This is a genomic window from Nocardia sp. 2TAF39, from assembly GCF_052114905.1.
Lineage (GTDB): Bacteria > Actinomycetota > Actinomycetes > Mycobacteriales > Mycobacteriaceae > Nocardia.
This window is the reverse complement of record NZ_JBFRFQ010000037.1, coordinates 1-57,671: the sequence shown is the minus strand read 5'-3', so window position 1 is coordinate 57,671 and position 57,671 is coordinate 1. Positions and strand designations below refer to the sequence as shown.

General features: G+C 67.3%; 46 protein-coding genes (1 of these 46 running past the window's edge). 23 read left to right on the top strand and 23 right to left on the bottom strand.

Going from position 1 to position 57,671, the window contains the following annotated elements; translation table 11 throughout:
- The 3 genes from AB4Z47_RS21755 to AB4Z47_RS21745 form a co-directional block, all read left to right on the top strand.
- Nucleotides 1–271, top strand: the 3' end of a protein-coding gene (locus AB4Z47_RS21755) for an HhH-GPD-type base excision DNA repair protein (protein ID WP_441953149.1). 305 nt of this gene lie to the left of the window's left edge; only the last 271 of its 576 coding nucleotides appear in the window; the start codon falls outside the window, past its left edge; it ends in the stop codon at nt 269–271.
- A gap of 111 nt (nt 272–382) precedes the next feature.
- Complete coding sequence (locus AB4Z47_RS21750; RefSeq protein ID WP_441953148.1) at nt 383–1,093, top strand: hypothetical protein; 711 nt, start codon at nt 383–385, stop codon at nt 1,091–1,093.
- Between the two features lie 343 nt (nt 1,094–1,436).
- Nucleotides 1,437–2,711, top strand: a complete 1,275-nt coding sequence (locus tag AB4Z47_RS21745) for an ROK family protein (RefSeq protein ID WP_441953147.1) — start codon at nt 1,437–1,439, stop codon at nt 2,709–2,711.
- A gap of 141 nt (nt 2,712–2,852) precedes the next feature.
- Here the strand turns inward: AB4Z47_RS21745 and AB4Z47_RS21740 are convergent, their stop codons facing one another.
- Nucleotides 2,853–4,484, bottom strand: a complete 1,632-nt coding sequence (locus AB4Z47_RS21740) for a DUF2207 family protein (protein ID WP_441953146.1) — start codon at nt 4,482–4,484, stop codon at nt 2,853–2,855.
- Nucleotides 4,485–4,863: 379 nt separating this feature from the next.
- Here AB4Z47_RS21740 and AB4Z47_RS21735 point away from each other — a divergent pair, with 379 nt between their 5' ends.
- Nucleotides 4,864–5,718, top strand: a complete 855-nt coding sequence (locus tag AB4Z47_RS21735; protein WP_441953145.1) for a neutral zinc metallopeptidase — start codon at nt 4,864–4,866, stop codon at nt 5,716–5,718.
- Here the strand turns inward: AB4Z47_RS21735 and AB4Z47_RS21730 are convergent.
- The 3 genes from AB4Z47_RS21730 to AB4Z47_RS21720 form a co-directional block, all read right to left on the bottom strand.
- Nucleotides 5,690–6,415, bottom strand: a complete 726-nt coding sequence (locus tag AB4Z47_RS21730) for a TetR/AcrR family transcriptional regulator (protein WP_441953144.1) — start codon at nt 6,413–6,415, stop codon at nt 5,690–5,692. The two genes, AB4Z47_RS21735 and AB4Z47_RS21730, sit on opposite strands and share 29 nt — an antisense overlap.
- Nucleotides 6,412–8,658, bottom strand: coding sequence for an MMPL family transporter (locus AB4Z47_RS21725; RefSeq protein ID WP_441953143.1), 2,247 nt, complete (start codon nt 8,656–8,658; stop codon nt 6,412–6,414). Before AB4Z47_RS21725 ends, AB4Z47_RS21730 begins: the two co-directional genes overlap by 4 nt.
- 86 nt (nt 8,659–8,744) lie before the next feature.
- A complete protein-coding gene (locus AB4Z47_RS21720; RefSeq protein WP_441953142.1) occupies nt 8,745–9,611 on the bottom strand; it encodes a hypothetical protein in 867 nt (288 codons plus the stop codon).
- A gap of 405 nt (nt 9,612–10,016) precedes the next feature.
- On the opposite strand from AB4Z47_RS21720, the gene AB4Z47_RS21715 reads away from it, so the two are divergent.
- The 4 genes from AB4Z47_RS21715 (at nt 10,017) to AB4Z47_RS21700 (ending at nt 18,073) form a co-directional block, all read left to right on the top strand.
- The gene (locus AB4Z47_RS21715; protein WP_441953141.1) at nt 10,017–12,977 is read left to right on the top strand and encodes a DNA polymerase III subunit gamma and tau; all 2,961 of its coding nucleotides are present in this window, start codon (nt 10,017–10,019) and stop codon (nt 12,975–12,977) included.
- Between the two features lie 292 nt (nt 12,978–13,269).
- A complete protein-coding gene (locus AB4Z47_RS21710; protein ID WP_441953140.1) occupies nt 13,270–14,484 on the top strand; it encodes an acetyl-CoA C-acetyltransferase in 1,215 nt (404 codons plus the stop codon).
- A 192-nt stretch (nt 14,485–14,676) separates the two neighbouring features.
- Nucleotides 14,677–16,827 (top strand): 3-hydroxyacyl-CoA dehydrogenase NAD-binding domain-containing protein, encoded by a 2,151-nt coding sequence (locus AB4Z47_RS21705; RefSeq protein WP_441953139.1) that lies wholly within the window; start codon nt 14,677–14,679, stop codon nt 16,825–16,827.
- 136 nt (nt 16,828–16,963) lie between these two features.
- The gene (locus tag AB4Z47_RS21700; RefSeq protein ID WP_441953138.1) at nt 16,964–18,073 is read left to right on the top strand and encodes an esterase-like activity of phytase family protein; all 1,110 of its coding nucleotides are present in this window, start codon (nt 16,964–16,966) and stop codon (nt 18,071–18,073) included.
- On the opposite strand, the gene AB4Z47_RS21695 is transcribed toward AB4Z47_RS21700, so the two are convergent.
- A complete protein-coding gene (locus AB4Z47_RS21695) occupies nt 18,070–18,225 on the bottom strand; it encodes a hypothetical protein (RefSeq protein WP_441953137.1) in 156 nt (51 codons plus the stop codon). The genes AB4Z47_RS21700 and AB4Z47_RS21695 overlap by 4 nt on opposite strands.
- A gap of 175 nt (nt 18,226–18,400) precedes the next feature.
- On the opposite strand from AB4Z47_RS21695, the gene AB4Z47_RS21690 reads away from it, so the two are divergent.
- The gene (locus tag AB4Z47_RS21690; RefSeq protein WP_441953136.1) at nt 18,401–21,988 is read left to right on the top strand and encodes a protein kinase domain-containing protein; all 3,588 of its coding nucleotides are present in this window, start codon (nt 18,401–18,403) and stop codon (nt 21,986–21,988) included.
- Between the two features lies 1 nt (nt 21,989).
- Here the strand turns inward: AB4Z47_RS21690 and AB4Z47_RS21685 are convergent, their stop codons facing one another.
- Nucleotides 21,990–23,306, bottom strand: coding sequence for a class I SAM-dependent methyltransferase (locus AB4Z47_RS21685; protein ID WP_441953135.1), 1,317 nt, complete (start codon nt 23,304–23,306; stop codon nt 21,990–21,992).
- Complete coding sequence (locus AB4Z47_RS21680) at nt 23,303–24,787, bottom strand: FAD-binding oxidoreductase (RefSeq protein WP_441953164.1); 1,485 nt, start codon at nt 24,785–24,787, stop codon at nt 23,303–23,305. Before AB4Z47_RS21680 ends, AB4Z47_RS21685 begins: the two co-directional genes overlap by 4 nt.
- A 156-nt stretch (nt 24,788–24,943) precedes the next feature.
- Here AB4Z47_RS21680 and AB4Z47_RS21675 point away from each other — a divergent pair, with 156 nt between their 5' ends.
- A complete protein-coding gene (locus tag AB4Z47_RS21675; protein ID WP_441953134.1) occupies nt 24,944–25,378 on the top strand; it encodes an SRPBCC family protein in 435 nt (144 codons plus the stop codon).
- Nucleotides 25,379–25,450: 72 nt separating this feature from the next.
- On the opposite strand, the gene AB4Z47_RS21670 is transcribed toward AB4Z47_RS21675, so the two are convergent.
- Nucleotides 25,451–26,263 (bottom strand): MerR family transcriptional regulator, encoded by an 813-nt coding sequence (locus tag AB4Z47_RS21670; protein WP_441953133.1) that lies wholly within the window; start codon nt 26,261–26,263, stop codon nt 25,451–25,453.
- 50 nt (nt 26,264–26,313) lie between these two features.
- A complete protein-coding gene (locus AB4Z47_RS21665) occupies nt 26,314–26,895 on the bottom strand; it encodes a hypothetical protein (RefSeq protein ID WP_441953132.1) in 582 nt (193 codons plus the stop codon).
- A 230-nt stretch (nt 26,896–27,125) separates the two neighbouring features.
- On the opposite strand from AB4Z47_RS21665, the gene AB4Z47_RS21660 reads away from it, so the two are divergent.
- On the top strand, nt 27,126–27,458 hold the full coding sequence (locus tag AB4Z47_RS21660; protein WP_441953131.1) for a YbaB/EbfC family nucleoid-associated protein: 333 nt from the start codon (nt 27,126–27,128) through the stop codon (nt 27,456–27,458).
- A gap of 15 nt (nt 27,459–27,473) precedes the next feature.
- On the top strand, nt 27,474–28,082 hold the full coding sequence (gene recR / locus AB4Z47_RS21655; RefSeq protein WP_441953130.1) for a recombination mediator RecR: 609 nt from the start codon (nt 27,474–27,476) through the stop codon (nt 28,080–28,082).
- A gap of 153 nt (nt 28,083–28,235) precedes the next feature.
- On the opposite strand, the gene AB4Z47_RS21650 is transcribed toward recR, so the two are convergent.
- The gene (locus AB4Z47_RS21650; RefSeq protein ID WP_441953129.1) at nt 28,236–28,880 is read right to left on the bottom strand and encodes a hypothetical protein; all 645 of its coding nucleotides are present in this window, start codon (nt 28,878–28,880) and stop codon (nt 28,236–28,238) included.
- Nucleotides 28,881–29,365: 485 nt separating this feature from the next.
- Here AB4Z47_RS21650 and AB4Z47_RS21645 point away from each other — a divergent pair, with 485 nt between their 5' ends.
- Together AB4Z47_RS21645 and AB4Z47_RS21640 are read left to right on the top strand one after the other, a co-directional pair.
- The gene (locus AB4Z47_RS21645; protein WP_441953163.1) at nt 29,366–32,428 is read left to right on the top strand and encodes a circularly permuted type 2 ATP-grasp protein; all 3,063 of its coding nucleotides are present in this window, start codon (nt 29,366–29,368) and stop codon (nt 32,426–32,428) included.
- Complete coding sequence (locus AB4Z47_RS21640; RefSeq protein ID WP_441953128.1) at nt 32,425–33,339, top strand: transglutaminase family protein; 915 nt, start codon at nt 32,425–32,427, stop codon at nt 33,337–33,339. The genes AB4Z47_RS21645 and AB4Z47_RS21640 overlap by 4 nt, the downstream gene beginning before the upstream one ends.
- A 47-nt stretch (nt 33,340–33,386) precedes the next feature.
- Here AB4Z47_RS21640 and AB4Z47_RS21635 read toward each other — a convergent pair whose 3' ends face one another.
- The 5 genes from AB4Z47_RS21635 to AB4Z47_RS21615 form a co-directional block, all read right to left on the bottom strand.
- Nucleotides 33,387–34,097 carry a type 1 glutamine amidotransferase gene (locus tag AB4Z47_RS21635; protein WP_441953127.1) on the bottom strand — a complete coding sequence of 237 codons (711 nt, stop codon included), beginning with the start codon at nt 34,095–34,097 and terminating at the stop codon, nt 33,387–33,389.
- The gene (locus AB4Z47_RS21630; RefSeq protein WP_441953126.1) at nt 34,094–35,332 is read right to left on the bottom strand and encodes a MurT ligase domain-containing protein; all 1,239 of its coding nucleotides are present in this window, start codon (nt 35,330–35,332) and stop codon (nt 34,094–34,096) included. The genes AB4Z47_RS21635 and AB4Z47_RS21630 overlap by 4 nt, the downstream gene beginning before the upstream one ends.
- A gap of 65 nt (nt 35,333–35,397) precedes the next feature.
- Nucleotides 35,398–35,634, bottom strand: a complete 237-nt coding sequence (locus AB4Z47_RS21625) for a hypothetical protein (protein WP_441953125.1) — start codon at nt 35,632–35,634, stop codon at nt 35,398–35,400.
- Nucleotides 35,635–35,657: 23 nt separating this feature from the next.
- Nucleotides 35,658–37,433, bottom strand: coding sequence for a hydroxysqualene dehydroxylase (locus tag AB4Z47_RS21620; RefSeq protein ID WP_441953124.1), 1,776 nt, complete (start codon nt 37,431–37,433; stop codon nt 35,658–35,660).
- A 175-nt stretch (nt 37,434–37,608) separates the two neighbouring features.
- A complete protein-coding gene (locus AB4Z47_RS21615) occupies nt 37,609–38,568 on the bottom strand; it encodes an EamA family transporter (protein WP_441953123.1) in 960 nt (319 codons plus the stop codon).
- 111 nt (nt 38,569–38,679) lie between these two features.
- On the opposite strand from AB4Z47_RS21615, the gene AB4Z47_RS21610 reads away from it, so the two are divergent.
- Nucleotides 38,680–39,579: a LysR family transcriptional regulator gene (locus AB4Z47_RS21610; protein WP_441953162.1), complete on the top strand. Its 900-nt coding sequence runs from the start codon at nt 38,680–38,682 to the stop codon at nt 39,577–39,579.
- Between the two features lie 181 nt (nt 39,580–39,760).
- Here the strand turns inward: AB4Z47_RS21610 and AB4Z47_RS21605 are convergent, their stop codons facing one another.
- Together AB4Z47_RS21605 and leuA are read right to left on the bottom strand one after the other, a co-directional pair.
- Nucleotides 39,761–41,395 (bottom strand): MinD/ParA family ATP-binding protein, encoded by a 1,635-nt coding sequence (locus AB4Z47_RS21605; protein WP_441953122.1) that lies wholly within the window; start codon nt 41,393–41,395, stop codon nt 39,761–39,763.
- Between the two features lie 266 nt (nt 41,396–41,661).
- Complete coding sequence (leuA, locus tag AB4Z47_RS21600; protein ID WP_441953121.1) at nt 41,662–43,455, bottom strand: 2-isopropylmalate synthase; 1,794 nt, start codon at nt 43,453–43,455, stop codon at nt 41,662–41,664.
- Nucleotides 43,456–43,698: 243 nt separating this feature from the next.
- Between leuA and AB4Z47_RS21595 the strand changes: the two genes are divergently transcribed.
- The 4 genes from AB4Z47_RS21595 (at nt 43,699) to AB4Z47_RS21580 (ending at nt 47,850) form a co-directional block, all read left to right on the top strand.
- On the top strand, nt 43,699–44,466 hold the full coding sequence (locus tag AB4Z47_RS21595) for a sulfite exporter TauE/SafE family protein (RefSeq protein ID WP_441953120.1): 768 nt from the start codon (nt 43,699–43,701) through the stop codon (nt 44,464–44,466).
- 418 nt (nt 44,467–44,884) lie between these two features.
- Nucleotides 44,885–45,169: an alpha/beta hydrolase gene (locus AB4Z47_RS21590; RefSeq protein WP_441953119.1), complete on the top strand. Its 285-nt coding sequence runs from the start codon at nt 44,885–44,887 to the stop codon at nt 45,167–45,169.
- 63 nt (nt 45,170–45,232) lie between these two features.
- Entirely contained in the window at nt 45,233–46,870 is a 1,638-nt protein-coding gene (locus tag AB4Z47_RS21585) for a GMC oxidoreductase (RefSeq protein WP_441953118.1), read from the top strand.
- Nucleotides 46,871–46,986: 116 nt separating this feature from the next.
- On the top strand, nt 46,987–47,850 hold the full coding sequence (locus AB4Z47_RS21580) for an ion transporter (protein ID WP_441953117.1): 864 nt from the start codon (nt 46,987–46,989) through the stop codon (nt 47,848–47,850).
- On the opposite strand, the gene AB4Z47_RS21575 is transcribed toward AB4Z47_RS21580, so the two are convergent.
- The 3 genes from AB4Z47_RS21575 to AB4Z47_RS21565 all read right to left on the bottom strand — a co-directional run bounded on the left by AB4Z47_RS21575 (nt 47,828) and on the right by AB4Z47_RS21565 (nt 50,365).
- Nucleotides 47,828–49,039, bottom strand: a complete 1,212-nt coding sequence (locus AB4Z47_RS21575; protein ID WP_441953116.1) for a low temperature requirement protein A — start codon at nt 49,037–49,039, stop codon at nt 47,828–47,830. The genes AB4Z47_RS21580 and AB4Z47_RS21575 overlap by 23 nt on opposite strands.
- Before the next feature lie 491 nt (nt 49,040–49,530).
- Nucleotides 49,531–49,722, bottom strand: coding sequence for a DUF1918 domain-containing protein (locus AB4Z47_RS21570; RefSeq protein ID WP_357268325.1), 192 nt, complete (start codon nt 49,720–49,722; stop codon nt 49,531–49,533).
- Nucleotides 49,723–49,786: 64 nt separating this feature from the next.
- A complete protein-coding gene (locus AB4Z47_RS21565) occupies nt 49,787–50,365 on the bottom strand; it encodes a TetR/AcrR family transcriptional regulator (RefSeq protein WP_441953115.1) in 579 nt (192 codons plus the stop codon).
- Between the two features lie 74 nt (nt 50,366–50,439).
- Between AB4Z47_RS21565 and AB4Z47_RS21560 the strand changes: the two genes are divergently transcribed.
- On the top strand, nt 50,440–51,015 hold the full coding sequence (locus tag AB4Z47_RS21560; RefSeq protein WP_441953114.1) for a dihydrofolate reductase family protein: 576 nt from the start codon (nt 50,440–50,442) through the stop codon (nt 51,013–51,015).
- Nucleotides 51,016–51,153: 138 nt separating this feature from the next.
- Here the strand turns inward: AB4Z47_RS21560 and AB4Z47_RS21555 are convergent, their stop codons facing one another.
- The gene (locus tag AB4Z47_RS21555) at nt 51,154–51,567 is read right to left on the bottom strand and encodes a secondary thiamine-phosphate synthase enzyme YjbQ (RefSeq protein WP_441953113.1); all 414 of its coding nucleotides are present in this window, start codon (nt 51,565–51,567) and stop codon (nt 51,154–51,156) included.
- A gap of 164 nt (nt 51,568–51,731) precedes the next feature.
- Here AB4Z47_RS21555 and AB4Z47_RS21550 point away from each other — a divergent pair, with 164 nt between their 5' ends.
- On the top strand, nt 51,732–52,997 hold the full coding sequence (locus AB4Z47_RS21550; RefSeq protein WP_441953112.1) for an aspartate kinase: 1,266 nt from the start codon (nt 51,732–51,734) through the stop codon (nt 52,995–52,997).
- A gap of 3 nt (nt 52,998–53,000) precedes the next feature.
- Complete coding sequence (locus AB4Z47_RS21545; RefSeq protein WP_441953111.1) at nt 53,001–54,035, top strand: aspartate-semialdehyde dehydrogenase; 1,035 nt, start codon at nt 53,001–53,003, stop codon at nt 54,033–54,035.
- A 34-nt stretch (nt 54,036–54,069) separates the two neighbouring features.
- On the opposite strand, the gene AB4Z47_RS21540 is transcribed toward AB4Z47_RS21545, so the two are convergent.
- Nucleotides 54,070–54,627 (bottom strand): TetR/AcrR family transcriptional regulator, encoded by a 558-nt coding sequence (locus AB4Z47_RS21540; protein WP_441953110.1) that lies wholly within the window; start codon nt 54,625–54,627, stop codon nt 54,070–54,072.
- A gap of 90 nt (nt 54,628–54,717) precedes the next feature.
- On the opposite strand from AB4Z47_RS21540, the gene AB4Z47_RS21535 reads away from it, so the two are divergent.
- Entirely contained in the window at nt 54,718–55,140 is a 423-nt protein-coding gene (locus AB4Z47_RS21535) for a nuclear transport factor 2 family protein (protein ID WP_441953109.1), read from the top strand.
- 247 nt (nt 55,141–55,387) lie between these two features.
- Here AB4Z47_RS21535 and AB4Z47_RS21530 read toward each other — a convergent pair whose 3' ends face one another.
- Nucleotides 55,388–56,689 (bottom strand): serine hydrolase domain-containing protein, encoded by a 1,302-nt coding sequence (locus AB4Z47_RS21530; RefSeq protein WP_441953108.1) that lies wholly within the window; start codon nt 56,687–56,689, stop codon nt 55,388–55,390.
- Nucleotides 56,690–57,671 lie beyond the last annotated feature (982 nt).

Genomic DNA, 57,671 nt, shown 5'->3' with positions numbered 1-57,671 from the left:
CGAGAACATCTGGACCAAGGGCGACCCGGACGGCGCCGAGGTCCTGCGCCGACTGAAAGACCTGCCGGGCTACGGCGAACAGAAGGCCAAGATCTTCCTCGCGCTGCTCGGCAAGCAGCGCGGCGTGCGGCCGGAGGGCTGGCGCGCGGCAGCGGGCGCCTACGGCGAGGAAGGGTCGCGGCGGTCGGTTGCCGACGTGATCGACGCCGAATCCCTAACTCAGGTAAGGGAATTCAAGAAGCAAGCGAAAGCGGCTGCAAAAGCGAAGTAGCGCGCGGCCGAAGCCTGGTTGAAATCTTTCTGCGTTTTTCCCTCGTTTCAGCGGGAATGCTGCTCGATGCTTTGCCTCGAAAGCTCCACCTGAGATGAGGAAATGCAGTCCATGAGGATGAGGAAGCTCGCCGTGGCCGCGGCGCTGGTAACCGTGGCGACCGGAGTGGCCGCGGGTACTTCCGGCGCCGCCCCGCCAGGTGAAAATACCGAAGGTGCAATCAATTTCACCGCGCACGCGACCGATACACAGTCGATCATCGAAACCGACGCCGGCTCGTTGGTGGTCGAGGACGAACTCTTCGAAGTCGAGGCAGCCGATGGCCGTGTGGTCGCGGCCGCCCCGCTGAAGTTTCAGCTCGATGATTTCGAATTCCCGATCGCCGCACAGATTTCCGACCGGACCGCGACGCTGACCCCCCAGTTCGACCGGGAGCACGCGGTCTACAAGCCGGTCGCGCTGCCGTTCGAGGACAAGGCGCCCTGGAAGACCGAGTACGACCGTGAGGTCGCCGCGTGGACCCGTCTGGCCAGCACGATCTCCGCTGGGGCGACCATCGGCACACTCGTTGGTGGTCTCAGCGGCGCGGCCGTCGGCTGCGTCCTCGGTGGCATTGCCGGTGCCACCGTGTCCGCCGCCGCGATCGTCGGCCTGTTCGGCGCGTTCCTGCCTGCCGCCGTGATCGGCTGCTTCGGTGGCATCATCGCGGTCGGCGCGCTCGGCACCCTCGCGGGTCAGCTGCTCGTGACCGGCCCGGTCGCGGTCGGCGCTGCGATCCAGTACTTCACGACGATCAATCAGCCGTTCGTCGCGGCGAAGTAACCTTCGCAGCTGAAAGACCTCGTCCGGTGGGCCTCTCCACCGAGCGGGGTCTTTATGGTTGTGTCTGTCACCTGGGAAAACTATGTGCGCATGCACACAACGGCGCGTTGGGTCTTGGTGCGTCGCGGATATCGGTGTTAATTTAATCGACATGTCTGTCGGCCGATCGAACTCCCTGCGGGTCACTTACGTGACCGCCGCACTGGGTTTGCGGCTGCCATTGACACGTGAACTGTGTTGTACCTCTTGCTGCGGCTGAGCCGGGTTTCCAGCTCGTTTGCTGCTTCGTCGCCCATGTAGGCACGTCCCGTTCGATTGCGGGACTTCAGCAAGGATCTGCACAATGTCCCTCCCCACCCTCGAACGATCCGTCTCCAGGGTTGCCGCCGGCCGTGCTCGTGTTCAGCGTCCGGTGGTAGCTCCCGAACTGCGGATCGCCGACAACCCGGCGGCAGCGGTTATCCGCGCCGCGACCGGTGGTCCCATTTCGCGCGACAATGTAGCGCGCACAACGGGTTTGAGCATCGCGACGGTCAACCGTCAGGTGTCCGCGCTACTCGCAGCCGGTCTGCTGCGTGAGCGCCAGGACTTGACGGCCTCGGGTGCGGTCGGACGCCCCCGGGTTCCGTTCGAACTCGACCACGATGCCTACCTGACCATCGGCATCCACATCGGCGCCGCGGTCACCAAGATCGTCGCTGCCGATCTGCGCGGCCGCATCCTCGGTGGCCTCGCCATCGCAACCCCGCAGACTGGACAGGAGTTCGCCACCACCACCGTCGCCCGCAGCGCGAAGGCGTTCCTGCAGCGTTGGCATCGGCGCAAGGCGCTATGGGCAGGCGTCGCGATCGGTGGCCGGGTCGATCCGCTCACCGGCGTCGTCGACCACCCCAAGCTGGATTGGCGTGGCGCGCAGGTCGGTTCGGTGCTCGGCGAGGTGCTCGAGCTGCCTGTCTCGGTAGCGCCGCATGTCGAGGCGATGGCTGGTTCGGAGCTGTTGCTGCGTACCGCCGAACCGCGCGACCAGGCGCGCGCCGAGCGTGGCAGCAGCCTGTACTTCTACGTCCGCGAAACCGCCGGTGTGGCGGTGACTTTGGATGGTCGTGTGCATACGCCGAGCAACGGCCCCGGCTCGATCGCGCATCTACCCACCGGCTCGGATGTCGAATGCACCTGCGGGCGGCGCGGCTGCCTGGAGGTGACCGTGGGTGATCGGTCGCTGCACTCCAGGGCCGTCGGTCGCGGAATCATCCCGGCGCACAACGGAACCGCGGGATCAACCATCGCGGACCTGTACCGGGCTGCGGAATCGGGCTCGGAGCCCGCGCGTGAACTGCTCGCCGAGCGCGCCACCATCCTCGGCCACACCGTGGCGATGGTGCGCGACATGCTCAACCCCGATCGCGTGATCCTGGGCGGCCAAGCCTTCACCGGCTACCGGCCCGCGGTCGCGCATGTAGCGCGCGCGTTCAACCAAGGCTCGTCCCTGCCTCCGACCGATATCCGGATCAGCGGATTCGGCGGCAAGGTGCAGGAATTCGCCGCCGTGGTTACCTCGCTGAGCGTTCTCTACGCCGATCCGCTCGCCGCGGTCCGGCGAACCACGCTGGGCGACTGAGCGATTCGAGGAAGGGTGACCCGCCGCTGTGGCTGGTCGCCCTTCCTCATCATGCGCGTGGGGGCTGGTATCGTCCGACCTGGAAGCGCGGCGTAGTACGTCGCCCAGACCGGAATCCCCCGCCTTCAAGCGGGGAGGACGTCAACGACGTGGATCACCGGCGGTGGCGAACAGACCTTCCAGCGCCGTGATGAAGAATGGGAAGTGTCCCGCGAAGCGCTGCAGGCTGCGGTCGCGTTCGAAGCCGCTGAACCAGTAGAGGCCGGGCTGGGAGTCGGCCGATGGGTCGAGGTCGCGGAAGGCGCGAATCCAGTTGTCGGCGCGTCCGCCGATCACCATGAACGGCAGGGCGCGGGAGAACACCGTCTCCTGGTCGAGCGGCGGGATCTGTTCGCGCCGAGTCGCTTCCAGGCCGCGCTGTAGTGCACGGATCCGCCCGGTGAGCTCCAACCCACGCGCGGTCCTGACCGGCAGGTACTTGGGAAGCAGCAGGGTCGCGACGCCGGCGAGCGCGATGGCGACGCCGACCAGGGCATGCCCGGAGGTGAGCGCGAGCGCGACGGTCGCGGCGATGCCCGCGACGACCAGCGCGCCGCCCAGCCATATCGCGAGGCCGGGGCGGCGGCGATCGGTGAAGCTGCCGCGGGCGACGGCGTCGGCCAGCAAGGCGGTGCGCACCGGACCGGATTGCACGCGGCCCGGCTTTCGTAGGTCGGTGACGGTCGCCGCGGCGGTGCCGTCGGGTAGCAGCGCCCGGTAGACCGCCTTCTCGTAGTCGCGCAGCTGGTCGTCGGGTGCGTTCACCCGGTCGATCCGCCAGTCGGTGTCGCCGAGCGGGGTGACCCGGATATACCGGCGCACTGCGAGATCCACCACCGTCGCGGCGATATCGACCGGATCGACGTGCCCGTCCAGCAGGAGGCCCGCCTCCCCGGGCAGCGCTCCGTCCGGCGAGATGAACTGCACACGCTCACCCTCGCGCAGCAGCGGATCGATCGTGTCCGAACCACCGCCTGCTGCGACGTCGCGGCGCCGGGCCCGCAGCGCGAAGGCGATCACGCCCGCCAGCGCGAGCAGCAGCACACCGAACGCGACCAGCACTGGCGTGGTGATCGTGAACGGGCCCGCGTCACCACTGTCGCGCACGTCGGCGTTGCTCGGCACGGTGCCGGGCGGCAGTTGCAGGGTCAGATCGATGACGTCGCCCTTGTGCAGGTCGCTCTGCTCGAGGAAGAGCACCCCGTCGGTCTCGATCTTGACGTCGGCGCACGGCCGGGCGTTGCCGGGCGGGCCGAGTTTGCAGTCGACGATGCCCATCTCGAAGCTCGGGCTGATCAATGAGGCGCTGATCGAGGCGATGTCGGTGTTCAGCACGCCGAGCCAATGGAAAACCTGGGTACCCGGCGCGTCACTGACGGTGTTGCGCACCGAGTACTTGAAGGTGGATTCGCCGGGGCGCGCCTCGATGGTGAACTGGTCGTCGGCCACCGTCGCCGTGCCCGCGCCCTCGGTGTCCACGTCGGTGACCTGGAAAACCCGCTCGACGTCATCGCTCATATGCAGCCGCAGTGGAAGTGACATCCGGAACGAGCCGTCCGGCGGCACCGCCACCTGCTCTACCACCTCGAGGACGCCTTCGCGGCTGAGTTTCAGGTCGGCGGTGATGGTCACACCGCTCGGTGCGGGCTCCGTGTGGGCAATCGGGGCGGTCGCGAGCATTCCCGCGGTGGCGAGAAGCAGCGCGCCTAGGGCGCCCCCCCGAAAAGTCAGCATGGCTGCCTACTCTAGACAGCTTGCTATCCTGCGTCAGCGGCTGTCGGCGATCACTGAGACGAGGGGGTACGGGGGCGTGACACAACCACCGTACGGATACGGACCGGTTCCGCATGGCGGGCGCCCGGTTCCGCCCCAGCCCGGTTATGGTCCGCCACCCGGTTATGGTCCGCCACCCGGTTATGGTCCGCCACCCGGTTATGGTCCGCCACCCGGTTATGGTCCGCCACCGGGATATCGTCCGCCGCCCGGTTATTCACCGCCCACTTACGGTCCGCCACCGGGTTATCGCCCGCAGGTGCCTCCGCCGATGCCCTACGGTCCGCCCGGCCGACGGCCGCCGTCTCCACCGCCGCGCAAACGGGGCGGCGGAGGATGGGTGGCGCTGTTGATCGTCGTCGTGTTCCTCGTCGCCGGAGGGCTGGTGCGTAACGCGGTCTCCGTCGGACGGAACAACAGTGGCCCGTCCGGTCCGCAGCCCACTTTCACTTTCGCTCCTCAGCCAGACGGCTCGACGGGTCCGGCCGAGACGGGCAGCAACCCGCTGCTCACAGACCCGAACGTGACGCTGCTCCCGGCGCGGTGCGCTTACTCCCCGTGGGGCACCCAGGTCGACGCCGCGCGCAAGTTCTTCGAAAGCGCCGCGTCATGCCTGGAGGGGGCGTGGAAACCGGTGCTGGGAAAGGCGAATCTGCCGTTTCAGCCGCCCGCACTGAACGTCAGCGCGACCACGACGGGCATCACGACGCCGTGCACCGGCTCGACGAGCAATTTCGCCGCGTTCTACTGCCCGGCGAACAAGACCATCTACATGCCGATCAGCCAACTGCAGACCGACTACTTCAAGGACAACTGGGTGGTCTACCTGTCTGTCTTCGCACACGAGTACGGGCACCACGTGCAGGCGATGTCCGGCATTCTGCGCAAGGCCAACAGTGATCGGGCCGACGCGGGCCCGCGCAGTGCCAAGGGGCTGGAGCTGTCGCGCCGAGTCGAGTTGCAGGCCAACTGCTTCGACGGCATGTACCTCTCGTCCTCGGCCGGTGGCGGCTCACTGACCAACCCGCAGGTCAGCTTGGCCCGCAAGGACGCATACGGTCGTGGTGACCAGGCCGGCGACATGCGCGACCACGGCACGTCCGAGAACGGCGGTCAGTGGTTCGAGACGGGCTTGGACAAAAACCGTGCGGCCCAGTGCAATACGTTCACCGCATCGGCGGGCGAGGTGAACTGAGGCGATGGCGCAATTCGTCCGCGTCGAGCCTCAGCCGGCCGAGCCAGGCGGTAACCGTTTCCGGTGTCGGCAAATCATCGCCGATCAGGTCGAGCACGCTGTATCCGATGCACGCGGCGCCCATCACGCGCGACGCGGCCGCTTCCACGTCGCCCCAGGGTAGGTAGGGCTTGGCGATCAGCAGGGAGGCGATGCCATGGGCGACGGACCAGAGTTCCAGCACGACGGGCAGTGGATCGCGCGGGGCCATCGTTCCCTCGTCCATGCACTTGTGTACGGTTGCCGCGAAATGCTGGAACGCTCCGCTGGTGAGCACCTGGTCGACCGCGCCTCCGATCTTCGTGGGCGCGGTCGCCAGCCGATACTGTTCGGGATGCGCGAGGGCGAACCGGACGTAGGCCATGCCCTGGTCACGCAGCTGGGTCATCGGCGATGTCGCCGGGTCGGTGGCCGTCCGCAACGCCTCGGTGAGGTCCTCGAAGACCTGGGCAACGACGGCCTCGATGAGCTCGTCCTTGTCCGCGAAGTGCCGGTATATCGACGGCGCGCTCACCCCGACCAGCTTGCTCACCGCGCGGATCGACACCGCCTCGGCGGCACCGGCACGTGCGAGCAGGTCGGCCGTGGCGCGCAGGATCTCCTCGCGTAGCTGGGCTCCGGAGCCGCGCGGCGATCGCGGCCGGTGCGAGCCGATCATGGGCTGTCTGCGGTTTCGAGATCGGGTGTCACGGACGTATGGTCGACCTCGGTCAGTCCGATCCTGCCGTGCAGGCGGGCCAGCGGTTCGGGCGCCCACCAGTTCGCCGGGCCGAGCAACCGCATGAGCGCCGGTGCGAGCAGGCCACGAATGATTGTCGCGTCGACGAGCACGGTCAGCGTGAGTCCGAGCCCCATCAACTGCATGAACGACACCTTCGAGGTGACAAGGGCGCCCAACACGATAGCCATCAGCACGGCGGCCGCGGTGAAGATGCGACCGGTGCGGGCGAGGCCGATCGCGACCGCGCGGGTGTTGTCGTGCTCGGCCAGCCACTCCTCACGCACCCGCGAGAGCAGGAACACCTCGTAGTCCATCGACAGGCCGAAGGCCAAGCAGAACATCAGGATCGGCATGGTCGGCACCAGATAGCCGACCGGGGTGAACCCCAGTAGCCCGGACAGGTGGCCCTGCTGGAATACCCATACCATCGCACCGAACGCGGCGGCGAGCGAAAGCGTATTCAGCACAAGCGCTTTGATCGGAAGCACGACGCTCCCGGTGAACAGGAACAGCACGACGAAGGTGGTCAGCGCGATCAGCGCACCCGCGAGTGGCAGCCGGGCGGCCAGTGTGTCCAGCGAGTCGGCGTTGATCGCCGCGCCGCCGCCGTAGAGCGCGGGGCCCGGCGCGGGTACCGCCCGGATCGCTTGCAGCTGCCGGTCACCTGCGGGGGAGAAGGGGTCGAGCTTGGTGGCGACGTTGAGGTAGGTCCCCGTGTCATTGGCCATACCGGGCGGGGGCGCCGCGAGACGGAATCCAGAGACGTAGATCCCGGCGCTGGACTGTACGGCGGGCACGTCGTCGACCTTGGACAGCTCGGCGGCGTACGCGCCGATCGACGCGGTATCGCCGCGGTAGCCGTCCAACACGATCGTTGTGGTAGCAGCCGGGTCCGCCTGCGGGAACTGGCTGCGCAATACATCACCGACCTGACGGCTGGCGGCGCTGGCAGGGAGCACCCGGTCGTCGGGGTAGCCGAACTTCACCGAGAGGAACGGTGCGCCGAGCGCGAGCAACACAACGATGAGCACGAGCGCGACCGGCGCCGCGTGGCGCATTACCGCGGAGACCGTTCGGTACCAGCGGGTCTCCTCCGGCGTAGGCGGGACCGGAGCGGGCGTGCCGAGACGGAACAGCCGACGAAGGGGAACTCGCAGATCGAGGGCGTTCACCCGATGGCCGAGCAGCACGAGCGCTGGGGGCAGGATCAGGATCGAGGCGGCCGCGGCCGCGATGACCACGGCGACGCCCGAATAGGCGAAAGACTTGAGGAAGTACAGGTCGAACACGCTCAGCACGGCCATCGAGAGGGCGACGGTGAGCGCGGAGAACAGCACGGTTCGTCCCGCGGTCTGCACGGCGCGGATGGTGGCCGTGGTCGGGTCGAGGCCGTTGCCGAGTTCCTCACGATAGCGGCTCACAATGAACAGGCTGTAGTCGATGGCCAGCGCGAGCCCCATGGCAGTCGTCATGTTCAGCGCGTAGATCGAGACATCGGTGAACAGCGTCCACAAGCGCAGGATGGCCAGCGTCGCCGCGATCGCGAACAAGCCGATCGCCAGCGGCAGCGCGGCGGCGATCAGGCTGCCGAAAACCAGGATCAGCACGATCATCACCAGCGGCAACGCGACGCCTTCGGCGAGGGCGAGGTCTCGTGTGGTCTGCTCGGTCACGTCGTGGTAGATCGCGGCGATGCCGCCCTGGCGGACCGTGACGCCGTCGGAGGTACCGGTGAGCTGATCGGTCAGCTCGCCCGCGGACTGCTGGACGTGGGATTCGTCGCCGGTGAGGTAGGCGACCACCAAGGCGATCTTGCCGTCGCTGCTGCGCAGGGCGGTCGACAGCGGGGGCGGGGCGGTCCAGTAGGACTGGACTCCCTGCACGTCAGCGCGGGATTTCAGGGTGTCGGTCAGCCCGATTCCCGCCGCCTTGGTAGCCGGATCGTTCGCACCGGCGTCGGAGCTGACCAGCAGCACGAAATTGGGCGCGGCGCCGCTGAAGTTGTCGGCGATCAGCTGGACCACCCGTGCGGACTCGGCATCGCTCGAGGTGAACCCGCCGGATTTCAGGTGCGTGGCCGCGGTTGCGCCGAAGATGCCGCACAGCACGGCGAGAGCGAACGCGGCTGCGAGTACGGCACGCGGGAATCGGGTCGTGAATCGGGCTATCCGGGTCAGCATCAGGGGTGCTCCGCTCGACAGGTAAACGCCGTTAGGGTAACGCCGTTAACCTATGGGTGTCGAGAGGCTCGGGATGCGCTGAGGGGTCAGCCGCGGGACTTGCGGATTGCCCGAAGCCCCCTGCGGCCCGGGACGGGAAAGTCGTCGTGCATCTCCACCCACTCCGCCGTGGTCAACCAGAGTTGCTGAGCGCGGGCGTCGGCGGTGTTGTGGAAGATCCGGCGGCCTCGGTCGTCGCGCAATTCCTGTGTGACCACCGACCAGCGCGGCGGGCGTCCGTGCTCGGCGAGGTAGTCGTTGAGGTAGGCCGCGACCGCGGTGCCGATGGTGTTGACCGGGCGCAGCGATACCCGGTTGCCGTACTGGGCAGCGTGGAAACGCCGTGCGGCACAGAGGGATCGGGGATTGGCATTGGAGGCGATCCAGCCTGCACGCTGTGCCCGCTCGATCAACCACAGGTGCTTCACGGCCGATGGTGCGATATTGCCGATGCGGCTGCGGATCAGAGTCATGATCTGCTCGGAGCACAGCACATCGCGGCGCGTCGGTCCGATGCCATGCGAGGTCCAGTGCGCATCGGCCAGTCTGGCGAGTACCCGGCCGAAGTCGTCGATGCTGCGCTGGGCGCGCCGCCCGAGCCGCTCGATGCGCTCAGCCTCGCGGCGCATCTCGTTCTGGGTGGTCAGGGTGCGGATCGCGGCTATGGTCGGAACCTGACCGCGTTCCAGGAGTTCGAGAATGGCGGCGGAAGTGGCCGGGTCGGCTGCGGCGGTCACCGGCAGCGAATCGCGCTTGATCGCGAAGTCCTGCGGGCTGATCGCCCGGCTCAGCAGGGCGACGGCGGAGTGATCGCCTGCGAAATCGGTACTGGACAGCCAGGCGGCGGCGATGTCGTCACACGACGGCACGGTGGAATTTCCTCCGGTGGAAGTGTGGGAATTGGTACTGGTCACCGTGGGCCGAACTCGTTGGTTGTGCCCCGGTCGGGATGAGGGACCGGCCGGGGTCACCAACCTGATGAAGGTTTGGCTACCGAAGTTGCCGACAGCCACGTTAGCCAGACGATTGCATCATGTCACCAACGTTGACTGTTTCGTTATGTCCGCAAACTTGCGGCGAAGCGGGGCGTGAGTACATGTTTCCGCGCTATGAGGGAGAAAAGGGCGACAAACGTCCGGGTTCGGTTGGCGGCGATGTGTGATTGCTGATGCGTTGCCATATTGCGCGCCGGGGAGTGGGCCATAAGAAGTCATGGCGCATCTTGTGATCTGAGCCACATATTCGGTGGCCTATGCGTCCGTGCCGAGCCGCACCGGGCGGGAATGTTCTTTGTCGGTGCTCGCCGGTAACCTCTGGCCGTGGCTCTGTACCGAAAGTACCGACCGGCAACGTTCGCTGAGGTGGTGGGTCAGGAGCACGTCACCGACCCGCTGAGTATCGCGCTCGACACGGGGCGGATCAGTCATGCCTATCTGTTCTCCGGTCCACGGGGCTGTGGCAAAACGTCTTCGGCGCGCATTCTCGCCCGGTCGCTGAACTGCGTGCAGGGTCCCACCTCGACGCCGTGCGGCGTCTGCCCGTCCTGTGTGGCGCTCGGCCCTGGTGGCCCGGGCAACCTGGACGTGATCGAGCTCGACGCCGCGAGCCACGGCGGTGTCGACGACACCCGCGAGCTGCGCGACCGTGCCTTCTACGCCCCCGCCGAGTCCAGGTACCGGGTGTTCATCGTGGACGAGGCGCACATGGTCACCACCGCGGGCTTCAACGCGCTGCTGAAGATCGTCGAGGAGCCGCCGGCCCACCTGATCTTCATCTTCGCGACCACCGAACCGGACAAGGTGCTGCCCACCATCCGCTCGCGCACACACCACTATCCGTTCCGGCTGTTGCCGCCGGCGACCATGCGCGGGCTGCTCGGCCGGATCTGCGAGCAGGAGCACGTGCCGGTCGAAGAAGCGGTATACCCCTTGGTGATTCGCGCGGGCGGCGGTTCGCCGCGCGACAGTCTGAGCGTGCTCGACCAGCTTGTGGCCGGCGCGGGCCCCGAGGGCGTCACCTATTCCCGCGCGGTGTCTCTGCTCGGCGTCACCGACGTGGCGCTGATCGACGACGCCGTCGAGGCGCTGGCCACCGACGACGGCGCGGCGCTGTTCGGCACGGTGGATCGGGTGATGGAGGCGGGACACGACCCGCGCCGTTTCGCCGTCGACCTGCTCGACCGCTTCCGTGACCTGATCCTGCTGCGCGCGGTGCCCGACGCCACCGATCGCGGCTTGGTCACCGGGCCCGGCGACGTGCTCGACCGCATGCGCGATCAGGCCGAGCGTCTCGGTTCGGCCACCTTGACCCGCTACGCCGAGCTGTTGCACGAAGGGCTCGGTGAGATGCGCGGTGCCACCGCGCCTCGACTTCTGCTCGAGGTCGTCTGTGCCCGCATGCTGCTGCCCTCGGTCTCCGACGCCGAATCCGCCACGCTGCAGCGTCTGGAACGACTGGAGCGAGGGGTGGCGAGCGGCTCCCTCGCGGCCGCACCCACCGCGTCTTCGACGCCGGCTACCGCGCAGGCCCGGCCCGCGCCTGCGAGTGGATCGCAGTCCGATCCGCCGCGTCGCCGCGGCGCGGAGGCACTGGCTGCAATTCGCCGTGAGAACCATGGCGGCAACCCGCCTGCCGGTGCGGCATCGGCCGTTGGGTCCGCCGCGTCGGCGGATGCTGCTGAAACCGGTGGTGCCGCGTCCGTTGGCGATAGCGCACCTATCGGTGCTGCGGTGCCTACAAGCGATACGGCACAGGGCGGTGGTCCCGGTGGTGTGGCGCCTAGCGGTGACGCGCCATCTGCCGATACCGGACCCGTTGATCGCACAGTGCCTATCGCTGGCGAGGCTCCCGCAGCGGGTGGGACGCATATCGGATCCGCCGGTCGTGGTGCGTCCGGCGCGTCCTCGGCTGGTGGCGGGTCCGCCACCAGCGAGCTGCCCGTCAGCACACCTGACGTTCGAAGTGCTGGTCCCGGCCAGGAAGACGCTCGATCTGCGCAGGTCGATGCGTCCGGGTCGTCGGTCGTAGGAGCGGAGGAGGGGCGGCATGCCGCCGCTACTTCCGGACCGGATTCCTCGGGTGCCGCGTCGGACGCATCGGGTGGTTCATATGGTAGCGCGGCGCTTTCGTCGCCAGGCGGGCCCACCATGTCCAGCCCTGTGGCTGCCCACCCGAGTTCGGTGGCCGACTCCGCGAACGCTCCAGGTGGTTCCGCAGCCGCAGTCGAACGGTCCGGATCGGCACCCGCCGCCGAATCGAGCTCGAGTCGCCGTCCTCCCGCTGTCCACGACCCGCACCTTGCGGCGGCACAGCCTATTTCCTCAGGTGATGCGGTTGACGGGCCTTCCTTCGCCGCGAAGACCCAGCCGACGGATGCGTCCGCTGCGCAGGCCGCAGATGCGAGCGCCGCAGCGGCGGCTCGGGCCACGCCGTCGGCCGCTGGGTCCGCGCATACCGCACCTGCGGAAGCCCGCTCGGCGCACGAACCCGGGCAACCGGAACCCGTCGCGCAGAGCGGTGACCTGCTGCGGGAGGTGGAAGCCGCCTGGGCGGAGATCCGTACCAAGGTGCGCGAGTTCGGCGCGGCCGTGCAGGCGATGCTGGCCGGCGCGTCGGTGTCGCGCGTCGAGGGCAATGTCATCGTGTTCGCGCATCAGCACGCCCCACTGGCGCAGCGATTGTCCGACCCGCGGAATCTGGAAGCGGTGCGGTCGGCGGTGCGCGCTGTGCTCGGTCGCGACCATGAGGTGCGCTGGGAAGCGGGTGGTGCGGCGCCGCGGCCTGCCGCGGCACCCCGGTCCGGGGGCGGGGGGAATCGGGCGCGCGGATCGGTGGGCAACCAAGCCTCGGGACGTGAATCGGGCAACGCGGCCGGACGTGGTTCGGATGCCGCTGCGCTGCCGCGCTTCTCACGCCCGAGTCAGGCCAGGAATGCGGGTGCGGACCAGCCGACCGGTGCCGGCCGGCCGCGCCCCGGTCGCTCCGACTCGCGTCCATTCGGCGGCGATGACGATATTCCACCGCCCGACTACCCCGATCTGCCGGACGATCCAGGCCCCGCGGACGCGGCGCCGTTCGATACCGCTGCGAGCGGCAACGACGCCGCGACCAGCAGGGGATGGGACAACGACGGGGTCGTTCCCGCCTCGACGCCGGAGGAGGAGCAAGAGATGCTGGCCGCCGCCGCGGATCCGGTGGCTCCCGGCGACCGGCGCGACCCGGACGAGGTCGCTCTCGAATTGCTGAAGAGTGAGCTTGGTGCCACACGGTTGGACGGTTGACAACCGCCGCTCCGACGACGTTAAGTTAACCGGAGTTCGCACACCGCCGGTAGTATGAACGGGTGGCCGTGAGCTTCGGTACGACGAGGTTCTATGGTAGGCCCAGGTGTACGGGCGACCGGGAACATACGTTCGCTGTTGCTTGCCCTGTTTTGTACAGCGTCAGGACGGTCGGTCGCAGGGCCGGTCGATGAGGTCAGCCGCAGCCACGCCGCAGCATGCGGTGTTGCCGCACAGAGCGCCCGGACGGACGGGTCCGGCCGCCGCACCTTTAAGGAAGGAACACTCCGATATGACCACAGAGGCCTACATCTACGAGGCCATCCGCACTCCGCGCGGCCGCGGCAAGAAGAACGGCTCGCTGCACTCGGTCAAGCCGATCGACTTGACTGTTGGTCTGATCCAGGAGCTGCGCGGCCGCTTCCCGAACCTCGACGAGGACCGGATCTCCGACTTGATTCTCGGCGTGGTCGCGCCGGTCGGCGACCAGGGCGCCGACATCGCCCGCACGGCGGTGACCGTGGCCGGACTGCCCGACACCGTCGGCGGCTTCCAGCTCAACCGCTTCTGTGCCTCCGGCCTCGAGGCCGTCAACTTGGCCGCGCAGAAGGTGCGCTCCGGCTTCGACGACTTGGTCCTCGCCGGCGGCGTCGAGTCCATGTCCCGCGTGCCCATGGGTTCGGATGGCGGCGCGTGGGCGCTCGACCCGGCCACCAACTACGACACATACTTCGTTCCGCAGGGTGTGTCCGCCGACCTGATCGCTACCATCGAGGGCTTCAGCCGCGACGACGTCGACGCCTATGCGGTGCGCTCGCAGGAGCTGGCCGCCAAGGCCACCACCGGCGGCTACTTCGCCAAGTCGATCGTCCCGGTCAAGGACCAGAACGGCATCATCGTGCTGGACAAGGACGAGCACATGCGTCCAGGCACCACCGCCGAGGACTTGGCCAAGCTGCAGCCGTCCTTCGCCGTGATCGGTGAGATGGGTGGCTTCGACGCGGTGGCGCTGCAGAAGTACTACTTCGTCGAGAAGATCGACCACGTGCACCACGGCGGTAACAGCTCCGGCATCGTCGACGGTGCCGCGCTCGTGCTCGTCGGTAGCAAGGAAGCGGGAGAGGCGTCGGGGCTCACCCCGCGTGCCCGCGTTGTCGCGACCGCCACCAGCGGCGCCGACTCGACCATCATGCTGACCGGTCCGACCCCGGCCGCCAAGAAGGCGCTGGCCAAGGCCGGCCTGACCCTCGATGACATCGACCTGGTCGAGATCAACGAGGCGTTCGCCTCCGTGGTGCTGAAGTTCCAGAAGGACCTGAAAGTCCCGGACGAGAAGCTGAACGTGAACGGCGGCGCGATCGCGATGGGCCACCCGCTGGGTGCGACCGGCGCGATGATCACCGGCACCATGGTCGACGAGCTGGAGCGCCGCAACGGCCGCTACGCGCTGATCACCCTGTGCATCGGCGGCGGCATGGGCGTGGCCACCATCATCGAGCGGGTCTGACCCCCAACCGGCAGCTGAGAATTCACAGCGGCGTGAGCGACGGGCCCGGAGGAGGCAGCTTGCGTAACCACGTAGGGGCCCGCGAACGCCGCAATTCGACACGCGGCGTGAGCGACGGGCCCGGAGGAGGCAGCTTGCGTAACCACGTAGGGGCCCGCGAACGCCGCAATTCAACAAGGAGAACACAGAGCTGTGAGTGAAACCAACATGATCGGTTGGGAGCAGGATTCGGACGGCATCGTCACGCTGACGATGGACGACCCGAACCAGAGCGCCAACACGATGAACGAGCTGTACAAGAAGTCGATGACCGCAACCGTCGACCGGCTGGAGGCGGAGAAGGACACCATCACCGGTGTCGTCGTGACCTCCGCGAAGAAGACCTTCTTCGCCGGCGGCGACCTGAAGAACATGATGAAGGTCGGCCCGAACGACGCGCAGGCCCTGATGGAGGAGCTCAGCGAGATCAAGGGCCCGCTGCGGCGCTTGGAGCAGCTGGGCAAGCCGGTCGTCGCCGCCATCAACGGCGCCGCGCTCGGCGGTGGCCTGGAGATCGCGCTGGCCACCCACTACCGCATCGCGGCCGATGTGCCGGGTTCGCAGATCGGTCTGCCGGAGGCCACCCTCGGCCTGCTGCCCGCCGGTGGCGGCATCATCCGTACCGTGCGCATGCTGGGTCTGCAGAACGCCCTGATGCAGGTGCTGCTGCAGGGCCAGCGCAACAAGCCGGCCAAGGCCAAGGAGATCGGCCTGGTCAACGAGCTCGTCGGTTCCATCGAAGAGCTGGTGCCCGCTGCCAAGGCATGGATCAAGGCCAACCCGGACAAGGGCGTGCAGCCCTGGGACGTCAAGGGCTTCAAGATCCCCGGCGGCACCCCGTCCTCGCCCGCGTTCGCCGCGAACCTGCCCGCCTTCCCGGCCAACCTGCGCAAACAGATCAAGGGCGCGAACATGCCCGCCCCGCGCGCCATCATGTCGGCTGCGGTCGAGGGCGCACAGGTCGACATCGACAACGCGTCGCTGATCGAGACCCGCTACTTCGTGCACCTGCTCACCGGCCCGGTCGCGAAGAACATGATCCAGGCGTTCTTCTTCGACCTGCAGACCATCAACAACGGTGGTTCGCGACCGAAGGACGTGCCGAAGAAGGAGATCAAGAAGGTCGGCGTGCTCGGCGCGGGCATGATGGGCGCGGGCATCGCCTACGTCTCCGCCAAGGCGGGATACCAGGTCGTTCTGAAGGATGTCACGATCGAGGCGGCCGAGCGCGGCAAGAACTACTCCGAGAAGATCGAGGCCAAGGCACTGTCCCGCGGCAAGACCACCGAGGAGAAGTCCAAGGCGCTGCTGGACCGGATCAAACCGACCGCGGACGCGGCCGACTTCGCCGGTGTCGACTTCGTGATCGAGGCTGTCTTCGAGAACACCGAGCTGAAACACAAGGTGTTCCAGGAGATCGAGGATGTCGTCACCCCCGACGCGCTGCTCGGCTCGAACACCTCCACCTTGCCGATCACCGGACTCGCGGCCGGCGTGAAACGCCAGGAGGACTTCATCGGCATCCACTTCTTCTCGCCGGTCGACAAGATGCCGCTGGTGGAGATCATCAAGGGTGAGAAGACCTCGGACGAGGCGCTGGCCAGGGTGTTCGACTACACGCTCGCGATCAAGAAGACCCCGATCGTGGTCAACGACAGCCGCGGCTTCTTCACCTCGCGCGTAATCGGCACCTTCGTCAATGAGGCGATCGCCATGCTCAACGAGGGCATCGAGCCCGCGACCATCGAGCAGGCCGGTCTGCAGGCGGGGTACCCCGCTGCGCCGCTGCAGCTGTCGGACGAGCTGAACATGAAGCTCATGCAGAAGATCGCCAAGGAGACCCAGGAGGCCGCCGAGTCGGGCGACACCACCATGGGCGCCAAGCGCCACCCGGCGCAGGACGTCATCGACTACATGGTGTCCGAGGGGCGTCCGGGCCGTCTGGAGAAGGCGGGCTTCTACGAGTACGACGAGAACGGCAAGCGCACCGGTCTGTGGCCGGGGCTGCGTGAGCACTTCAAGACCACGGCGGACTTCAGCGTCCCGCTGCAGGATTTGATCGACCGCATGCTGTTCGCGGAGGCAATCGAGACCCAGAAGTGCTTCGACGAGGGTGTGCTGACCTCGACCGCCGACGCCAACATCGGCTCGATCTTCGGCATCGGCTTCCCGGCCTGGACCGGCGGTGTGCACCAGTACATCGTCGGTTACCCGGGCGGGCAGGAGGCCTTCGTGGCCCGCGCCGACTACCTCGCCAAGACCTACGGCGAGCGCTTCGAGGTCCCTGCCTCGCTGCGCAAGTAGTCGTCGCGCGAACCCGACGTCAAAGCCCGCCATCGCTTTTCGCGGTGGCGGGCTTTCGCCGTTTTCCGGGTGGGTGCTCGGCGGATTTCCAGTTCCGGTCGCCGTGGCGTGCGCCCTTGCGGATACGTTAGGAGCCGTGTCGAGACGTAACCGCCGCATCCTGGTCGCCAGTTGTGCCCTCGCGTTCGTGTCAACCTCCGCCGTGACGGTGCCGGAGGCCGCCGCCGATCCGGCGGCGGCCTCGGTGCGGCTGCTCGGCGAGCAGGTAATCGAGCACGACCTGAACTTCGCGGGAACCACGGTGGGCGGCCTGTCCGGGATCGACTACCAGGAGCGCACCGGCGAGTATGTGCTGATCAGTGACGACGGGTCCGAAAAGAACCCCGCGCGGTTCTACACCGCACGCTTCGAGGTCGGCGAGCACGGGGTGGGCCCGGTGGCGTTAACCGGGACGCGTCCGCTCTTGACACCGACAGGGACCCCCTATGCCCCGAGGTCGGTCGACCCGGAGGAGATCCGGGTCGATCCGTGGACCGGCGACTACTACTGGACGCAGGAGGGCGAACGGACCGAAGCTGTCCGCGCGGACCCCTCGGTGCGGATCGCTCGGCCCGACGGCACGTTCGCGGGTGACCTGCCGATCCCGGGCGACGAACGGATGCTGCCGAATGCGGGGCCGCGGCGGAACCTGGCGCTGGAGGGCGCGACCTTCGCCGCCGGGGGCGCACTGTTCCTGACGTCGGTGGAGGGTCCGCTGCTGGAGGACGGACCGGTGGCGACCACGACCAGTGGCGCGCCCGCTCGGATCACGGTCCAGGCGCGCTTCGGACCACCGCTCGCCCAGTACGTGTATCCGATGGAACCGGTGTTCGCCGAGTCGCGTCCCGATCCCGGCCGGGGCGAAAACGGAATCGCCTCCATCCTGGCCGCCGACCCGCTGGACCCGACGAAACTCCTTGTGTTGGAACGGTCCTACGTCCCGGGCGTCGGCAACAAGATCCGCATCTACGAGGCCGATCTGGGCGCGGCGACCGATGTCCTCGACGCGCCGATCGGCGCCGCACGTCCGGCGGCCAAGCGGCTGCTCGTCGATCTTGCCGACGTCGGGCTCGCCACGATCGACAACGTCGAGGGTATGACCTGGGGTCCGCGCCTGCCCTCCGGTGAACGCACCCTGGTGCTGGTGAGCGACAACAACTTCCTCGCCAAGCAGATCACTCAGGTTATCGCACTCGCCGTCGGTTAGTCGGTGCGGCGCAGGTCTTCGGCAGCGGCCTGGTAGCCGGCTGTAGCGCGAGTGAGGTAGTCGAACAGCACCTCGCGCTGTTCGGGGCAACAGCCGGCTTCGCGTCGCGCCGGAAACCAAGCCATCTCCGGAGCCTTGACCAGCTCGAACATCCTGGTCAGGCAGCACGAACCTGTCCTGTTTCGAAACATCTCCCACGAAATCTCGCGCCGCGCTACGTTGGAGTATGCGCAGACATATCGGACACCAAGGGGTTGCCGGGCCGTCCGACGTCGGCGCGAGCTGGTCGCCGGCGACACCGATTCGATGTGAGTTCGAGGTGATCACATGAATCCACAGATGCGGTCGGGCGGGGCGGGCGGCGAATCGACTGCGGCCGAAGCGAATACACAGAGTCAGGCGCCCATCGGTATCGGCGACGAGCTCGAAGCGATGGGTCTGACCGGTGCGGTGGAGATAGGCCACGGCGGGTTCGGGGTGGTGTATCGCTGTATCCAGACCACGCTGAACCGTGTCGTCGCGGTAAAGGTGCTCTCCTCGGATATCGACCAGGAGAGCAGGGAGCGCTTTCTCCGCGAGGAGCAAGCGATGGGCAGACTGTCCGGTCATCCGAACATCGTCGACATCCTCCAGGTGGACGTCACCGCCACCGGAATGCCGCTGATCGTGATGCCGTACTTCAACCGCGGGTCGTTGGAACAGCTCATCCGCGATCAGGGGCCACTCACCTGGGCCGACTCCCTGCGGGCCGGGGTGAAGCTGTCGGGTGCGATCGAGAGCGCGCATCGAGCCGAAATCCTGCACCGGGATGTGAAACCGGCCAACGTCCTGCTCAGTGGCTACGGCGAGCCACAGCTAACCGATTTCGGCATCGCCCGCATTCCCGGCGGGTTCCGCACGTCCAGCAGTCTGATCACGGGCTCGCCCGCGTACACCGCGCCAGAGGTGCTCAAGGGCGACGAACCGACCGTCCGCTCCGACATCTACGGCCTCGGTTCCACGTTGTTCGCGCTGCTCACCGGGCATGCGGCCTTCGAAAGGCAGGCAGGGGAGAGGGTGGTCGCACAGTTTCTGCGGATCACCACCCAACCGGTGCCCGACCTGCGCGACCAGGACATTCCCCCGGACGTGGCCGCCGTCATCGAAAACGCCATGTCCCCGAATCCGCGCGACCGCCCGTCCACCGCCTACGAGTTCGGCGAAATGCTGCGGACCGTGCAACGCGACCACGACCAACTGCCCGACGAGATGGCGCTGCTGGACACCACGCCCGAACCCGAGCCGACTACCGCCGGCGAGCCCACGGCAACGTTGACCACGTCCCGTCCGGCCGTCACGGCCCGGCGCAGCTGGCCACTGACGCTGCGGCCCGCGGTATCGCAGCATTCCGGCGCCACCGGCACTTCCGCGATCGCGATGCCCCCGAAACCCGAGACCAAATTCCGTCCGCCGACACCCGCCCGCGAGCCGGTGCCGCGACCGCGCCTGCTCGACATTCTGCGTGCGGGGGGCCGTCGCAGGCTCGCGATGATGCACGCCCCCGCGGGATTCGGCAAGAGCACGGTGGCCGCGCAATGGCGCGCCGAGCTCGCCGAGCAGGACGTGGCGGTCGCCTGGATCGGCGTGGACCACGACGACGACAACGAGATCTGGTTTCTCGCCCACCTCATCGAAGCGATCCGCCAGGTCCGCCCCGACATCGGCAACGGCTTGGTCCAAGTGCTGGAGGAGCGCCCTGCCGACGCCGCCGCGTTCGTGATCTCCACGCTGATCGACGAGATCCACGCGAGTGGCAAGACGATCGTGGTGATCGTCGACGACTGGCATCGGGTCAGTGACGCGGGCGCGCACCGCGCGATGAACGCCCTGCTGGACAATGGCTGCCATCATCTGCGCTTCGTCGTGACCAGCCGGGAGCAGTCCGGGCTGCCGACGAGCCGGATGCGGGTGCACGACGAGCTGGTCGAGATCGGCTCGGCCGCGCTGCGCCTGACCGAGGACGAGACAAGGCAGATTCTGGTGGAGCGCAACGGGTTCGCGCTCACCGCCGACCAGGTGGCCGAGATCCACGCGGCCACCGACGGCTGGCCCGCGGCCATCCAGCTGGTGAGCCTGTCGCTGCGCGGCAACGCCGATCCAGCGCGGCTGATCGCCACTCTCTCCGGGGGCAACCACGGCATTCGCGAGTACCTCGCCGAGAACGTGCTCGACGCCCTGGAACCGAGGATGCTCGAGTTCCTGATGTCGATCGCGGTGACCGAGCGGGTATCCGCTTCGCTTGCCGCGGCGCTGTCCGGCGAGGCGGACGCCGAACAGCTGTTGGAGCAGGCCGAACAGCGCGAGTTGTTCTTGCGGCGCATCGAGCACGACCCGGAGTGGTTCCGGATGCAGCCACTGTTCGCCGAGCACCTGCGGACCCGGCTGGACCGCGTCTACCCGGGAAGGCTGAAGTCACTGCACCGCAAGGCTTCCCGCTGGTACGCCGAGCACCAGTTGCTGCGCAAGTCGGTCGATCACGCGCTCGCCGCGACCGATCTGAAGATGGCGCTCGACCTGCTCGAGAGCGGCGGCATGGACCTGATCGACGGATCCCGCCTCGCCACGCTGCTCGGCAGCGTGTCGAAATTGCCTATGCAACAGGTAGCTTCGCGCTCCAAACTGCTGATGGCGGTGGCACGGGCAAACGTGAACCTGCAGCAGTCCGGCGCGGCGCGCAACGCGCTCGGCAGGTTGTCGAACATCCTGGCCCGCGGTTCGTCCACCGACGCCGACGTGCATGTGCAGCGCTGCCAGGCCATGGTGCTGGCCGCGACGGACCAGATCGCCCGCGACCACACCGAGGGTGTGCTGGATCGGGTAGCCGACTGCCTGGAGCGTCCAGAGGAACTGCCCGCCTGGACGGTCTCGACCGCGGCGAACGTGTCTTCGTTCGTGCGGCTGTGCGAGTTCGACTTCGAGGGTGCACGGCAGATACAGGTATGGGCCGAGGAATACCACGCGCGCTCGAACGACCCGCTCGGCATGGTCTTCGGTCTCTGCTGCCGAGGAGATGCCGCCTATGAACAGCTCGACATCAAGACGGCCACCCAGTGCTTCCAGCAGGCGTGGGAGACCGCGCGGGCGCGCTCTGGCCCGCACTCACACTCGGCGCGCGTCGCCGCTGCCCTGTTCGGCGAAGTGAACTACCGGCGTGGCAACCTCGACACCGCGGATCGGCTGCTCGACGAGAGCCACGAGCTGGTCACCCGGGTGGGCACCGTGGACTTCCTGATCTCCACCTTTGTCGTCGGTGCCAGGGTCAAGGCGGTGCGTGGCGACCTTTACACCGCGGCGACCAGGCTGGACGAGGGCGTCCGCATCGCCGTCGACAACCGGCTGGCCCGGCTCGGCGCGCACATTCGCGCCGAACGGCTGCGGCTCGGCCTCCCGCTGGACGCCGCGGACCGGCAGTACACGGACATCACCGAGTCGACGCCGTTGTCGGCGATCCACCGGATGACCGGCGCGGCCGTGCTCGCAGCCGAGGCGGAGGAGATCGCCGCGATCAGGGCGCTGCTCGCCCAACGACGAGTCGGCTCCGATGACCGGGCGGTGCGCAGAGCTCGCGCGCTGCACGGGCATATGCTCGAAAAACACCGGCCACGCGCACAATTGGATGCCGCGTTGCTCCTCGCCGAATGTCTGGCCGCCTCCGGTTGGGTCGGTGAGGCCACCAACCTGCTGCTTCCCGTCGTGGCGACCTGCGCCGACCTCGGCTGGACCAGGCCGCTGCTGGACGCGGGGCCCGGCGTGGTCGGCATCCTGCGTGTGCTGCGCAGCGATCTGCCCGCTACGGCGACCCACGTCGGTGACACCGAACTGCCCGCCCTGTTCCTGGATGAAGTCCTGGACGGGGCGGGCGGCGGGGCCTACTGAATTACGGCTGCCACCATGGGCGCAGCGGCACGGTCCAGTCGCCGTCCTCGGGCAGCTTCACGCCGAGCACCTGGTGCAGCTGAATCACGTTGCGCTGGAAGCCGAGTCGACAACCGGCCATGTACAGGCCCCAAACCTTCGCGGTGCCCTCGCCGACCTCGTCGACGCAGGCGTCCCAGTTGGCGACCAGGTTCTTGCACCATTCGTGCAAGGTCAGCGCATAGTGCTCGCGCAGGTTCTCCTCGTGCAGCACCTCGAGCCCGATGTTCTGGATCTCGGAGATGATCCGGCCGGAGCCGATCAGTTCGCCGTCCGGGAACACGTAGCGGTCGATGAAGTCACCGGCCTTGGTGGTGCGGGTGTTGTCCGGTCGGGTGATGCAGTGGTTCAGGAACAGGCCGCCGTCGCGCAGCTTGCTCTTGATGTAGTCGAAGTAGAACGGGTAGTTGTGCACGCCGATGTGCTCGGTGAGCCCGATCGAGGACACCGCGTCGAAATTGCCCTCCGGCACGTCGCGGTAGTCGGAGTGGCGAACCTCGGCGAGGTCGGACAGGCCGTCCTCGGCGATCTTCTGCCGCGCCCAGTCCGCCTGCTCGGCCGACAGCGTCGCGCCGATGACCCGGACGCCGCGTTTGGCCGCATAGCGCACCATGCCGCCCCAGCCGCAGCCGATGTCGAGCAGCCGGTCGCCTTCCTTCAGCCGCAGCTTCTCGAAGACCAAGCGGTACTTGTTCTCCTGCGCCTCCTCCAGCGACCAGCTCTCGTCGCCGTAGACTGCGCAGGTGTAGGTCATGGACGGGCCGAGCACGTGCTCGTAGAAGGCGTTCGAGACGTCGTAGTGGTGGTGGATGGCCTCGGCGTCGCGGGTCTTGGAGTGGCGCAGGCCTTCCATGGCGATGCGGCGCCAGCGCGGCAGTGTCTCCTGCGGGGGCGGGGCTATCGGTTTGAGGCGCTCCCAGCCGAGCGAGCGCGCGATGGCCACCAGCGCCAACGCGGACGGGCGGCGGAACTTCAGCCCGTCCAACGCCCGCAGGATCTCGTACGGGTCGCCGGGATGCGTACCGCTGGCGATCATGTCGCCCGAGATGTAGGCGCGGGCCATGCCGAGATCGCCCGGGGCGGTCGCCAGATAGTTGATGCCGCGGGGCGTTTTGATGTCCAGCGCGAACTCTGAGTCCTCCGGTCCGGTCGCGCTGCCGTCGTAGGCGGTCAGCCGGATCGGGACGGTGCCCTCGATCAGGGTCTCGAAGATCTCGGCAATGCTGAGCTTGGCTCCGAGGTCCGCGAAGACGTCGGACCGGTCCTTGAATGTCGTCATTTGCGTTGCACCGCCTTCGAATACAAGTCCAGCAATCGTTGGTCTGGGTCGTAGCGTTTCTTCAGTTCGGTGTAGGTGTTTCCGCCGTAAAGCGCCGCGAACTCATCCTCGTCGTAGAAGGAATCCGAGTACAGCGACTTATGCCCGTCGAAGTCGGTCACGGCGCGCTCGATCGCGCGGTTGGCTGCTCCTTCTCGCTGTCCGAAGACGGTGGGGACGGTCGACCAGAACCCGATGTTCACGTAGGTCCGGTTCGGCTCCAAGGGATACAGCGGCCACGTCCGCGAAGCGGCCGCATCGAGCACAGCGCGGTCGTCCGCTGGTTTTCCGGTGTCGCGCAACCGCAGCGGGCACAGCCAGATCGGCTCGATCGGAATCTCGCGAAGGAACCATTCGACGAAATCGGCGGTGCGCTCCACCGGCACCTCGATGTCCTGCACCACACGCTCACGCGGCGGATTGCCCTTCCTGGCCTCCAGCCTGTCGCCGATGTTGTACTTGCGGTCCAGCGCCACGAGCTTCCAGTAGAAGCTGCTGCGCCGGTAGCGCTTCGGCCAGAACCGGCGGACCTTCGGGTTCTGCGTGCCGAAGGCGCGCGAACACCAGAACCAGTCGGTATCCCAGCGCCACAGGTAATCGTGGATCGTCAGCCGGTCCCGTTCGATGCCTGCGGAGCGGCCGGACGACGCAGCGGCGTCGTGCCGTATCGATTGGTAGAAGATCTCCATTCCGGTGTAATCGCTGACCGGGCCGGGCTCGTCGGTCCTGCGACCGAGCGTCAGGTAGCTCTCGTCGGCGGTGAACACGACGCCGTCCAGGTAATCGACCTGTTCGCCGTCGTAGGACCGGTCCGTGACGATCGTCGCGAGGGTCGCCTCCAGCTCGCGCAGATCGTGAAACCGCACGTGCCGCAGGGCGACGTACGGCCGTACCTGCTCCAGTTCGATCTTCAGCCGGACGGCGTAGCCCAGCGTGCCGTAGGAGTTCGGGAAACCGCGGAACAGATCGGCGTGTTCGTTGTCCGGCGTGGCGGTGAGGATTTCGCCCGCCCCGGTCAGCACGTCCATTTCCAGCACCGACTCGTGCGGCAGGCCGCTGCGGAACGAGGTGGACTCGATACCTAGTCCGGTGACCGCGCCGCCCAGCGTGATCGTCTTGAGCTGCGGAACGACCAGCGGCGCCAGGCCGTACGGGAGCGTGGCCGCCACCAGTTCCTCGTAGGTGGTCATGCCCGCCACGTCGGCGGTCTTCGTGATCGGGTCCACCGCGATGACCTTGGTCAGGCCCGACACATCAAGTCCGGGTGCGGTGTTCTTTGCTCTGGCCCGAAAAAGGTTCGAAGTCTTTTTCGCCAGCCGGACGTTGGCGTGCTCGGGTATGGCGCGGTAGCTCGCCAAGAGGCGGTCCACGCCCGCTCGATGCGCGGCAAATCCTGATTCGCGTGCGGCCGGTGCGTGTCCGGCCTTCCCCAACAGACTCACTGCCACCCCTCGACGCTAGTACGGACCATATGGCGGAGCTACCACGAGGGCATGGTCACGGGAGAAATGTCACGCATATGTTGCGAAATGGAATACCGAATTGATAGGGCAGGATGGAGACCGGTCGAGACACCGCATCCGGACAAGGAGCTCATTGTGGGACAGGTCAGCGCCAGTAGTTCGATCGTCGTTGCGGCGGATCCGCAGCGCGTACTCGAGGCCATCGCCGACTACGATACGGTGCGTCCGCGCATTCTCTCCGCGCACTACCGCGACTACAAGGTGGTCGAGGGCGGCAAGGGTGCCGGCACCGTCGCAGAGTGGACGTTGCAGGCCACCGAGAAGCGTTCGCGCAACGTGCACGCGGTGGTTTCGGTATCGGATTCCATTATCACCGAGCGTGATTCGAACTCGACGCTGGTGAACACCTGGACCGTCACCCCGGACGGCCCCGGCGCGCAGGTCACGTTGCGCACCACCTGGAAGGGCGCGGGCGGCGTCGCGGGCATCTTCGAGGGGATCTTCGCGCCGCTGGGCCTGAAGAAGATCCAGGCCGAAGTGCTTGCGAACCTGCAACGCGAACTGGCCTGATCCGCCGAGTACGCCAACAGCCCGGCGCCGATGGCGCCGGGCTGTCCTGCGCCCCGCCAGGGGTCTCCTCGTTCACCGTGAGCCGATCGGCCAGCAGACTTCGGTCCGGTAGGTAGTCGGATCGTCGGAATGGTCCGGGCCGTTCAGATAGAGCTCCCTGATCGGCTCCGGCAGCGCGATGTCGTGTTCGGCAACATGACTGCCCAGCGCGCCGTAGGTGCGATCGAAATCGACGAACGGCCCGTCGTGCACGGCGACGGCGAAACGACGAGCCGGCAAGTCGACTACCGAAAGTCCTTGTAGTAGGGCAATATCAGTGTCGGCAATCGGGATGAATGCGACGACCTCGCCTTCGTCTTCTTCGAAGAACTCCGTGGAATACGTCGCACCCGCGACTCCGGCGGGCGCGATATCCGCCGCGGCCAGCCCCTGATACAGCATCGGGAACGTCGAGGCGCACCAGTCGCCGATCCGTGCCTGTGGTATCACCGCGCCGACGGCGGCGGCGCGGAACGCCGGGATCGTGCGGTACGTCACGGCGATCGGTGGTGACGGCGTCAGCAGCGCACGCAACGACGCCACCACCACGCGGGTGCGGGTCAGTTCCGCCTCCATCCGCGCCAGATGCGCACGCAGGGCTTCGTCACGGACGCCCTCGTCCGGGGCGGCGAGTACGGCCCGGATCTCCGGAAGCGGCATGTCCAATCCCCGCAGCCGCCGGATCAGCTGCGCCTGCGCCACCTGCGCTGTCGAGTACCGCCGGTAGCCCGAACTCGCGTCGACGTCGATCGGCGTGAGCAAGTCGATCTCGTGGTAGTACCGCAACGTCTTCACTGTGAGCTGACTCAGCCTGGAGAACTCCCCGATCGGGACGGTCGCTGTCATAAATCCCCAGCCAACACCCTCCCGTACCGGGAGGGTCGAGAACGGCGGTGCTAGGCGAGGACGAAGGTCAGCAAGCGGGTGGTCTGGAACACGCCGCGCCACCACGAGTACCCGAACCAGACGCCGGGTGTGATCTCGCGGATCTCGTCGTAGACCGGCGGCGTCGGCGAGGGGGCGTAGTCGAGCGCCCAGGTCGGCTGGCCGTCGGTCAGGGCGGGCGCGCTGTAGACGTCGGCCCGCCAGGCCTCGATGCCCGCGCCCGTGACACGGTTTGTCAGGTAACCACCGTCGGGGCCGGTGTAGAAGATCTTGCCGAGCCACAGCCCGGGCGCGATGTCCTCCATGACCGGCGGGCTGGTCACCCAGCCGTCCTTCACGCCCACCGGGACCGCGCCGAGAGGCGCATCGCGGAAGATGAGCTGCTGCTGGTCGGCCGAGCACCGGAAGCGCAGCGAATCAACGGTCATAGCCTTGTCGTCCGGGTAGAGCACGCAGCCGTCGCCGTAGTCCACGACGGCTTGGGTGATATCCGGGTCGGCGGAGGCCGTGGGGCCGCTGACCCCGAGGAAGGTGGTGGGCGCGCCCAGCGCGAGCACCAGGGTGCTCAGCAGACGTGCTCGGTAGGTGCTCATCGCTTTGTCTCCACAATTGCCGAACTGGTCTCCCGACCCTCCTTCCGATCGTAGAGATGATCATGGTCGGGCATAACCCCAACTACCCAACCTGTTATCAGGCGTTGCACCGAAGAAACCAGGACCAAGCAGGCTTTCGACCGGCGGGCCGGCACGGCCGATGCCGCGCCGGATACCCGGTACGGCAGGACTAGGCTGGCCGATAACCCTTCCGCAGAGAGGAACATCCCGTGCAGCCCGGTGGTCAGTTCGATATGCAGCAGTTACTCGCCCAGGCGCAGCAGATGCAGCAGGCGGTGATGGAAGCGCAGGCCGATATCGCGGCGACCGAGGTGCAGGGCGCATCGGGCGGTGGCCTGGTGCAGGTCACCATCAAGGCGACCGGTGAGGTGGTGTCGCTGACCATCGACCCGAAGGCGGTCGACCCCGACGATGTGGAGACCTTGCAGGATCTGGTGATCGGCGCGATCAACGACGCGATGGCCAACGCGCAGGAGCTCGCCTCCGAACGGCTCGGGCCGCTCTCGGGCGGCCTCGGCGGCGGTTCGCTGCCCGGTTTCTGAGCGAGGACGCGGCAGTTGTACGAGGGTCCGGTGCAGGATCTGATCGACGAGTTGGGCAAACTGCCCGGCGTCGGTCCGAAGAGCGCGCAGCGCATCGCCTTTCATCTCCTTCACGTGGAGCCGCCGGAGATCGATCGGTTGCAGGCCGCACTGCAGAAGGTGCGCGACGGCGTGCAGTTCTGCGTGGTGTGCGGCACGGTCTCCGATGGCGAGTTGTGCCGTATCTGCGCCGACCCGCGCCGTGACCGCACCATGATCTGCGTGGTCGAGGAGCCCAAGGACGTGCAGGCGATCGAGCGCACCCGAGAGTTTCGTGGTCGCTACCATGTGCTCGGCGGCGCGCTCGATCCGCTCAGCGGCGTAGGACCCGACCAGCTGCGGATCCGGGAGCTGTTGGCGCGCATCGGAAATCAAGAGGACGGCGTCGACGTCACCGAAGTGATCATCGCGACCGACCCGAACACCGAGGGTGAGGCCACCGCCACCTATCTGGTCCGGATGATGCGCGACTTCCCCGGCCTGAGCGTGACAAGGCTGGCCTCCGGCCTGCCGATGGGCGGTGATCTGGAGTTCGCCGACGAGCTGACACTCGGCCGTGCGCTGTCCGGGCGTCGCGCGCTGTAACCCGCCGTAACCCGGGGCGCGAGCCCGCCGCCACGCCGTCGCCGGCCGCCTCGCCGTCCAGAACAATGAGCGACAGCGGTCTTCGCACCGTTGCTCGGTTTTCCGTAAACCCTGCGGAGGGTGTGTAGTGCCGAGCAACCGTGCGAGGAGGGGCTACAGCTCGAGGTGGGACCAGGGGAGGGTTTGCATGCGGGTGCGGTCGTCGTTGGCCCAGCCCCAGATGAGGCTGGCTACGGTGGCCGGGTCGGGGACGGTGGTGCCGAAATGCTTGTCGGGGGACCCGTCGCGGTATTCGAGGGTGTACGCGCCCGACTTCTCCCGGTAGGTCTGGATGTAGAACTGCTCGCCGCGTTCGACGACCAGGTACGGGTTCGGCGGGTCGAGTTCGGAAACCCACCGGTCGACGAGCGCTTCGGTGAGATAGGGAAACTCGCCCGCGCCCCCGTGGGTGACGGTGGCAGGCACGTGACCCGCGGGATCCATCAGCCAGGTCAGCTGCGGGTCGTAGACGGCATAGCCACGTGGCGTCGCGAGTTCGAACAGGAGGCGGCGGACGAAGCCGATGGCGTCGTATGGGCATGGCACGTGCAGCACTGCTCCAGTCGGGGCGCCGCCCACCGGAACAGTGCTGAGGAAACTGTCCTCATCCGGTAATTCCGCGTTGCGTCTGTTCAGTTCGGCCGCGATCTGGGCGACCACTCCCGACTCGGGAACCCCCTGCTGGGTGCTCAGGTAGGCATCGACCTCGGCGATCGACGACGCGACACCGGACGGCAGCAACACGTGGTCATAACTCACCCGGCACAGGGTACGGAACTGTTCAGCTGGGCCGGCTGGCCACGTCGGCACTGATGCACCGGCAGCCGCCCGCAAGGTCCCCGCAATCGATGACGAAGGCGTGCCGCGAATGGTTCAGATCGATGCACTCCTCCTCGGTGCATTCGGCGATCCGGTTGACGTGCACGATCAGAGTGCCGTGGCAGTGGTCGATCGTGGATTCACAGGACAAGCAACGTGACGTTCGCATATCACCTCCCGGATGAGATCGGTTCGTTATCCGGTCATACCACCCTCCCTGTGCGGGTGGTGTGACCTGCGACCGCGTGTCATGGCAAATATTTAGCGATCGATGTCTGCGGGACCTTTCTGACTACGTGCGAAAATGGCGGCACAGTACACCGACGCAGGTGCGCCTGGCATTCTCGATTCATGCGGGGCCTGTACCACCTGGTCGGCGACCTAGAGGCACGTCTGGCAGCGGAAGTGAGGTCGGCGCGGTGGCAATGCGCGAGGACGCGCTGCGGGAGAAAGAAACCGGTCCGAGTGTGCGCGAGCAAGTGGTCCAGCAATTTGCGCGCTACCGCAACGAGGGTGACGACACCGCCGCCTACGACGAATGCGGTCTCCCCACCGACGGCTACTACGACGAACTGGTCGATCCCGGTGGCAAGGTGCGGACCATGTGGTCGGAGCTGTCCGCCGATTTCGTCGAACTGGGCATCAACGGCCTCGGCAGGCTGGACAACAGAGTGCGCAGGCTGATCGAGGACGACGGCATCACCTACACAGAGGTCGGGGCGGTCGAGAACTCCACTCCGACGCCGTGGCGGCTCGATCCGATCCCGCTGCTGGTCTCCGCGGACGATTGGGCTCGGCTGGAAGCCGGGCTGGTGCAGCGTTCCCAGGTGCTCGACGAGGTGCTCACCGATATCTACGGCCCGCGCAGGACACTCGTCTCGGGGCTGCTTCCGTCGGAGATGGTATTCGGCAACACCGGTTACGTGCGGGCCGCGCACGGCATCACCGTGCCAGGACGGCATCAGCTGTTCCTGCACGCCTGCGATATAAGCCGTTGGAGCGACGGGCAGTTCCGTGCGATCGCCGACTGGGCGCAGGCGCCGTCCGGCGCCGGTTACGCGCTGGCCGATCGCCGCGTCGTGTCGACGGCGGTCCCGGAGGCGTTCGAGCATTCCAATCCACGACCCCTGACACCCTTCGCCAGGGCCATGCGATCGATGCTGATCGAGTCGGCACAGACCGACGACGACCCCGTGGTAGTGGTGCTCAGCCCCGGTGTGCATTCCCAGACCGCTTTCGATCAGGCCTATCTCGCGTCGATGTTGGGCTTTCCGCTGGTGGAGAGCGTGGATCTGGTGGTGCGGGACGGCGCGCTGTGGATGCGATCGCTCGGTACGCTCGAGCGGGTCGACGTGGTATTGCGGCGGGTGGACGCCGAGTTCTCCGATCCGCTCGACCTGCGTTCGGATTCGCTGCTCGGCGTGGCGGGACTCGTCGAGGTGCTGCGTCGCGGGGCGGCGACCGTAGTGAACACGCTCGGCAGCGGACTGCTGGAGAATCCGGCGCTGGCCGGCTTCCTGCCCAGGCTGTCGCGCGCGCTGCTCGGCGAGGATCTTTTGCTCGAGAGCGCGCCGTCGTACTGGGGCGGCGTCGACAGCGAGCGCACCCATCTGATCGCGAACATGGACAAGCTGATCATCCGCTCGGCGGTCGACGACACTACGCTCTTCGGACCGGGGCTGAGCCGGGATCAGCGCGACGAGCTGAAGGCCAGGATCGATGAGCGCGGGTGGCAGTGGGTCGGCCAGGAACCGGCGCAGTTCTCCGTCGCTCCCGCGGTGCAGGGCCACGGTGGACTCGCCGCCGCGCCGGTCGCCATGCGGCTGTTCTCGCTGGCCCGCCGTGCTGGCTACACGGCGATGTCCGGCGGTCTCGGCCAGTTGCGCCGGCGCGCGATTCCCGACCGTGCGGTGCTCGAGATCGCCGCCAAGGACATCTGGGTTCGGGCCGCGCCGACGCCCGCCGCCGCGATCGGCACCGAGCCACCGCATGAGGAACGCGAACGTCGCGGCGCCGCGGTCGTGGAGGCGGTGCGCTCCCCTCGTGTCCTCAACGACCTGTTCTGGATGGGCCGCTACAGCGAACGCGCCGAGGCAGCCGCCCGCCTCCTGATCGCTACACACGACTGCTATCAGGACTTCCATTACCGCCCCTGGCTGGAGGGCGCGGACGCGCTGCCGATTCTCCTGGCCGCGGTGGCCCACACCACCGCTACCGTCGCGCCGACGAAGGTCATGTTCGGTCCAGAGTCGAAAATACTTGCGGCGCAGCAGAATTCAGCGCGGCACGACACCGGGGCTGTCGTGGGCGGCACGGCCTCGGATGCTGCGGCAGTCGACCAGTCGCAGTCGTCGGAACGAGCAGGTTCCGGCGCTGCTGAGACGTCGTCGTCGCAGGGGCGGGCGCAGTCCACCGCGGAAGGTCATGCCGCCGATGCCGGTTCGGTTGCGAAGCCGACAGAGTCTCGGCCGGAGGATGCGCGCAAGCGAGAACCGGGTATCCCTACATCGAATGCCGATGAAGGGTCGAATGTGGCTGCTGCGCAGTCTGATCCCGCCTCGAAACCGTCGAAAGCCTCCGAAGCCGAGCCGGTCGTGGCCAGGGCTGAACCCGCGGCCGGTGCCTGGGCAGAACAAGGGCCCGCAGACTCTTCGGCGGTGGCCGATCGGGCCCCGATCGCGGAAGGGACGCGGGAGGGACATGACTACCTGGTGGCGCTGACGATCGATCGGGAATTGCCCGGATCGCTGGCTTTCGCGATCGATCGGTACGGAAGCGCGGCGCGCGCCGTGCGTGACCAGCTGTCGGCGGACACCTGGATGATCCTCGGCGCCGTCGACAGGGCACTGGCCGAGTACCGCGCAGCGGCAGGCGACCAGGAGGCCGAGCTGTCGGAGCTGCATTCGTTGACCCTCGCCGCGCTGCTCGCGCTGTCCGGAATCGGCGCGGAATCGCTGGTGCGCGATACCGGGTGGTATGTCATGGATATCGGCAAGCGGATCGAACGCGGGCTGGCACTGACCTCGGTGCTGTCGGCCGCGCTCAGCCGGAAGTATCCGGAGGAGATCGAGCGGGCGGTCACCGAATGGGTGCTGCGCGCCACCGAGTCGTCGGTGAGTTATCGTCGGCGGCATCGGGATTCGGTGCGTATCTCGGCGGTCGCCGGACTGCTGCTCTTCGACACCGGCAACCCGCGGTCGCTGGCCTACCAGCTGGACCGGCTCGACGCCGACTTCCACGCGCTGCCCGGCACATCGGCATCGTCGCGCCCGCAGCGATTGCTCGCGGACGCGCAACGCATGCTGCGCCGCCTCGATCCCGACGACCTCGAGGTCACCGACGAGGACGGCAGGCGAACCGAACTGGCCGAGCTTCTGGAGGGGGTGCACTTTCGGTTGCGCAAGGTGGCCGAATCATTCGAGACCACGAAACTGTCTCTGCCGGTGGGCATCCAGCCGCTGTGGGGTAGCACGCGGGTTGTCGGATGATCGGCCGCGACGGTTCTACCCGGCGCTACCTGGTGAAGCACCGTACCGGGTACTCGTATTCCGACGAGGTCACCAGCTCTTACGGGCGTACGTATCTGACGCCGCGTGATTTCCCCGGCCAGCGGCTGCTCACGCACGACATCCACATCGACCCGGCGCCGTCGGATCGGTCGATCGGCGCAGACGTGTACGGCAACACCACCTCCTATTTCCACGTGACCGCGGAACATCGCAACCTCGTCATCATCGGCGAGTCCCTCGTCGAGGTGGACGCGCCTGATCGCGACCCGACCGGACCTGCCGTCGAGCCGTGGGAGAAGACCCGCCCGACCAGCGCGAACGGACCACTCGCCGTGGAATTCACCCTCGACCTGCACCCGCCGGAAATCACGCAGGAGATCGTCGCGTACGCGGCCGAATCCCTCACTCCCGGCAGGCCGCTGCTGGCGGCGGTGGCCGAGCTGAACACCCGCATCTTTACCGATTTCACGTACCGGTCCGGATCCACCACGGTGTCCACCAGGGTGGCCGACGTGCTCACGGCCCGCTCGGGCGTCTGCCAGGATTTCGCGCGCATCGGCGTCGCCTGCCTGCGGTCGCATGGTCTCGCCGCCAGGTACGTCTCCGGCTATCTGGCCACCGACCCGCCGCCGGGCAAGGAACGCATGATCGGCGCCGACGCCACGCACGCCTGGTCGTCCGTGTGGGTGCCCGGCGACGACGCACACGACCGTGCGGGCCGATGGATCGACTTCGACCCCACCAACGACCAGTTCGGCGACGAGCGGTACATCACCGTCGCATGGGGTCGTGATTACGCCGATGTGCCTCCGCTGCGCGGTGTCATCTATACCCACGCGAAAGACAGCACGATTACCGTTTCGGTCGATGTCTCTCCGGTGGCGGTGTAGCCGACACAGGGACCTGATTCGGCCTTACCGGTCCGGACCGCCGAGGCTCAGGCGCGCAGACGTTCGCGGCGCAGCTGGTCGACCTCGGGAAGCTCCAGTGGCGCCAGCTCGGTGACATCGAGCGCGCGCATCAGCAGCAGGTCGGCCAGTTCGGGGTTGCGGGCCAGCGCGGGGCCGTGCATGTAGGTGCCGATCACCGATCCCTGCACGACGCCCTCCAGTCCATCGCCGACGCCGTTGCCGACACCACGGGTGACCCGGGCCAGGGCGGTCGCCTCGCCACCGAGTTTGGTTCCGCCACGGTGGTTTTCGAAGCCGGTGAGCGGAGCGGTGAGCCCGGGCAGCAATGATGTTGTGGTCACCTCGCCGATGGCACGCTTGTGCTGCGGCGAAGTGGTGACGTCGATCAGCCCGACGCCGTCCACCCGCTCGCCCCCTGAAGTCTCGTACCACTGGCCGAGCACCTGGATCGCCGCGCAGATCGCCAGCACCGGAGCACCTTTCGCGGCTGCCTGCTGTAAGCCGGGGTAGCGGCGCAGGTGCCGGGTGGCCAGACGCTGCGCGGAATCCTCCGCGCCGCCGAGGGTGTAGATGTCCAGCGACTCCGGAACCGGTTCGGGCAGCGTGATTTCGACGATCTCGGCGTCGTAGCCGCGCAGGCGCAGGCGCTGGCGCAGGACGAGCGCGTTGCCGCCGTCGCCGTAGGTGCCCATCACGTCCGGCAGCACCAGACCGATGCGAATTGTCGACTGGCTCATGCTGTCCGCTCCTCGAGGCCACGGTTGAGATCACGGAACGCGGTGTAGTTCGCCAGCACCTCGACATGTCCCGCGGGGCAGGAGGCGATGGCATGCAATGGATCCGGCACCGTGGTGTGCTCGACGCCCGCGTAGGTGAGTCGGACCGCGAGGTCGGTGGCCCGCTCGCCGGCGGCCACCACTCGAACGCCTTCGAAATGCTCGAACCGCACGTCCCACAGCCAGGACAGATCCTCCCCGTCGGGTACCTGGCCGTTCACCGCGATCACAAGGCCCGCCGAGGTCGGCTCGATCATCGACAGCGCCTCCTGCCAGCCCGCCGGGTTCTTCGCCAGCAGCAGACGGGCGTCGTGCTCGCCGACCTGTACTGTCCGGTAGCGGCCCGCGATCTCGCGCACCGTCCCCGCGGCCGCCACCGCCTGCCCTGCGTCGGCGCCGAGCGCAACCGCCGCGGCCACCGCCTGCGCCGCGTTGCCGCGGTTGGCCCGGCCGGGCAGGGCGAGGTGCAACGGGAACCGCACGCCCGCCGGACCGACCAGATCGTGCTCGTCGAGCCACCAATCCGGTTCCGGCCGTTCGAAATCCGTTCCGGTGCTGCGCCAGTGTGCGCCCTCCCAGATGATCGGCTCACCGCTGCGGGGACAGCTGGTCGCGTCCATCGCCCATCCGCTGCCCGCGGCGACCCACACCACATTGGGATGGTCGTAGGCGATAGAGGTGACCAGAACGTCGTCGCAGTTCGCGATCACCACGGTGGCGGGGTGCTTCGCCAGACCCGCGCGCAGCCTGCGCTCGATCATGTTGATCTCGCCGACCCGATCGAGCTGGTCGCGGCTGAGATTCAGCAGCACCACCGCCGACGGGTTCAGCGAGTCGGTGACGTGCGGCAGGTGCAGTTCGTCCACCTCGATCGCGGCCAGCGGCGCGCGCCGATGCGCGTTCAGTGCGGCAACGATGCCCGCGTCCATGTTGGCGCCGTCGGCCTGGGTCGCGACCTCGCCGAGCGTGCTGAGCGCGGCGGTGGTCATCCTGGTGGTGGTGGACTTGCCGTTCGTGCCGGTCACCAGCACCGTGCGCCGCTGACGTCCGAGCTGGTCCATGACCGTCGGGTCGATCTTCAACGCGATCAGGCCGCCGATCATCGAACCCTTGCCGCGCCCCGCCTTCTGCGACGCCCACGACGCCGCGGCCGCCGCCGTCAGCGCGAGCCTGCCGCGCACCGATATGTCTGCCACGTCGCGAGTCTATGTTCGCCCGCGATCCGGGTGCGCCGCGGTCCGGTAGTCCGGCCCACGACGGCTCAGTCGCGGTAGAGCTCGGCCTGGTAATTCTCTGGCGCGTCGTAGCGCTCCAACTCGTCGACCGTCTCTGCGATGTTCGTCTGCACCTCTTCGACCAGGCAGGCATGGTTGGGGAGGGTGTCTTGCGGCCAGCGCCGCGGCTCCCCCAGGTGACTGCGGAGGAACGCCTCGGCGCAGTGGAAGAAGATCTGCTCGTCGTCCACCTCGACGGCGAGAATCGGGCGATGGCCGCGCACCACCAGGTCGTCGAAGTACGGAATCAGATCGGTATGTCGAACATGTTCGGTTGTCCCGCCGCGTACCGGTCGGCGTCGATCATGCGCAGCGCTTCCAGTTCGGGCGCGCGGTAGAGCGTGAACATCCGGCAGCGTTCCGCGTTCGAGCCTGCCACGTCCAGCAGCGCGTTCACCGCGGCGCGTGCGGATTCGTTGGCGCCCTCCATGGTGGCCAGATCGACGTTCGTGCGCACGTAATCGCCTGCCAGGAACAGGTTTTCCAGCGCGCCGTGCGGTTGCGGCCGGTACTCCCACGAGCCGGCCGTGTTGATCAGCAGGGGGTCGGCGTTGGCGTTGCGCCGCTGCCCCTCCTGCCAGGTGATGCCCGGGTCGAGGAACCAGGAGTGCAGGTCGGTGTCGCGGAGCACCTCGCCGCGGTCGTCGAGATGGGCCTTCATCTGGGCCCAGGCCTCGCGGGCGACCTCCTCGTGCGTGCACTCCTTGGCAGACTTGCCGAACAGCATGCCGGGGGAGTTCCAGTCGGAGATGTCCACGGACAGGCAGTCCTGCACGGTGCCGTCGCCGAACTCGGTGAGTTTCCGGCTCCACATCTGGTTCTGGGCGATCGAGGTGAGCGACCACGGCGCGTCGATGTAGGCGGTATGGCCGCGGGAGATGTCGGCCGGTCGGCGCAGATAGAACTGGATGCCGTTCATCCAGTCGGTGAAAAGGCCGTCCATCGCGGCCAATTCCGGCCATACGGCCAGCACCTGCGGTGACCACAGCGTGCGAGCCTGCTCGGCGGACAGCGCGACGACGAAGTAGTCGGCGTCGACGGTGCGCTGGACGCCTGTCTCGTCCACGATGCGTGCTTCGGTGATCCTGCGGTCACGCACCTCGAGCCCGCGGACCTCGGCGCCGAGCACGAATTGCCCGCCGAGATCGCGGATCCGCGCGACCCACGGATCGATCCAGACCGCGTTGGTCGGGCCGTTCAGCACCCGGTCCAGCGCGCCGTCGTTGCCGATCTCGAACGGATTGCCGAGGAACTGCTCACCCATGGTGCCGATGGTGCGGACGCTCGCCACGTCCTCCTTCGCGGCGACCATGATGCTGGTGAGAGTGCGCGAGAGCAATGCGCGGAACTCGTGCGAGCGCGCGTGGCCGCCGACGAAGTCGCGCCAGGACGTGTGCTCCCACTGGCCGTGGCGGCGGGCATCACAGCTGGTGTTGAAGACCAGCAGCCGGTCGGCGAAGTAGAGTCCCTCGTTGGCCGGCATTTTCAGCGCAGTAGCCAATGCCGCGCCGAGCGTTTCGCGGAAGCTTTCCGGGGTGAACCCGGCGCGGGCGTGTGAACCGAGCGGGAGGCGGAAGTCGTCGCCGTCGCGCCGGGCGAACCGCGCCTCGGGCACCGGGACAAGGTTGTTCCATACCCCGTTCGGGTTGCCCTGGAACGGGATTCGGCGCATGGTGTCCGGCACGTGCTGATAGAAGCCGGGGAAGAAGCGGAAGCCGTGCTCGCCGGGCAGGTCCGGTCGTCCTCCCGACCCGGTGCCAGGCACCGGAACGCTGCGCGCTTTGCCGCCCCACGCGCGTCTGTCGTAGATCGTGACCTGGAATCCGCGCTCGACCAGCTCATGGGCCGCGGTCAGGCCCGCGACACCGCCACCGAGTACCGCGACCCGCTTGCCGCTCGGACTCGCCGCGGCAGGCGTCGGTCTCAGCCCACTCGCCGTCAGCGCCCCCGTTGCTGCTACCCCCGCCGCAACCGTGCCGCGAAGCAGTGTCCTCCGCGACACGGTCCACCGATTTTCTGCCATGCGCTGATCTGCTGCCTAGCCTTTGGGACCAATTTCCACGCCGGGCACTACTGTAAGGCGGCAGGCCCTCCGGTCCACACCGACCCCGCAAACCGATAGGTGGACCTGCGGAATCGGTGTCGTGGATCACAGCATCGGGATTCCGAGGTCGCCTGCGCGGTACGAGTGAGCCTGCTCAGCCCGCTGTCGGTCGGCCCGGAGCGACGAGGACTGCCGTCGGCGACGGGGCGACCACCGCGGCGTGCTCCTCGGCCGTGCGCGGCTTGTTCGCGGTGGCGGCGAAGGCGCCCGCGATGACGACGCCGCCGCCGACCAGCGACAGCAGGGTGGGGGCCTCGCCGAGGAAGACCCAGGCGGCGGCGATCCCGACGACCGGAACGAGCAGGGAGAAGGGCGCGACCATCCCGGCCGGATAGCGGCCCATCAGGTAGGTCCACAGCCCGGTGCCGACGACCGTGGACAGCACAACGATATAGCTCAACGCAACAAGTGCCGGCAGGCCCGCGATCGAGAACGAGTCGGCCAGTGCGCGCAGGCCGGTGGTCGGCCCTTCGGCGAACGCGGAAAGGGCGAACATGGGCAATGGCGGAACGACGGTGGTCCACAGCATCAGGTGCAGCGGGTTGACGCCGGGAGATTCGGTGCCCGCCAGGCGCGCGCCGATATTGCCGAATGCCCAGCCGAGCCCGCCCGCCAGGGTCAGCAGCACCGGCAGCAGGGTGGCGTGTTCCAGCCGGTCCCAGCCGATCACCGCCATGCCGGCGACGGCGACGGCGATGCCCGCGGTCTGCACCGGTCGGATCCGCTCACGCAGGAACAGCGCGCCGAGCAGCACGGTGAACGGCGCGGAGGATTGCAGCACCAGCGAGGCGAGCCCGGTCGGCATCCCCACCCGCATCGCGGTGAACAGGAACGCGAATTGCAGGATGCCGAAACCGCTGCCGTACAACAGTATCCAGCGTACCCGGACGCGTGGGCGCGGGATGAACAGCAGCGCGGGGGCCGCGAGCACGGCGAAGCGCAGTGCGGCGAAGAAGAACGGCGGGAAGTGGTCGAGCCCGACTCGGATGGCGAGGAAATTGAGCCCCCAGAGCAGGACGACGGTGAGGCCGAGCAGGCGGTCGCGATTGGTCACATCGTTCATGGTGGGTCCGATGAATAATCAGAACAATCGAATAAATATGGACTATCGATGTAGCATCGCTTAATGGTGTCGCCGGCCGAACTGGCAGCGCCCGGGCCGCCGATGGCACTGGAGCGGCTGCGTGTGCTGCGCGAGTTCGCCGATCGCGGAACCGTCGCCGCCGTCGCAGCCGCGCTTTCGATGACCCCGTCGGCGGTGTCGCAGCAGCTCAAGGTATTGGCGAAGGAGGCGGGCGTCGCCCTGCTCGAACCGGACGGCAGGCGGGTCCGGCTCACCGACGCGGGCCGCGCGCTGGTGATGCGCGCCGACGAGGTGCTCGCGGCGATGGATCGCGCGGTTGCCGAAATGGCGCACTATCGCGGCTCGCCGCGTGGCCGGGTGCGCGTCGCGGTGTTCCCCTCGGGCGGCGCGCTGCTGCTTCCGTACGTGTTGCCCGGCATGGCGGACAGCGGTGTCGACGTAGTCGCACGGGACGAGGATGTCCCTCCGTCCGATGTGACGCGGCTGCTCGCAGACTACGACGTGGTGCTGACCCATCGCGACGAACGCGCGGCGCCGATCGCCGACCCGCGCGTCGCGACCCGGGTGCTCATGCGCGAACCGATCGATGTCGTCGCGGCGCCGACGCATCGGCTCGCGGGCCGCACCGCCGTCACGCCGGAGGAACTGGCCGACGAGACGTGGCTGAGCGTACGCGGCGGTTTCCCGGTCGACGACGTGCTCCGCTCGATCGCCACCATCACCGGAGTCCAACCGCGAATTGCGCAGCGTCTCAACGATTTCAGCGTCATCGAAGCCCTGGTGGCCACGGGCTACGGTGTCGCGCTGATGCCGCGCTATGCGGTGGGGAATCCGGAGCTGTCGGTGCTGCGCCTGTCGGGTGTCCGCGCCGCCCGCAGGTACGAACTGGCGACCAGGCCGCGAGCCGACAGCCGTCCGGCCATCGGCGCGTTGCTCGCGGCCTTCGAGTCGGCGGCCGCGATCGTGACGGCGGATGCTTGATGGACCCAGCCGGACCAAGTCTGCCCGCAGCCTGCGCCGGGCCCAGCGAACGCTGCGGCAGCCGCCTATCAGTCGCACCCGGATGTCCGCCAGTAGACTCCCAGCCCGCCGACGTCGAGACGATGAACGGGCGACCTGCGACTTGTCGGTTTGCGGGATGTCAGGCCCGGTCGAACCGGAATCACATCCCGGGTGGCCCCTGGTACCGGTAAGGATGCTGCGGCTGCGAGCCGATGTACTCGAAGTCGTCGGCCACCATCGCCGCCAGTTCCAGTAGCGCCCGCTGCGTCGGCTTGCTCACCAGCTCGAGATCGATCTCCGCGCCCTCGGCGAGGTGGTCGTCGAACGGCACCACCTGTACCGCGCGGGTGCGGTCGAGGAACAGCTTGCGCAGCTGGTCGAGGTCCACGGTGGACGCGCCGCGCCGTGACGCGTTCACGACCACCACGGTGCGCTCGACCAGGTTGCGGTACCCGTGGTGGTCGAGCCAGTCCAGCGTGGCCGATGCGCTACGCGCGCCATCTATCGCGGGCGAGGTGACCAGCACCAGCGAGCTGGCCATATCCAGCACGCCCGCCATCGCCGAGTGCATCAGGCCGGTGCCGCAGTCGGTCAGGATGATGTTGTAGAACGACTGCAGTACGCCGATCGCCTTGCGGTAGTCCGCCTCGCTGAACGCTTCGGAGACCGCCGGATCCTGTTCGCTGGCAAGCACTTCCAGTCGGCTCGGCGCCTGCGAGGTGTGCGCCCGCACGTCCGAGTACCTGGAGATGTGGTCGTCCTCGAGCAGGTTGCGCACGGTGGAGCGGGTCTGCCGCGGCACCCGGTGGGCGAGCGTGCCGAGGTCCGGGTTGGCGTCGATCGCGATAACCCGGTCACCGCGCAGCGACGCGAACGTGGAACCGAGGCCGACCGTGGTGGTGGTCTTGCCGACGCCGCCCTTCAGCGAGAGGATCGCGATCCGGTAGTCACCGCGGACCGGCTGGTTCACCCGCTCGACGAGGTCGCGGTAGACGAGGTCGGCCGCCGACTCACCCGGGTTGATCATGCCGCCGGAGGCCTTGTGCACTGCACGGCGCCACCCGCTGCGCGGCGCCCTGCGGGCCCGTTTGAGCAGGTTCAGATCATTGACCGAGTGTCCGGGCTGGCCGGGCTGCGGCACATGCTGCGGTTGAAACGGCTGCGCGGGCTGCGGCGGATTCGGCGCCCCTTGCCCGCCTTGCCAACTCGGCCCCGACGGCAGTCCGACCGGAGGCGGCGGAGGCTGATAGGCCGGCGGCGGTTGATGCGTCACCGGCGGAGGAGGCGGCGCCCAGCTGTAGATCGGGCCGCTCGCCTGATCGGACTGTGGCGCACCGGCTTCCGGATTCGGGGCGTCCTGGGGCACCCGCCGGACCAGGCCGTCGTTGCCGATCTCCTGCTGGAAGTACTCGTTGTAACCAGGATTCGGCCCTTGCGGCTCCGCCGACGGGGCACTGGGCTGGCTACCGCTCTGGCCGGACGACGGCTGGAACGCACCGGCCGCGTATGGCTCCGCCGGAAACGTCGGCTGCGCGTACGGACCGGAATTCGGCTGGGCGTACGGGTCATACGATTCGGGGCCGAGCAACGAGCCGTAGCCCTGTGCGGGACCTGCGGCCTTCGGGTAGGCCGTCGTCTGGTCCATCGAACCGTGCGGCTCGGGTGGTCCCTGATCGGCGTCCGGCTGGTCGGGCGCATCCGCCACGTCGGTTTCCTTCGCTTCCGCGCCGCCGATTTGGTCGGTCGACGGGTCGGCGGTCGATGACTCCGCCCCGGTGACGTCGGCCGTGTCCACGGAATGACTCTGCAGCCAGGGCGGAGAGGTCGGGTTCTGGTCGTCTGGTGTCACGGTTCCCCCATCTGCTCGGGAATTCGAGCAGTGAGCTCGGCGCTTGAGTGCGAATCCACGCTAGCACGGGGTTCGATGCCTCGTGTCGCGGTATCCGCGGCAGACGGGCCGGGAGATACGCAACCCACATGTGGCCTCCGCCAGCAGGATCGAGAGCCGGACGCCGGGCAGTCGACCTGCCGCGGCACCCGGCTCTCGCGCCGTTCCCGGAATCAGTGGGCGCGGTTGACCGCGGACACCACCGCGCGCAGCGACGCGGTCGTGATCGAGGTGGCGATGCCGACGCCCCACACCACTTTGTCGCCGATCGCGCATTCCACGTAGGCGGCGGCCTGGGCGTCGTCGCCCGCGGACATGGCGTGCTCGGAGTAGTCCAGCACCTGTACGTGGAAGCCGACGGCGGCGATCGCGTCGACGAAGGACGCGAGCGGTCCGTTGCCGGTGCCGGTGACCTCCTGCTCGACGCCGTCGACCTTGATCACCGCCACGATCGAGTCGACCCCGCCGTCGGTCTCCGACGCGGTGACCTTCTGGCGCATCCGCTCCAGCGGGCGGATCGGACTCAAGTACTCCTCGTGGAAGACGTCCCACATCTCCTTCGGGGTGACCTCGCCGCCCTCGCCGTCGGTGATCTGCTGGATCGCCTGGGAGAACTCGATCTGCAGCCGCCGCGGCAGAGCCAATCCGTGGTCGGTCTTCATGATGTAGGCGACGCCGCCCTTGCCGGACTGCGAGTTGACCCGGATGACGGCCTCGTAGGTGCGGCCCACGTCCTTCGGGTCGATCGGCAGGTAGGGCACCTCCCAGACGATGTCGTCCACGTCGGACTCGGCGGCGTCCGCCGAGGTCTTCATCGCGTCCAAGCCCTTGTTGATGGCGTCCTGGTGACTGCCGGAGAAGGCGGTGTAGACCAGGTCGCCGCCGTACGGGTGGCGCTCGTGCACGGGCAGCTGGTTGCAGTATTCGACGGTGCGCCGGACCTCGTCGATGTCGGAGAAGTTGATCTGTGGGTCCACGCCGCGGGAGAACAGGTTCATCCCCAAGGTGACCAGGCAGACGTTGCCGGTGCGCTCACCGTTGCCGAACAGGCAGCCCTCGATCCGGTCGGCGCCCGCCTGGTAACCCAGCTCGGCGGCGGCCACCGCGGTGCCGCGGTCGTTGTGCGGGTGCAGCGAGAGCACGATGGCGTCGCGGCGGGCCAGGTTGCGGCTCATCCACTCGATCGAGTCGGCGTACACGTTCGGGGTTGCCATCTCGACGGTGGCGGGCAGGTTGATGATGAGTGGCTTGTCCGGCGTCGGCGCGATGATCTCGGAGACCGCGTCGCAGACCTCCAGGGCGTACGCCAGCTCGGTGCCGGTGTAGGACTCCGGGCTGTACTCGTAGCGCCAGTTGGTGTCCGGGTAGCGTCCCTCGATCTCGAGGCACAGCGCCGCGGCATCCGTGGCGATCTTCTCGATGGCGGCCCGGTCGGCGCGGAACACCACTTTCCGCTGCAGAATCGAGGTGGAGTTGTAGAAGTGCACGATCACGTTCCGCGCGCCCGCGCAGGCCTCGAAGGTGCGTTCGATCAGCTCGGGCCGACACTGAGTGAGCACCTGGATGGTCACGTCGTCGGGGATCGCGCCGTCCTCGATGATCTCGCGGACGAAGTCGAAGTCGGTCTGGCTCGCCGAAGGGAAGCCGACCTCGATTTCCTTGTAGCCCATCCGCACCAGCAGGTCGAACATGCGGCGTTTGCGGGCCGGGCTCATCGGGTCGATCAGCGCCTGATTGCCGTCGCGCAGGTCGACGGCGCACCAGCCGGGTGCCCGGTCGATGACCTTGCTCGGCCAGGTGCGGTCGGGCAGCGTGACCGGCTCGACCTCCTCGGCGAACGGCCGGTAGCGGAAGGTCGGCATCGAGGAGTTCTTCTGCTTGTTCCAAGCAGGCTGGTCGGCGGGAGCGGGTTTGCTCGGCACGGTGATGGTGCGGGTGCTGGATACGAAGGCGTCAGCGGGGGACATGGGCGATTTTCTCCGTGGGTGTGGTGTATCCCAAAGGGTTGGGTCGACCGGCGCGGCGATACCCCGCGACGGGAGCCGGTCCGATCAGACCCCGTCGCGGCGGCCGAGAAGAAGTGCCCGCTGCATGATGTCCGCGAGCTTACCGTGCCGCCATACCGCCGGGAAAGGGCGGTCCGGTCGTCGGGTCATCGGACAAGACCAGCTAGCGTTCGGTCCGATAGTGGGACGTCGAAGGATTTTGCTATGACCTGGCTGGAGCAACTGGCTGTCTTCGGTGCGGGCATCGCGGCGGGCGGTATCAACACGATTGTCGGCTCGGGCACCCTGATCACCTTTCCTGTTCTGCTCGCGTTCGGCGTGCCGCCGGTCACCGCGAACGTCTCGAACACCATCGGCTTGGTCCCCGGCTCGATCAGCGGTGTGCACGGCTATCGCCGCGAACTTGCAGGTCAGCGGGCCAGGCTGCTGCGGCTGGGCGCCGCGTCCTTGCTCGGCGGTATCACCGGGGCTGTGCTGCTGCTCGTGCTGCCCGCGGATGCGTTCAAGGCTATCGTGCCCATCCTGATCATCGCGGCACTAGTGCTGGTCGTGGTGCAGCCGCGGCTGGCGCACTGGGTCAAGCGACAGCGGGAGAACGGCGATACCCCCGTCCCGGCACACGGCGGCCCGATCCTCTTCGCCGCGATCTACGCGACGGGCGTCTACGGTGGGTATTTCGGCGCCGCCCAAGGCGTGCTGCTGATCGGGTTGCTCGGCGTCTTCGTGCACGAGGACATGCAGCGCCTCAATGGAGTGAAGAACGCGCTCGCGCTGATCGTGAACGGGGTTTCCGCCCTGATCTTCATCGTGGTAGCGAACGTGAACTGGCGGGTGGCCGTGCTGATCGCGCTCGGTTCGATCATCGGTGGTCAGCTCGGTGCGAGGTTGGGCAGGCGGATGCCGCCGACCGTGCTGCGCGCGGTCATCGTCGTGGTCGGTGTCATCGCGGTGGTCCGGTTGTTGTCGGCCTAGGAGGCGGGCGTCCTGGAGATGCGCACCGCCTACGCGCCGCGCCGATGCCCCCGCAATGACGCTGTGCTGCAACGTCTCCGGAAAGAGCCCACTGTGGTAAGGGAAGGCGGACGGTCACCTCGCTCACAGGTGCTGCCGTCGCACGCGCTCTGTTGTTCGGCCCGAAGGAAGGGTGGCCCGCGTCGGCCGAGTTGGAGCGCGGTCCGGCGGACAATCCCGATGTCGTCGGCGAGATTCTCGCGGCCACTACATAATCGTTCGATTTCGTCGACTTCTTCACCGCGATCTCATGCGCGGACAACACATTCAGCCGTGATCCGAACCAATGACCAACGCTGGCAAAGTAACTCGCACCAGTGTCGCCGAATTACGGTGTCTCTGGCTATATCTGAGCCAAACCTATGCCTCCTGACCAACTGTGCCCGAGCGATACGCACAGCGCTGTACCGGGTCGTGGATCCTGTGCTCGGGCACCCCAGCCCTGCTGTTCGACAACCGATTCGATCCAGTGACCCCGTTGACCGCTGTGCGCCGGGCCCAGCAGGAGCTGGTGAGTGCCAGGCTGGTCGTCGCGGAAGGTGGCTGCGGGCACACCACGGCCGGTGAATGCACCCGCCTGCTGCGCGAGCATTACCTTATTGACCTGCAACTTCCCGCCCCCGGCGCGACCTGCCGGGCCGACGAGCGGCCGTTCGGCGCATAGCTCCCGCGCGAATAATTGTTCACCGAACGGGAATGCCGGTAATCTGCGCACCGCTAGAACCTGATGACGGAGGTACCTGGGTTGCGTAGACGCGCCTTGTTCAAGGCGGCGGGCACGGCCGCGCTGCTCGGTGTTGCCGGATCGTCCTTCGGCACTAGCGTCGCGTCTGCTGATCCCATGTGGGAGGGGCTGTTTCGCGCCTGGGTGCCGGAGATCTTCGCGCCGCTCCCCGATCCGCCCGAGCATTCGCCCGCGATCGTGATCGGCTCCGGCTTCGGTGCCGCGGTGACGGCGCTGCGCCTGGCCCAGGCCGGGATCGCCAACACCGTCTTGGAACGCGGTTCGCGCTGGCCCAACGATCCGTGGCGGGAGATCTTCACCGGCGACGATCTGCCCGACGGCCGCGGCTTCTGGCATCGCACCCACTTCACCGGCGTCACCAAGATGCCGATCGGGTTCGCCGACTTCGGCGGCGTGCTGGACTGCACCGAATACCCGGGTATCGATGTGTGGCGGGCGGCCGCCGTCGGGGGCGGCTCGGTGATCTTCACCGGAGCCATGATCGCCCCGGAACGCCGCTTCTTCGACCACGTCTTCGGCGGCACCGTCGACTACGGCGAAATGGACCGCGTGTACTACCCGCGGGTGCGGGAGATGTTGCGGCTGAGCCCGATGCCCGCGGACATCTACAATTCCTCGCCGTTCACGCATTCCCGGGCCTGGGACGACCAGGTCCGCAGGGCCGGCTACGAGCCGCAGGCGAACGACTCGATCTTCACCTGGGACATCCTGCGCGCGGAACTCGCCGGAGCCAGCAGGGCCTCGGCCACGGCGGCACGGAGCAATCTGGGCAACTCCAACGGCGCCAAGTTCGACCTGAACCAGAACTACCTGAAGTATGCGCAGGACACCGGCCGCAGCCTGGTTTACCCCGGCCACTGGGTCGACGCCATCGCGCAGGAGCCCGGCGGCCGCTACTCGGTCACCGTGACGAAACTGGCGCCCACCGGCGACGTCCTCGCCACCCGCACGCTCACCTGCGATCGGCTCTTTCTCGGCGCGGGCTCGGTCGGCACCTCGGAGCTGCTGGTCCGCGCCCAGGCCACCGGCGCGCTGCCGCATCTCAACGAACACATCGGTGACGGGTGGGGCACCAACGGCGACGTGGTGCTCGCCCGCGGCGCGAGTGCGCTGGCCGGCCATGGTCAGGGCGTGCCGAGTGCGAGTCGAATCTTCGACGAATCAGGCGCGCCGCTGACTCTGGAGAGCTGGTACATCCCCGGCATCCCGTTCGAGACCGGCGCGCTCGCCTCTCTCGGTATGGTCCTGGACCCGACCCGCACCAGGTTCGGCTACGACAGGGCCACGAACGGCGTAGGGCTCAGTTGGTCCGCGAAGAACCGGGACGACATCGTGGCCGCTGCGAAGGCGGTCGACCACCGGATCGCCGAACGAGCCGGTGCGCTCGTCGAGTACAGCGCGCTCGGCTACGACGCGAACGCGCTGTTCACCGCACACCCGCTCGGGGGAGCAGTGCTCGGAAGGGCCACCGACAACTACGGACGCGTGCATGGCCATCCCGGCCTGTACGTGATGGATGGCGCCGCGGTGCCAGGCAGCACCGGAACAGTCAACCCGTCGCTCACCATCACCGCATTGGCCGAGCGCAATATCGAGGCGATCGTCCGCGCGGGCCACTGAGTTCGGAGGAGCGGCAGCGCCGCGACCGCACCTACCGCCCGGAATTGCCAGCAGTGCCGAGCGGGCTGCCGGCGTACTACTGTCGGCGACACCGTTCGGCGTCGAAGGGATTCTCAGTGTCCGCTCCTCCCACCACCAGCTCGCGCATGGATAGCTACGGTCTCCGGGAAGTGCCGGAGCCACAGGAGTTTCCACGCAAGCCGCCCACACTGTGGACCGATTTCCTGATGCTGGCGCTGGCCATGGTTTCCGTCGTTTTGGTCGCCTGGATCACCTTCTTCCCGGTGTCCGGCCACACCCGTCACACGATCGTGATTGTCGACTGGTCGGTGTGCGCGGTGTTCGCCGCGGAGTTCCTGTGGCGCTGGCGGCGCGCGGGCTGGCCGTGGACCTTCCCGTTCGTCTACTGGTACGAGGTCCTCGGCATGATCCCGGTGACCAGTCCGTTCTTCCGCGGCTTCCGCCTGTTGCGGATCGTGGTGATCGTCGTCCGACTCGGCCGGGTGGCCGACCGCGTCTTCGGCGACCGGGTGACCGCCGCGGTGGTGAACCGGTTCGTGGTGACCATCGTGGACGCCATTCGCCGTCCGATGACGATCGCGGTGATGGACGAGGTGGTGCAGGTCCTGCGCACCGGCCACTACACCCGCAACATCGCGGCCGCGCTGGAGGAGAATCGCGCCGAGCTGGACGAGATGATCGTCGACCTGATCAAGAAGGACCCGCAGGCAGGCAGGGTGCGCTACATCCCGTTCCACGACGAGATCATCCGGCTGATCGCCGACACGACATTCCGTATCGTGTTCCAGGTGCTGGAGGATCCGCGCACCGATGAACTCGTCTCGGATATGTTGCGCGAGAACATCGATCAGATCCGTGACGCGGTCCGTGACGGTGTTCGGGTGCCGCCGTCCGCGTACGGTCCGACGCCCGCCGAAAACGGCGTCCGGCACCAGCTCAGTCGTGTGTCGCGTGCCTGATCTCGTCCCGCGGCTGCGCGAATCGGACGGTCTCCCAGGCGATCAGCGCGATCAGCACCACGCACAGCAGCGCAAGTGATGCCAGCGCGGGCAGCGCACATGCCAGCGGGGCGAGCGCGATCAGCACCACGACGGTGACCACTCGGGACACCGTGACGGTGCCTGTCGCGTAGTGCTTGAAACCGACCAACGCGATCAGATACACCACGACACCGCCGTAGAGCGCGTACAGCGGAATTCCGTACAGCGCGTCCGTCAGGGTGTGGTGCGACGAGTCGCCGACGTAATAGAGAACTTTCTTCAGTCCGAGCGACAGCCCGATGATCCCGACGATCATCGGGAAATGCCAAAAGGTATAGGAACCCCGCGCGATCTTGATCTGCCGCGCACCCTCGGCGCGCACGAGTTCGTGTTCCACCGCCAAGGCGGCCACGTCGAAATACGCCCACCACAGCAGCCCCGAAATCGCAAGACCCAGCATCGAGCCGACCGCGATCGGCCAGGAGATCGGCAGACCGGCCACCCCGATGCCGATCGAAACGATCGATTCACCGAGGGCGACGATGACGATCAACCCGTACCGCTCCGCGAAATGGGTGGCCGAATTCACCCGCCAGTCGGTGCCGGCGAACAGCGTCCACAGATAGTCGCCCGCGATGGCGGCGATCCACAAGACGATCTGCACGACGCCCGATGTCATCGCCGCGATGATCAGTAGCGTGGTGCCGATGGTGATCGAGCCCAGCGCCCAGCGCAGCACCTGGTTGCGCAGTTGCGAGTCCTCGGAACTGGCCAGCCAGTACATACCGACGTGTACCAGTCGCACGATCAGGTAGGCGATCGCGAATACCAACGGGCCGAACCAGCCGCCGGGCAGGTCGCGAAATGCTTCCGGAATGGTGAGCGCGGCGATGAACCCGCCGCCCATCGCGGCGAACATCGCGACCCGTGCGATGCCCTCGTCCGCGCGAACCGTGTTGCCGAGCCAGGAATAGGCGATCCACAGCCACCACATCAGGGCAAGGACGAGCAGCGCACGCAGCATGTTCTTCGCGCTGGTCTCCTGTGCGGCCAGGTCGGTGACCATGGTGAATGCGAAGACGAGCACCAGGTCGAAAAACAGCTCGAGCTGGGTTACCGAGGCGCCTTCGGCCACCGGCTGGAACCGAGCCCGTTTGGAACCGATCATGGTGACATCGTCGCACCCCGGTCGAGTGGGCGCCGGTCCGATTCGCCGCGCCCCTATTTCACTCGAGGTAGGCGCCCACCTTCCGGCGCTGCGACCATCCGCCTGCTACTCGAAAGGAATCGGCCAACGGGACAGTGCGAGGCCGCCCGTCGGAGTGAGAGGTCGTCATGAAATATGCCGAACTGCTGGGCAGGCGCGAGAAGCGATCAGTGTGCGCGTGTCTTCGGGGAGCCGTACGAATCCGACGGGCCGTGGTGTTTCCGCCGCCTCGTTCGGTGGCGGGGTGGCACCGGCGACGGCGCCGAAGGCCAAGGTGAACGCGTGGTCTTCAGCGTCGGTGCCGAGCCCGTCGGCGTTCGTTCTGCGCGACGGACAGCTCAGCCGGCACCCGGCCGTCGACGTCGATGCGATCATCGAGACGGTCGGCAAGGTGCTGATCGCCGGGATGGTTGCTTTCGTGGTGACGTGCCGCGGCAAGCGGCACGCTCAGCTCAGTCCGACCCGTTGTGTTCGACGATCGCGTCGGGTCCGGGATACACCAGCGACTCGTGGCCGTCGGTGAAACGCACCACGTAGGGTGGCGTCCCGTCCGGCCCGCGGACCTCGATGATCTCGCCCTGACGGTCCCCTTCTCCCACAACGTGGCCGTGCACGCAGAGTCGGTCTCCGACATTCGCCATCATCGCCCCATTATCGAACGGAGTGAGGCGAGTCACAACCACCCCGCAGCAGGCGGCGTGGCGCGACTCAGGCGTCCGGGCCGATCACACGCTCGACGGCGGCCTCGATCAGGTCCTGACCTTGTTCCTCGGTGAACACCTCGGGCAGCGTAAGCCGGTCGACGATCAGCCAGTTCAGTGCCAGGTAGAGCAGTAGCACCGACTTCTCGTCGCCGGGCAGGCCCGCCTCCAGGTGGTTGCGCACGTTGAACTCGATGTCTTTGCGCACCCGCTCGGTCAGCACCGCGCGCAGTTCCGGACGTCGCGTCGCTTCCAGGCGTAGTTCGAGCAGTGCCAGATAACCTGTGCGGAACGCCTCGATGCGCCCGGCTGTCTCCTTCATCAGTTCGGTGATGTTCGCGCGGCTCTTCGGACCTTCGGTCAGCTTGGCCATGGTGGCCGCGCTCGGCTGTAACCGCTCGTAGAATCGGCCGCCCGCCTGGGTCAGCAGATCGTCGCGGCTGGCGAAGTAGTTCGATGCCGTGCCTGCGGGCACGGCCGCCTCCTTGTCCACCGCTCGAAAGGTCAGGCCCCGCGCGCCGTCGCGCGCGAGGACTTCGATCGCCGCGTCGACGAGCGCCTGCCGCCGCTCCGGATTCGTCCGCACTTGACACCACTCCATTTGTAGTACTAGATTTCAAATAACTACAAGTAGAGTACAACGATGTAGGCGGTACTGGTATGCGAAAGCTTGTCTACTACGTAGGCGTGTCCCTCGACGGCTACATCGCCGGCCCGGCAGGGGAGTGGGACTTCTATCCGTACGACGCCGAGATGGTTGCTTGGACCAAGTCCGAATATCCGGAGTTCGTCCCGACCCATGCGCGTTCGGGTACCGGAATGGCGGTGGACGAGCCGAATAAACGGTGCGACACGGTGGTGATGGGCCGCGGCACGTACGAGCCCGCGCTGTCGATCGGCGTGACCAGCCCGTACGCCCATATGAAGCAGTACGTGGTGTCGAGCACACTGGGCCGGATCGACGACCCGGCTGTCGAACTGATCGAGCGGGACCCGGTCGAACTCGTACGACGGCTCAAGCAGGAAGCGGGGGGTGATATCTGGCTCGCGGGTGGAGGCAAGCTCGCCGCCGATTTGCTCGGCGAACTCGATGAGATGATCATCAAGAGCTACCCGGTCGTAGCGGGTGGCGGCGTGCCCGCGTTCTCGGGTGCGTTCCGACCCACACTGTTCACCCCGGCCCAGCGCAGAGAGTTCGGCAACGGCGCGCAGATCACCTGGTTGACCAAAGCCTGACACGGCGCCCTGTTCGCCTGCCGAGGCGATCACCCACCCGACGGCCACCGCATCGAGCGCCAGGGTCTCCGGGCGCGGAAAGGCCATGTGTCAGCACTACGTGACCGACTGCTCGCCGCCGGTGAGCCCTCGGGTGGGTCAGCCCGCGTCGGCGAGGAACGACAGTCGCACCTGCCGGTCCGGATTGTCGACATTGAGATCGACCAGCGCGACCGACTGCCAGGTGCCCAGCGCCAGCGTGCCGTCGAGCACCGGAATGGTCGCGTAGGGCGCGATCAGCGCGGGCATCACATGCGAGCGACCGTGCCCGCGTGAGCCGTGCGCGTGCCGCCACCGGTCGTCGGCGGGCAGCAAATCCCGCAGCGCGGCAAGCAGATCGTCATCGCTGTGCGCGCCCAATTCCATTACCGCGATCCCGGCGGTGGCATGCGGCACGAAGATGTGCAACAGTCCGTCGCCGTCCGCCTCGCGGACGAATGTCGCGCACTGCGGAGTGATGTCCTGCACCACTTCGCTGTGGCCCGTTCTCACCTCGAGCAGCATGCTCTTCATCTGCACATCGTCCATCATTTTCGGTGGCGCCGACGGCGCCGTCGGGATCCGCTGCGGCTGTGGTCTTTTACACAGGCCGGGCAGGTAGTAATAAAACCGCTGGGCCCCGGCCGGTAGTCTGGGTGACTGTTACCTGCTGATTGTCGATCGGGGAGGACCCTGTCGTGGCTCTCGTTGTTCAGAAGTACGGAGGATCCTCGGTGGCGACCGCCGAGCGTATCCGGCGCGTCGCTGAACGGATCGTGGAGACCAAGAAGCAGGGCCACGAGGTGGTGGTCGTCTGCTCGGCCATGGGCGACACCACCGACGAGCTGCTCGATCTCGCACAGCAGGTTTCGCCGGCGCCGCCCGCCCGCGAGATGGACATGCTGCTCACCTCCGGTGAGCGTATCTCCAACGCGCTGGTCGCCATGGCGATCCACTCCCTCGGCGCCGAGGCCCGCTCGTTCACCGGCTCGCAGGCGGGCGTGATCACCACGGGCGCACACGGCAACGCCAAGATCATCGACGTGACCCCGGGCCGCGTCCGCGACGCGCTCGACGAGGGCCTCGTCGTGCTGGTCGCGGGCTTCCAGGGGGTGAGCCAGGACAGCAGGGACGTCACCACGCTGGGCCGCGGCGGCTCGGACACCACCGCGGTCGCGCTGGCCGCGGCGCTGCACGCAGACGTCTGCGAGATCTACACCGACGTGGACGGCGTCTTCACCGCCGACCCGCGGATCGTGCCCGACGCGCAGCGGCTCGAGCAGGTCTCCTACGAAGAGATGCTGGAACTCGCGGCCTGCGGCGCCAAAGTGCTGATGCTGCGCTGCGTCGAATACGCCCGCCGCTACAACGTGCCCGTCCATGTGCGCTCGTCCTACACCGACAAGCAGGGCACCTACGTTTACGGATCGATGGAGGACATCCCCTTGGAGCAAGCACTCCTCACCGGCGTCGCGCACGACCGCAGCGAGGCCAAGGTGACCATCGTCGGGCTGCCGGACGAACCGGGCTTCGCCGCCAAGGTGTTCCGCGCCGTCGCCGACGCCGAGATCAACATCGACATGGTTTTGCAGAACATCTCGAAGGTGGAGACCGGCAAGACCGACATCACCTTCACACTGCCGAAGAGCGAGGGCGCCCGCGCGGTCGAGATGCTGACCAAGCGCCAGGACGAGATCGGCTTCTCCCAGGTGCTCTACGACGACCACATCGGCAAGGTTTCCCTGGTCGGTGCCGGCATGAAGAGTCACCCCGGCGTCACCGCCACCTTCTGTGAGGCGCTGGCCAAGGCGGGAGTGAACATCGACCTCATCTCCACGTCGGAGATCCGGATCTCCGTGCTGGTCAAGGACACCGAACTGGACGAGGCCGTCAAGGTGCTGCACAAGGCCTTCGATCTGGGCGGCGACGAGGTGGCCGTGGTCCACGCGGGAACAGGACGGTAAACCATGGGAATTCGAGTAGGCGTCGTCGGCGCGACCGGACAGGTCGGCGCCGTCATGCGGAAGCTGCTGGAGGAGCGCAACTTCCCGGCCGACGAGGTGCGGTTTTTCGCTTCCTCGCGTTCGGCGGGAAAGACACTGCCCTGGCGCGGCCGCGAAATCGTCGTCGAGGACAGTGCGACCGCCGACCCGTCCGGGCTGGACATCGCCCTGTTCTCCGCAGGTGCGACCATGTCCCGGGTGCAGGCCCCGCGATTCGCCGCGGCGGGCGTCACGGTGATCGACAACTCGTCGGCCTGGCGCAAGGACCCCGAGGTGCCGCTGGTGGTCAGCGAGGTCAACCCCGAGCAGGCCCGCAACCTGGTCAAGGGCATCATCGCCAACCCCAACTGCACCACCATGGCCGCCATGCCGGTGCTCAAGCCGCTGCACGACATCGCGAACCTGCGTCGCCTGATCGTGTCCAGCTATCAAGCGGTGTCCGGCAGCGGCCTTGCCGGTGTCGACGAGCTGGCGAGCCAGGCACGCGCGGTGATCGGCGATGCCGAGAAGCTGACCCACGACGGCCGCGCCGTCGACTTTCCCGCGCCGAACAAGTACGTCGCGCCGATCGCGTTCAACGTGCTTCCGCTGGCCGGGGCGCTGGTCGAGGACGGCTCCGGCGAGACCGACGAGGACCAGAAGCTGCGCAACGAGAGCCGCAAGATTCTCGGCATCCCGGATCTGGCGGTGAGCGGCACCTGCGTGCGCGTCCCTGTCTTCACCGGCCACTCGCTGTCGGTGAATGCCGAGTTCGCCGAGCCGCTTTCGGTCGAGYACGCCAAGGAGATCCTGGCGAAGGCCCCCGGCGTGAAACTGGTCGACGTGCCCACCCCGCTGGCCGCCGCGGGCATCGACGACTCCCTCGTCGGCCGTATCCGCCAGGACCCCGGCGTCCCTGACGGCCGCGGACTCGCCCTGTTCATCTCAGGTGACAACCTGCGAAAAGGTGCTGCCCTCAACACCATTCAGATCGCCGAGGTATTGCTCAGCGACCGCTGAATCACTCGCACCGCTCGCTGGGTCGGCAAGCCCTTCAGCGAGTGCGCAGGCCGTCGAGGACGACCGCGAACGCGCGGTTGCGCTGGGCGGGGGTGGCGCTGTGCGTGGCGTGGAAGGCGCCCTTGATTATTCGCATCAGGTCGTCGGCGTCGATGTCGGTGCGGACCGCGCCGGCGTGCTGGGCGCGAGTCAGCAACGTGCCGATCGCCGTACGCAGTTCGTATACCGGTTTAGGGTATTCGGGGGCGTCGGTGCTGCCCACGGCGTCGGCGAGGTCGCGTTTGACGCTGCCCTCCTCGACCAGGCGCGCGAGGAAATCGAAGAAGGCGCGGGCGGGGTCGGGCGCGGTGGTCAGCTCGTGGGCGAGCGCGATGATCCGGTCCACCCGGTCCACGATCGCCGCCTCGAAGAGCGCCTCTTTGGTCGGGAAATGCCGGTAGACGGTGCCCGCGCCGACACCTGCCCGGCGCGCGATCTCGTCCAGTGGCACGGAAAGTCCTTCCGCGGCAAACGCTTCCTGTGCGGCGGCGAGTACCCGGTCGCGATTCCGGCGGGCGTCGGGGCGCAGGGGTCGACGCTGGGGCTCGGTCACGGTGATCGAGTCTACGTGCCCCTTGACAAACGGGGCCGCCGTTCCGAATGATAAGCGGGTCATACGTTCCGCTTAATTCGGAGGTGTCGAATGGTGGCGACAGGTTCGGTGGAAAGTTCGCGTGAGCTGGTCGAGAAGTTGTTCGGTCGGCTCCAGCAGCGTGATGCGACCGCGTTCGTCGAGCTGTTCGCGCCTAATGCGGTGTTCGAGATTCCCTTCGTAATTCCGGGCATCCCGGCTCGGATCGAGGGGCGGGCCGCGATTCGCGAGCACCTGGCGAAGCGGTGGTCGGGGCTGTCCGGCATCGAGGTGCACGGCATCCATCCCCAGGTCTACGAGACCACCGACCCCGAGGTCTTTCTGGTGGAGAACGAGGTCGACATGACGCACCCCGGCGCCGAGCGAGCCCGCGTCCGCACATCGGTCAACGTGGTTCGGGTCAGAGACGGCAAGGTGGTGTTGTTCCGGGATTACATGGACACCGCGCGGTTCGCACGTCTCGCCGACCACTGAGCGGGCCGGAAATGCGCGTGCCCGTCCCGTCGTCGAGGTCGCTTGGTCGCCAATGGTAGTGCCCCCGATCTCCCAGGCACTACGCAAACGCCATCATGCCGGGTTGTGTACCGACGTCGTGCACGGCTGGGTCATTGATCTGTCCGCAGATCAATAGGAATGGGCTCCCCGACACGCAGGACCGGGCCGGGCGGGTATCGCTCCGGAAACCATCGTGCCCTGCGTCCGCCCCATGCGGTGACGTGACTCAGCGGATGCCGGGGGCCCGCGGATCGGGTCCGAGGCAGGCGAGTATGGCGCAGCCCGGGGCGGTGTCGGCGAACGGCGGCGCCAGCGGGTAGTTCAGGCAGGCGAAGACGTCGCAGCCCGGGTAGGCGGACGGTCCGATGCCGAAGACCGCGAGCAGGATGTTCGCGTCGACGGTGCGGCGGAGGTCCAGCCGGATCGGCGGTTCGATGTATGGGCCCGGGTCCGGCACCGGTCGGTCGTAGAACGCGTCGAACAGCCTGCGAAAGAACTCGTGGGGCAGTTCCTTTGTGTTCTGTGCGACCCCGCTGACGCCATGGCTACTGACGTTTCCATAGACGCCCGTCCACACCACGGTGAGATCGAGGCTCGGGATGACGAATACGTCTTGCAGGCCGAGCCCCGACATCGCATATACGTCGGTCGGCAGGAAGTCGGCAATCTCGATACAGCCAGGCCCGAGCCAGAACAGGTACCCGTAGCACTGGTTCGCGGGCGACGGCTCGCGGGCCTTCCGCAGGTAGTCGGCGGACACGATGTGCTGCGCGCCCCACTCCCCGTTGTTGCTCACCAGAAGCGCGAGCTTGGCGAAATCGTTCGGGGGGATCATCAGATGCGCGTAGCCGTAGGTGTGTCCGGCGCGGTCGCGGGCCCAATAGTAGTCGCTGCGAAGAATGCCCAGCGGATCGAACAGCTCACGTTGTGCGAACTGTTGCAATGGTTCCCCGACGGCCAGCTCGATCACGTACGAGAGCAGGTCGACATCGCGCTGGCTGTAAGCGAAGGCGGTGCCGGGCGGATTGTCCAGCGACACGCCCAGTGCCTGCACCGCGCTGTTCGGGTCGATCGGAATCACGCCGGTGACACCTTCCGTCAGCACCCCGATCCGCATGCCCGACGTCTCGGTGAGCAGGTTCTCCACGGTGATGGACCGGTGTTCCGCGTCGCCGAGCCCCGCGGGCAGATAGCGATCGATCGGCGCCTGAAGATCGAGTTTGCCGTGATCCCAGGCGATTCCGGCGAGAACGGAGACAACGCTCTTGGTCGCGCTCCAGATGTTCCACGCGACGTTGCCGGTCTGATCGTTCGTCGGCCCCTCGCCGATCAGGCAGTTGTGTCGGAACACCTGCACGTTGAGCCGGTTTCGCTCGCCGGCGAATGTCAGCGCCTCCTGAAGCCGCGCTGCGTCCAACCCGACCTGTTCCGGCGCGGCCCGTTCCAGGTCGCGGCCCGAGGTGACCGCGCACCGCACCTGGTCGTCGGTCGCGGCGCGCGCAGTCCCGGCGAACACATTGCCCGCCACTAGCGAAACCGCCGCAATTCCTACTAGGAATCCACCGAAACGCCACATGCGCATGAGGCTAGCGCCCTCGGCGTTGATCAGACGGTCAACAGGCGGGCGGTGGGTACGGAAAGGGAGATTGTGGTGCGCTGGATCAGCTGTTCGTCGGTGTGTCGGCTGCTCGACCTGCGCCGGGATGCCGCGCTTGCGCAGCCGCGCCGAGGGGCGTCGGGTGCAGCACCGAACGGAAGCTCGCCGCAGATGCGCGCTGAAGCGGGCCCAGCTGCTCGTAAGGCGTTTCCATTTCAGTCTCTCCCACGAGCTCCAGAAAGAGCTGAAATTGAACGAAGTTATACGGTCCTACGGGTCCGTCGATCGGCCATATTGCATCACATTCAGGGCACTTGGAAACCTTGATCGCAAAGCGCGTGATCTGAACCTTTTCAAGTGAGTCTTGGCGACAGCGCGGGCACTCCACGTGGGCCTCCTTTCTCCGGCGCCATCCTACGGATCGTACTGTTCATATCCACGACGCGTGCGGTTCCTCCCTATCGGCGAAAGACATTGAGCGCCGTTACGTTTGCTGGGCGCAGGCGATAGAAGTGCAGGGCCGCCGCTGAGGCGCTGTGAGCCCCGCGCTGCGAAGGCACCGGAGTGTGCAGCTCGGGATGGCGATGAGCCGGTGGTCGAACGGGACATCTGATATCCAGGCGTGCGGAGTTCGCCAAGCATCTGTGAGACCACCCGAGTCGGAGACGCAAAACGCCGTCAGGTCTGTTCGGCCTGACGGCGCTGAGCCGCCGGACGCCACGCCAGCGTCACGACTCGATGTCGACGTCCCACAAGCGCCTCTCGGCCCTGCGTGTCAGGCTGAGTTGAGTCCATTGGTTCACAGCAAATCGGCCTGACGCGGGGCGAGATACGGATCGACATTTCATGACCAGCACGAGGGCGTCGAGGGTCACCGACCACAATGGGGGGATGGGTTCTCAGGGACCGCGCG

Coding starts and splice junctions, on each gene's coding strand:
- AB4Z47_RS21555 (WP_441953113.1), bottom strand. CDS start 51,567: ATGAAGAGCATGCTGCTCGAGGTGAGAACGGGCCACAGCGAAGTGGTG.
- AB4Z47_RS21670 (WP_441953133.1), bottom strand. CDS start 26,263: ATGACAGCGACCGTCCCGATCGGGGAGTTCTCCAGGCTGAGTCAGCTC.
- AB4Z47_RS21560 (WP_441953114.1), top strand. CDS start 50,440: ATGCGAAAGCTTGTCTACTACGTAGGCGTGTCCCTCGACGGCTACATC.
- AB4Z47_RS21745 (WP_441953147.1), top strand. CDS start 1,437: ATGTCCCTCCCCACCCTCGAACGATCCGTCTCCAGGGTTGCCGCCGGC.
- leuA (WP_441953121.1), bottom strand. CDS start 43,455: ATGTCCCCCGCTGACGCCTTCGTATCCAGCACCCGCACCATCACCGTG.
- AB4Z47_RS21585 (WP_441953118.1), top strand. CDS start 45,233: ATGACGGAGGTACCTGGGTTGCGTAGACGCGCCTTGTTCAAGGCGGCG.
- AB4Z47_RS21535 (WP_441953109.1), top strand. CDS start 54,718: ATGGTGGCGACAGGTTCGGTGGAAAGTTCGCGTGAGCTGGTCGAGAAG.
- AB4Z47_RS21690 (WP_441953136.1), top strand. CDS start 18,401: ATGAATCCACAGATGCGGTCGGGCGGGGCGGGCGGCGAATCGACTGCG.
- AB4Z47_RS21570 (WP_357268325.1), bottom strand. CDS start 49,722: ATGATGGCGAATGTCGGAGACCGACTCTGCGTGCACGGCCACGTTGTG.
- AB4Z47_RS21635 (WP_441953127.1), bottom strand. CDS start 34,097: ATGAGCCAGTCGACAATTCGCATCGGTCTGGTGCTGCCGGACGTGATG.
- AB4Z47_RS21575 (WP_441953116.1), bottom strand. CDS start 49,039: ATGATCGGTTCCAAACGGGCTCGGTTCCAGCCGGTGGCCGAAGGCGCC.
- AB4Z47_RS21750 (WP_441953148.1), top strand. CDS start 383: ATGAGGATGAGGAAGCTCGCCGTGGCCGCGGCGCTGGTAACCGTGGCG.
- AB4Z47_RS21665 (WP_441953132.1), bottom strand. CDS start 26,895: ATGAGCACCTACCGAGCACGTCTGCTGAGCACCCTGGTGCTCGCGCTG.
- AB4Z47_RS21695 (WP_441953137.1), bottom strand. CDS start 18,225: ATGTTCGAGCTGGTCAAGGCTCCGGAGATGGCTTGGTTTCCGGCGCGA.
- AB4Z47_RS21685 (WP_441953135.1), bottom strand. CDS start 23,306: ATGACGACATTCAAGGACCGGTCCGACGTCTTCGCGGACCTCGGAGCC.
- AB4Z47_RS21595 (WP_441953120.1), top strand. CDS start 43,699: ATGACCTGGCTGGAGCAACTGGCTGTCTTCGGTGCGGGCATCGCGGCG.
- AB4Z47_RS21620 (WP_441953124.1), bottom strand. CDS start 37,433: ATGGCAGAAAATCGGTGGACCGTGTCGCGGAGGACACTGCTTCGCGGC.
- AB4Z47_RS21710 (WP_441953140.1), top strand. CDS start 13,270: ATGACCACAGAGGCCTACATCTACGAGGCCATCCGCACTCCGCGCGGC.
- AB4Z47_RS21610 (WP_441953162.1), top strand. CDS start 38,680: ATGGCACTGGAGCGGCTGCGTGTGCTGCGCGAGTTCGCCGATCGCGGA.
- AB4Z47_RS21725 (WP_441953143.1), bottom strand. CDS start 8,658: ATGCTGACCCGGATAGCCCGATTCACGACCCGATTCCCGCGTGCCGTA.
- AB4Z47_RS21740 (WP_441953146.1), bottom strand. CDS start 4,484: ATGCTGACTTTTCGGGGGGGCGCCCTAGGCGCGCTGCTTCTCGCCACC.
- AB4Z47_RS21730 (WP_441953144.1), bottom strand. CDS start 6,415: ATGATCGGCTCGCACCGGCCGCGATCGCCGCGCGGCTCCGGAGCCCAG.
- AB4Z47_RS21640 (WP_441953128.1), top strand. CDS start 32,425: ATGATCGGCCGCGACGGTTCTACCCGGCGCTACCTGGTGAAGCACCGT.
- AB4Z47_RS21645 (WP_441953163.1), top strand. CDS start 29,366: ATGCGCGAGGACGCGCTGCGGGAGAAAGAAACCGGTCCGAGTGTGCGC.